At 66.1% G+C, this 56461-nt stretch carries 54 protein-coding genes and 1 pseudogene (2 of these 55 only partly in view); 25 read left to right on the forward strand and 30 right to left on the reverse strand.

Translation table 11 applies throughout. The features are described 5' to 3' along the window. The 12 genes and pseudogenes from ACODS2_RS10090 to ACODS2_RS10145 all read left to right on the forward strand — a co-directional run. Window positions 1–111, forward strand: partial view of a c-type cytochrome gene (locus tag ACODS2_RS10090; protein WP_298163908.1) — the 3' portion only. 402 nt of this gene lie to the left of the window's left edge; the window shows 111 of its 513 coding nt (coding positions 403–513); the start codon falls outside the window, past its left edge; it ends in the stop codon at window positions 109–111. Between the two features lie 411 nt (window positions 112–522). After that, the gene (locus ACODS2_RS10095) at window positions 523–831 is read left to right on the forward strand and encodes a DUF6481 family protein (RefSeq protein WP_488998700.1); all 309 of its coding nucleotides are present in this window, start codon (window positions 523–525) and stop codon (window positions 829–831) included. Between the two features lie 3 nt (window positions 832–834). Beyond that, complete coding sequence (locus ACODS2_RS10100) at window positions 835–1560, forward strand: spermidine synthase (RefSeq protein WP_488998701.1); 726 nt, start codon at window positions 835–837, stop codon at window positions 1558–1560. Between the two features lie 317 nt (window positions 1561–1877). Then, window positions 1878–2345: pseudogene (locus ACODS2_RS10105) on the forward strand ((2Fe-2S)-binding protein). Beyond that, window positions 2342–4537 carry a xanthine dehydrogenase family protein molybdopterin-binding subunit gene (locus tag ACODS2_RS10110; protein WP_488998702.1) on the forward strand — a complete coding sequence of 732 codons (2196 nt, stop codon included), beginning with the start codon at window positions 2342–2344 and terminating at the stop codon, window positions 4535–4537. Before ACODS2_RS10105 ends, ACODS2_RS10110 begins: the two are co-directional and overlap by 4 nt. Before the next feature lie 268 nt (window positions 4538–4805). Next, a complete protein-coding gene (peaA, locus tag ACODS2_RS10115; protein ID WP_488998703.1) occupies window positions 4806–6536 on the forward strand; it encodes a quinohemoprotein amine dehydrogenase subunit alpha in 1731 nt (576 codons plus the stop codon). A gap of 5 nt (window positions 6537–6541) precedes the next feature. Next, the gene (peaB, locus tag ACODS2_RS10120; protein WP_488999028.1) at window positions 6542–8002 is read left to right on the forward strand and encodes a quinohemoprotein amine dehydrogenase maturation protein; all 1461 of its coding nucleotides are present in this window, start codon (window positions 6542–6544) and stop codon (window positions 8000–8002) included. Further along, entirely contained in the window at window positions 7999–8328 is a 330-nt protein-coding gene (qhpC, locus tag ACODS2_RS10125; RefSeq protein ID WP_298167072.1) for a quinohemoprotein amine dehydrogenase subunit gamma, read from the forward strand. The genes peaB and qhpC overlap by 4 nt, the downstream gene beginning before the upstream one ends. A 55-nt stretch (window positions 8329–8383) precedes the next feature. Beyond that, window positions 8384–9490 carry a YncE family protein gene (locus tag ACODS2_RS10130; protein WP_488998704.1) on the forward strand — a complete coding sequence of 369 codons (1107 nt, stop codon included), beginning with the start codon at window positions 8384–8386 and terminating at the stop codon, window positions 9488–9490. Between the two features lie 10 nt (window positions 9491–9500). Beyond that, complete coding sequence (locus tag ACODS2_RS10135; RefSeq protein WP_488998705.1) at window positions 9501–10508, forward strand: NAD(P)/FAD-dependent oxidoreductase; 1008 nt, start codon at window positions 9501–9503, stop codon at window positions 10506–10508. Then, on the forward strand, window positions 10505–12193 hold the full coding sequence (locus ACODS2_RS10140) for an ABC transporter ATP-binding protein (RefSeq protein ID WP_488998706.1): 1689 nt from the start codon (window positions 10505–10507) through the stop codon (window positions 12191–12193). Before ACODS2_RS10135 ends, ACODS2_RS10140 begins: the two co-directional genes overlap by 4 nt. Next, window positions 12186–12821, forward strand: coding sequence for a S8 family serine peptidase (locus ACODS2_RS10145; RefSeq protein WP_488998707.1), 636 nt, complete (start codon window positions 12186–12188; stop codon window positions 12819–12821). Before ACODS2_RS10140 ends, ACODS2_RS10145 begins: the two co-directional genes overlap by 8 nt. Before the next feature lie 67 nt (window positions 12822–12888). Here the strand turns inward: ACODS2_RS10145 and hemA are convergent, their stop codons facing one another. The 14 genes from hemA to bchF all read right to left on the reverse strand — a co-directional run bounded on the left by hemA (window position 12889) and on the right by bchF (window position 28528). Further along, a complete protein-coding gene (gene hemA, locus ACODS2_RS10150; RefSeq protein WP_488998708.1) occupies window positions 12889–14109 on the reverse strand; it encodes a 5-aminolevulinate synthase in 1221 nt (406 codons plus the stop codon). A gap of 39 nt (window positions 14110–14148) precedes the next feature. Further along, complete coding sequence (puhE, locus tag ACODS2_RS10155) at window positions 14149–14904, reverse strand: putative photosynthetic complex assembly protein PuhE (protein ID WP_488998709.1); 756 nt, start codon at window positions 14902–14904, stop codon at window positions 14149–14151. Between the two features lie 23 nt (window positions 14905–14927). Continuing rightward, entirely contained in the window at window positions 14928–15953 is a 1026-nt protein-coding gene (gene acsF / locus ACODS2_RS10160; RefSeq protein WP_488999029.1) for a magnesium-protoporphyrin IX monomethyl ester (oxidative) cyclase, read from the reverse strand. A 110-nt stretch (window positions 15954–16063) separates the two neighbouring features. Further along, on the reverse strand, window positions 16064–16351 hold the full coding sequence (locus ACODS2_RS10165; protein ID WP_298174058.1) for a hypothetical protein: 288 nt from the start codon (window positions 16349–16351) through the stop codon (window positions 16064–16066). Then, the gene (puhC, locus tag ACODS2_RS10170; RefSeq protein WP_488998710.1) at window positions 16351–16833 is read right to left on the reverse strand and encodes a photosynthetic complex assembly protein PuhC; all 483 of its coding nucleotides are present in this window, start codon (window positions 16831–16833) and stop codon (window positions 16351–16353) included. Before puhC ends, ACODS2_RS10165 begins: the two co-directional genes overlap by 1 nt. Then, the gene (gene puhB, locus ACODS2_RS10175) at window positions 16830–17459 is read right to left on the reverse strand and encodes a photosynthetic complex putative assembly protein PuhB (protein WP_488998711.1); all 630 of its coding nucleotides are present in this window, start codon (window positions 17457–17459) and stop codon (window positions 16830–16832) included. The genes puhC and puhB overlap by 4 nt, the downstream gene beginning before the upstream one ends. Next, a complete protein-coding gene (puhA, locus tag ACODS2_RS10180) occupies window positions 17456–18232 on the reverse strand; it encodes a photosynthetic reaction center subunit H (protein WP_298174052.1) in 777 nt (258 codons plus the stop codon). The genes puhB and puhA overlap by 4 nt, the downstream gene beginning before the upstream one ends. 70 nt (window positions 18233–18302) lie before the next feature. After that, on the reverse strand, window positions 18303–19727 hold the full coding sequence (locus ACODS2_RS10185) for a BCD family MFS transporter (RefSeq protein ID WP_488998712.1): 1425 nt from the start codon (window positions 19725–19727) through the stop codon (window positions 18303–18305). Window positions 19728–19747: 20 nt separating this feature from the next. Then, entirely contained in the window at window positions 19748–20488 is a 741-nt protein-coding gene (gene bchM, locus ACODS2_RS10190) for a magnesium protoporphyrin IX methyltransferase (RefSeq protein WP_488998713.1), read from the reverse strand. Then, window positions 20485–21375: a ferredoxin:protochlorophyllide reductase (ATP-dependent) iron-sulfur ATP-binding protein gene (gene bchL / locus ACODS2_RS10195; RefSeq protein WP_421839008.1), complete on the reverse strand. Its 891-nt coding sequence runs from the start codon at window positions 21373–21375 to the stop codon at window positions 20485–20487. The genes bchM and bchL overlap by 4 nt, the downstream gene beginning before the upstream one ends. A gap of 12 nt (window positions 21376–21387) precedes the next feature. After that, entirely contained in the window at window positions 21388–25095 is a 3708-nt protein-coding gene (locus ACODS2_RS10200) for a magnesium chelatase subunit H (protein ID WP_488998714.1), read from the reverse strand. After that, window positions 25085–26668 carry a ferredoxin:protochlorophyllide reductase (ATP-dependent) subunit B gene (bchB, locus tag ACODS2_RS10205; RefSeq protein WP_488998715.1) on the reverse strand — a complete coding sequence of 528 codons (1584 nt, stop codon included), beginning with the start codon at window positions 26666–26668 and terminating at the stop codon, window positions 25085–25087. Before bchB ends, ACODS2_RS10200 begins: the two co-directional genes overlap by 11 nt. Window positions 26669–26672: 4 nt before the next feature. Further along, window positions 26673–27977 (reverse strand): ferredoxin:protochlorophyllide reductase (ATP-dependent) subunit N, encoded by a 1305-nt coding sequence (locus ACODS2_RS10210; protein WP_488998716.1) that lies wholly within the window; start codon window positions 27975–27977, stop codon window positions 26673–26675. After that, window positions 27974–28528 carry a 2-vinyl bacteriochlorophyllide hydratase gene (gene bchF, locus ACODS2_RS10215; RefSeq protein WP_488998717.1) on the reverse strand — a complete coding sequence of 185 codons (555 nt, stop codon included), beginning with the start codon at window positions 28526–28528 and terminating at the stop codon, window positions 27974–27976. The genes ACODS2_RS10210 and bchF overlap by 4 nt, the downstream gene beginning before the upstream one ends. A 207-nt stretch (window positions 28529–28735) precedes the next feature. On the opposite strand from bchF, the gene ACODS2_RS10220 reads away from it, so the two are divergent. The 7 genes from ACODS2_RS10220 (at window position 28736) to ACODS2_RS10250 (ending at window position 35458) form a co-directional block, all read left to right on the forward strand. After that, window positions 28736–29704 carry a cobalamin B12-binding domain-containing protein gene (locus ACODS2_RS10220; RefSeq protein WP_488998718.1) on the forward strand — a complete coding sequence of 323 codons (969 nt, stop codon included), beginning with the start codon at window positions 28736–28738 and terminating at the stop codon, window positions 29702–29704. Between the two features lie 14 nt (window positions 29705–29718). Beyond that, window positions 29719–31140 (forward strand): transcriptional regulator PpsR, encoded by a 1422-nt coding sequence (ppsR, locus tag ACODS2_RS10225; protein WP_488998719.1) that lies wholly within the window; start codon window positions 29719–29721, stop codon window positions 31138–31140. A 63-nt stretch (window positions 31141–31203) separates the two neighbouring features. After that, window positions 31204–32130: a chlorophyll synthase ChlG gene (gene chlG, locus ACODS2_RS10230; protein WP_488998720.1), complete on the forward strand. Its 927-nt coding sequence runs from the start codon at window positions 31204–31206 to the stop codon at window positions 32128–32130. Further along, the gene (locus tag ACODS2_RS10235) at window positions 32130–33437 is read left to right on the forward strand and encodes a BCD family MFS transporter (RefSeq protein ID WP_488998721.1); all 1308 of its coding nucleotides are present in this window, start codon (window positions 32130–32132) and stop codon (window positions 33435–33437) included. Before chlG ends, ACODS2_RS10235 begins: the two co-directional genes overlap by 1 nt. Continuing rightward, complete coding sequence (locus tag ACODS2_RS10240) at window positions 33434–34630, forward strand: geranylgeranyl diphosphate reductase (protein ID WP_488998722.1); 1197 nt, start codon at window positions 33434–33436, stop codon at window positions 34628–34630. Before ACODS2_RS10235 ends, ACODS2_RS10240 begins: the two co-directional genes overlap by 4 nt. Before the next feature lie 8 nt (window positions 34631–34638). Next, window positions 34639–35121 (forward strand): TspO/MBR family protein, encoded by a 483-nt coding sequence (locus ACODS2_RS10245; protein ID WP_488998723.1) that lies wholly within the window; start codon window positions 34639–34641, stop codon window positions 35119–35121. Window positions 35122–35197: 76 nt separating this feature from the next. After that, window positions 35198–35458: a hypothetical protein gene (locus ACODS2_RS10250; RefSeq protein ID WP_488998724.1), complete on the forward strand. Its 261-nt coding sequence runs from the start codon at window positions 35198–35200 to the stop codon at window positions 35456–35458. 180 nt (window positions 35459–35638) lie between these two features. Here ACODS2_RS10250 and ACODS2_RS10255 read toward each other — a convergent pair whose 3' ends face one another. From ACODS2_RS10255 to ACODS2_RS10310, 12 genes are all read right to left on the reverse strand, one after another. Further along, a complete protein-coding gene (locus tag ACODS2_RS10255; protein WP_488998725.1) occupies window positions 35639–36211 on the reverse strand; it encodes a nucleotidyltransferase family protein in 573 nt (190 codons plus the stop codon). Between the two features lie 197 nt (window positions 36212–36408). Beyond that, window positions 36409–37494 carry a photosynthetic reaction center cytochrome PufC gene (gene pufC / locus ACODS2_RS10260; protein ID WP_488998726.1) on the reverse strand — a complete coding sequence of 362 codons (1086 nt, stop codon included), beginning with the start codon at window positions 37492–37494 and terminating at the stop codon, window positions 36409–36411. After that, window positions 37491–38459 carry a photosynthetic reaction center subunit M gene (pufM, locus tag ACODS2_RS10265; protein WP_488998727.1) on the reverse strand — a complete coding sequence of 323 codons (969 nt, stop codon included), beginning with the start codon at window positions 38457–38459 and terminating at the stop codon, window positions 37491–37493. The genes pufC and pufM overlap by 4 nt, the downstream gene beginning before the upstream one ends. Window positions 38460–38472: 13 nt before the next feature. Then, window positions 38473–39297: a photosynthetic reaction center subunit L gene (gene pufL, locus ACODS2_RS10270; protein WP_298168457.1), complete on the reverse strand. Its 825-nt coding sequence runs from the start codon at window positions 39295–39297 to the stop codon at window positions 38473–38475. A gap of 131 nt (window positions 39298–39428) precedes the next feature. Further along, window positions 39429–39608 carry a light-harvesting antenna LH1, alpha subunit gene (pufA, locus tag ACODS2_RS10275; protein WP_298171240.1) on the reverse strand — a complete coding sequence of 60 codons (180 nt, stop codon included), beginning with the start codon at window positions 39606–39608 and terminating at the stop codon, window positions 39429–39431. 108 nt (window positions 39609–39716) lie between these two features. Continuing rightward, window positions 39717–39869: a light-harvesting antenna LH1, beta subunit gene (gene pufB, locus ACODS2_RS10280; protein WP_072383985.1), complete on the reverse strand. Its 153-nt coding sequence runs from the start codon at window positions 39867–39869 to the stop codon at window positions 39717–39719. Between the two features lie 124 nt (window positions 39870–39993). Then, window positions 39994–41439: a chlorophyllide a reductase subunit Z gene (bchZ, locus tag ACODS2_RS10285; protein WP_298171242.1), complete on the reverse strand. Its 1446-nt coding sequence runs from the start codon at window positions 41437–41439 to the stop codon at window positions 39994–39996. Beyond that, window positions 41436–41603, reverse strand: a complete 168-nt coding sequence (locus ACODS2_RS10290) for a hypothetical protein (protein ID WP_488998728.1) — start codon at window positions 41601–41603, stop codon at window positions 41436–41438. Before ACODS2_RS10290 ends, bchZ begins: the two co-directional genes overlap by 4 nt. Beyond that, window positions 41600–43138 (reverse strand): chlorophyllide a reductase subunit Y, encoded by a 1539-nt coding sequence (gene bchY / locus ACODS2_RS10295; RefSeq protein WP_421838992.1) that lies wholly within the window; start codon window positions 43136–43138, stop codon window positions 41600–41602. The genes ACODS2_RS10290 and bchY overlap by 4 nt, the downstream gene beginning before the upstream one ends. Next, window positions 43128–44123 (reverse strand): chlorophyllide a reductase iron protein subunit X, encoded by a 996-nt coding sequence (locus ACODS2_RS10300; protein ID WP_488998729.1) that lies wholly within the window; start codon window positions 44121–44123, stop codon window positions 43128–43130. The genes bchY and ACODS2_RS10300 overlap by 11 nt, the downstream gene beginning before the upstream one ends. Beyond that, window positions 44120–45055: a chlorophyll synthesis pathway protein BchC gene (gene bchC / locus ACODS2_RS10305; protein ID WP_298171248.1), complete on the reverse strand. Its 936-nt coding sequence runs from the start codon at window positions 45053–45055 to the stop codon at window positions 44120–44122. The genes ACODS2_RS10300 and bchC overlap by 4 nt, the downstream gene beginning before the upstream one ends. A 195-nt stretch (window positions 45056–45250) precedes the next feature. Next, window positions 45251–46423 carry a methyltransferase gene (locus ACODS2_RS10310; RefSeq protein WP_488998730.1) on the reverse strand — a complete coding sequence of 391 codons (1173 nt, stop codon included), beginning with the start codon at window positions 46421–46423 and terminating at the stop codon, window positions 45251–45253. An 88-nt stretch (window positions 46424–46511) separates the two neighbouring features. Between ACODS2_RS10310 and ACODS2_RS10315 the strand changes: the two genes are divergently transcribed. Next, window positions 46512–47651, forward strand: coding sequence for a hypothetical protein (locus ACODS2_RS10315; RefSeq protein WP_488998731.1), 1140 nt, complete (start codon window positions 46512–46514; stop codon window positions 47649–47651). Window positions 47652–47655: 4 nt separating this feature from the next. Here ACODS2_RS10315 and ACODS2_RS10320 read toward each other — a convergent pair whose 3' ends face one another. From ACODS2_RS10320 to bchI, 4 genes are read right to left on the reverse strand one after another with little or no spacing between them, the layout of a single operon-like run. Further along, complete coding sequence (locus ACODS2_RS10320; RefSeq protein ID WP_298171255.1) at window positions 47656–47793, reverse strand: hypothetical protein; 138 nt, start codon at window positions 47791–47793, stop codon at window positions 47656–47658. A 14-nt stretch (window positions 47794–47807) separates the two neighbouring features. Further along, window positions 47808–48683: an alpha/beta fold hydrolase BchO gene (gene bchO, locus ACODS2_RS10325; protein WP_488998732.1), complete on the reverse strand. Its 876-nt coding sequence runs from the start codon at window positions 48681–48683 to the stop codon at window positions 47808–47810. Further along, the gene (locus ACODS2_RS10330) at window positions 48680–50368 is read right to left on the reverse strand and encodes a magnesium chelatase subunit D (RefSeq protein WP_488998733.1); all 1689 of its coding nucleotides are present in this window, start codon (window positions 50366–50368) and stop codon (window positions 48680–48682) included. The genes bchO and ACODS2_RS10330 overlap by 4 nt, the downstream gene beginning before the upstream one ends. Beyond that, window positions 50365–51366 (reverse strand): magnesium chelatase ATPase subunit I, encoded by a 1002-nt coding sequence (bchI, locus tag ACODS2_RS10335; RefSeq protein ID WP_298171263.1) that lies wholly within the window; start codon window positions 51364–51366, stop codon window positions 50365–50367. Before bchI ends, ACODS2_RS10330 begins: the two co-directional genes overlap by 4 nt. A gap of 99 nt (window positions 51367–51465) precedes the next feature. Here bchI and ACODS2_RS10340 point away from each other — a divergent pair, with 99 nt between their 5' ends. From ACODS2_RS10340 to ACODS2_RS10360, 5 genes are all read left to right on the forward strand, one after another. Further along, window positions 51466–52686 (forward strand): DUF3422 family protein, encoded by a 1221-nt coding sequence (locus tag ACODS2_RS10340; RefSeq protein WP_488998734.1) that lies wholly within the window; start codon window positions 51466–51468, stop codon window positions 52684–52686. A gap of 88 nt (window positions 52687–52774) precedes the next feature. Then, the gene (locus tag ACODS2_RS10345) at window positions 52775–53944 is read left to right on the forward strand and encodes an acyl-CoA dehydrogenase family protein (protein ID WP_488998735.1); all 1170 of its coding nucleotides are present in this window, start codon (window positions 52775–52777) and stop codon (window positions 53942–53944) included. A gap of 291 nt (window positions 53945–54235) precedes the next feature. Beyond that, complete coding sequence (locus ACODS2_RS10350) at window positions 54236–54667, forward strand: CHRD domain-containing protein (RefSeq protein ID WP_421838982.1); 432 nt, start codon at window positions 54236–54238, stop codon at window positions 54665–54667. Next, window positions 54664–55215, forward strand: a complete 552-nt coding sequence (locus ACODS2_RS10355; protein WP_488998736.1) for a hypothetical protein — start codon at window positions 54664–54666, stop codon at window positions 55213–55215. Before ACODS2_RS10350 ends, ACODS2_RS10355 begins: the two co-directional genes overlap by 4 nt. Window positions 55216–55392: 177 nt before the next feature. Next, window positions 55393–56461, forward strand: partial view of a TonB-dependent receptor gene (locus ACODS2_RS10360; RefSeq protein ID WP_488998737.1) — the 5' end (the start) only. The gene runs 1334 nt beyond the window's last position; the window shows 1069 of its 2403 coding nt (coding positions 1–1069); its start codon is at window positions 55393–55395; the stop codon falls past the right edge of the window.

Below are 56461 nucleotides of genomic sequence, written 5' to 3' on the forward strand. Positions count from 1 at the left end.
CTGGAAAAGCCCGCCCGCGTCGTCCCCGGCACCAAGATGGCCTTCGCCGGCCTCGCCAAGGGCCAGGACCGCGCGGACGTGATCGCCTACCTGACCAGCGCGACGAAGTAAGCCTCGCTGCTCTCAGCACAGAAAGAGCGCCGCTCCCGGAAGGGGGCGGCGTTTTTTTGTTGCGGGTTTGGATGGGGCTAAAGTGGGCGTTACCTCCGCTCGCGAGCATGCGTGGTTCGGTGGCCGCTTTCCCCCAGACATCGACATTCCAGTCTCAGTGTCGGAACTCTGTTTATGGCAACAGGGGTCATACCACGCGCGCTGCGCGTACACACCGCTTGGATCCCGTTGAACAACAATCCGTGACATAGGCCGAGACACGGCGTAGGGCGCCGCGATGTCGGTGCAGCCACGCCGCCACGCCGGTTGTGTTTGCAGGCGTGGGCGTCGCTCGCCATCAGATGCATCCTAGCGGATTGCGATCCCATCGCACGGGAAAGCAAGCGCCCCCCTTCGGAGACGACCCCGTTTATGGCAGGTTACAAGGAACCCGGGCTCGAGGCCCGGCGCGCGGCGGCAGCGTCTGCGCGAGAACAGGCACTCGCAAAGCTCAAGGCACGAGCCCCGCTGGATCCCGCAGCGCAGGCCGAACGCATTGCCGCGGCTGAGGCGCGTGAGAAAATCCAGGCCGAAAAGCGCGCGTTGCTCGCCGCGAAAAAGGCGCAGGAACTTGCCGACAAGGCGGAGCGCGCTGCCAAGGTAGCGCCTGCACTTACCGAAGCGGAGCGCAAGGCGGCTCGGGACGCAAAGTATGCGGCCCGCAAGGCTCGCAAGAAGTAGCGCTTGAAAAATACTGCCAAAGCCAACGGCCTTTCCGCTTTGAATGCCGACGAGCACCTCGTCGACACCGCCTTCGTTCCGGATGGAAGCCGGCTCCGCCTCATCCGGAATGGGACTGATTTCGCGATCCTTCTCGACGACAATGAATTGATGAGCACAGACCTTTCGGCCTCGGAAGGTGTGCTCGCCAGCGCGGTCTGCGCCGAACTCGGCGGCCGCGACCCGGTTCACATGCTCATCGGCGGCTACGGCATGGGTTACACGCTGCGATCCGCTCTCCGGACGCTCGGACGCGATGCTGAAGTGACGGTTGCGGAAATCGTGCCGAAGATCGTTGAGTGGGCGAAAGGACCCATGGCGCGCATCACCGATGGGTGCCTGGATGACCCGCGCGTGCAACTGGTGCAGGACGACGTTGCCTTTTTGATTGAATCCGCGGCGCAAGGTTACGATTGCATCCTGCTCGACGTCGACAACGGACCAGAAGGCCTGACGCGCCGGGCGAACGATTGGCTCTATTCCCGGGAAGGGGTAGCGGCCGCATGGTCCGCTCTGAAGGAGGGCGGAATTCTCGGCGTCTGGTCTGCGTCGCACGACGACAGATTTGCTGGAGCACTCGCCCGCAGCGGCTTCGCTGTCACGGTGATCGAGACCGATCGGGGGCCGGGTTCGTCCCCGACCGGGCAAGACGAACGGCATGTGATCATAATGGCAATCAAGCGCGGGTAACGCGGCGCGGCGGATGCCCTCTAGCGCGTCCGATATCACTTGATGATCCGGTCTGGTTTGACGGCACATCACAGAGTCGAGCATTCGGGAAACCTCGGCACGGAATGATGTGGTCGACCGGGGTGCGACGCGCACGGCGTTGCCGGATGAACTGCGCACCTGTGGTGCTCGATGTGCTGAAGCCCGATCAGCCGCAGTAGTGGGCACCGCCCTCGCGTTCCTTGTCTTCGGTGCTTGACGCGATCCTTGAAGACTGTTCAGATTTCCAACCGTTGGGGTCCTCTTTCGCGGGACACTCGCAGAAACGGAGTTTTTCCATGTCCGTGGTGCTGACAGTCAATCGCCGCAAGCGGACGGTGGATGCCGATGCCGACAAGCCTCTGCTGTGGGTCCTGCGTGAGGATCTCGATATGCCCGGCACCAAGTTCGGCTGCGGTGCGGGCCTGTGCGGGGCCTGCACGGTGCTGCTCGATGGTTAGGCGGTCCGCTCGTGCCAGACACCGATTGCAGAAGCCGCGGGCAAGCAGATCACCACGATCGAGGGCGTGACCGCGCTGCCGGCGGGGCAGAAGGCGGTCGATGCGTGGACCCGCATCGATGTTCCGCAGTGTGGCTATTGCCAGGCCGGGCAGATCATGTCGGCGACTGCGCTGCTCACCACGAACCCGAAGCCGAGCGCGGAAGACATCCTGCTGGGCATGAACGGCAATATCTGCCGCTGCGCGACGTATGTGCGGATCGAGCGGGCCATCCGCGAGGCCGCCGGACTGGAGACCAAGGCATGAGTGCGATCACCGGCAAGGTGGCATTGAGCCGCCGCTCGTTTATCGCCGCCTCGCTGGCTGGCGGGGCTGCGCTGACTTTCGAGGCGAAGATCGCGCTTGCGGCGGGGCCCGGCGTGCCGGATGCGACCGTGCTCAACGCGTTCATCCGCATTCTGCCGGACAACAGCGTGATCATCGGAGCGAAAAACCCCGAGATCGGGCAGGGCATCAAGACTATGCTGCCGATGCTGCTGGCGGACGAGCTCGACGTGACCTGGGAACAGGTGAAGATCGAGCAGACCGACGCCAACGAGAAGGCCTATGGCCCGCAAGTGGCCGGTGGAAGCACCGCGACGCCCATGAACTGGCTTCCGGCGCGGCAGGCCGGCGCGGCTGCGCGGGCGATGCTGGTGGGGGCGGCTGCGGCGCAATGGAGCGTGGACGCGGCAAGCCTCAAGACCTCCGCCGGGCGGGTGATCCACGCGGCGAGCGGGCGCAGCGCGACATATGCCTCGCTCGCCAAGGCGGCGGCAGCGCAGCCAGCGCCGGATCTTGCCAAGGTGGCGCTCAAGAAACCGGATGAATTCCACATCATCGGCACCCCGAGGAAGGGTGTCGATACGCCGAAGATCGTGCGCGGGGAGCCCCTGTTCGGCATCGATACGCGGCTGCCGGGGCTGCTCCATGCAGCCATCGTCAAGTGCCCGGCGATTGGCGGGACGCTGGTGAGCCATGACGCTTCGGCGGTGAAGGCAGCGCGCGAGGTCGTGGCCGTGGTTCCGATCAGCAGCGGCCAGTGCCCGGCAGGCAAGCAGGATGCGGTGGCGATCGTCGGCACCTCGTGGTGGGCCGTGCAGAAGCTGCGCGACAAGCTGGTGGTGCAGTGGGATATCGCCGCGCAGCAGGGCTTTTCTACCGAGCTTTATGCCAAGCAGGCCGCCGAGGCGCTGGCCAAGGCGCCCGACGCCACGGTGTTCAAGGCAGGCTATGCCGATGCGGCACTCGCCAAGGCCGCCAAGGTGATCACCGGCGATTACAGCTATCCCTTCCTGGCCCACGCCACGCTCGAGCCGCAGAACTGCACCGCGCTGTGGCATGCGGACGGCACGGCGGAGTTCTGGGCGCCGACCCAGAACCCCGGCAATGGCCGCAAGGACGTGGCGGCGATGATGGGCATCGCGCCGGAGGCGATCACCATCCACATGACGCGAATCGGCGGCGGCTTCGGCCGGCGGCTGATGAACGATTACATGGTCATGGCTGCGCAGGTCGCGAAGGCTGTGTCGGGGCGCCCGGTCAAGCTGCTGTTCGACCGGACCGACGATCTGCGTAACGACTACTACCGCCCCGGCGGCTGGCACCGCTTCACCGCAGGGCTCGATGCAAGCGGCGCGCTGACGGCGTTCAAGGACCACTTCGTGACCTTCGGCGCGAACGGCAAACCGATCCGCGCGGCGGACATGCCGGCCTCGGAGTTTCCGGCCTCGGTCGTGCCCGATACGCATCTCATGCAGTCGTTCCTCGCCACCAACCTCACCACCGGCTGGCTGCGCGCGCCGACGTCCAACGCGATGGCCTTCGTCTACCAGAGCTTCATGGACGAAGTGGCTGAGGCGGCGGGAACCGACCTTCCCGCGCTGATGCTCCGCACCCTGGGTGCGCCGCGCGATCTGCCGACAGAACGCCCGAACATCGTGTTCAGCACGGCCCGCGCGCGTGCAGTGATCGAGCGCGTGGTGGCCTTTGCCGGCTGGACAGGCAAGCCATCCGCTGTGCCGGGCAAGGGCCGCGGCTTCGGCTTCTATTTCAGCCACCGCGGCTACTTCGCCGAAGTGGTCGACGTGACGGTGGCCGATGGCGCGGTGAAGGTCGACAAAGTGTGGATCGCGGGCGACATCGGCTCGCAGATCATCAATCCCTTGAATGCCGAGCATCAGGCGCAAGGCGCCGCGATCGACGGGCTGGCGCAGGCGCTGGTGTGGCAGCCCATCGTGCAGGAAGCGGGCGCGGTGCAGACGGTGACGTTCAGCGATTTCCCGCTGCTGCGCATGGATGCCAAGCCAGCCGAGATCGCGATCAGCTGGGTGAAGAACGACTATCCGCCAACCGGGCTGGGCGAGCCGACCTTGCCGCCGGTCATTCCCGCGGTTGCGAACGCGATCCGCGCGGCGACCGGCAAGCGGCTGCGCAGCCTGCCGCTACAGCTGGCCTGAGCGGCGTTTTGCGCAGGGCAAAAAGAATCTTCGCAAGCGCAACAAATGATGCGAGTTAGCGATTGACCAATCCTGTACGCTTGTACAGAATTCGAATCAGGCCGGAGGGTGCATCGGGGACAATTCTTCAGGGGGCTTTACGCAGATGGACGTTCCAGGCGCGGCAGACCAAGTATCATCGGCCCTCGGGAATGGCCCTGCGCCTTCAGCGAACGCACCCCCCAGGCATACACTCGGCAATGCAGTCGTCCGCAGACTCACCGCCGCGTTGCTGTTTGGTGCAGCCAGCCTGTTCTCCGCTTCTGCCGTCATCGGGCAGGCCAGCCTTCCCGCCGACGAGGGGATCGAGAAGGAAGACGGCATCCCCGTCACCGATGCCCTCACGCGCGAAAAGTGCGGTTCGTGCCACACGGCGGACGACAAGGGCAATCTCTCGCGCATTTCGTGGGTCCGCACCACGCCCGAAGGCTGGGATCAGGCGATCAAGCGCATGGTCCGCCTCAACGGCGCCGCGCTGACGCCCGAAGAGGCCCGCCATATCGTGCGCTATCTCGCCGATACGCATGGCCTTGCGCCGGAAGAGGCCAAGCCCGTGCAGTACCTCGTCGAGAAGCGGGTAATCGACGAAACCAATATCCCGAGCGAATCGGTGCGCACCAGTTGCGCCGCATGCCACGCCTTTGCCCAGCCGCTTTCGTGGCGGCGTTCGGCTGCGGAGTGGAAGAACCTCCAGGAATTCCACGTCGCGCTCTATTCGCAGGCCGACGCCCAGTATCGCCGCCCGGCGGTGGACCGTCCCGGCGCGGTGTTCGGCCAGACCGATCCGATCGTGAACAAGCCCGGCATGATCCCGGTTACGTCGGGACAGGTGGCGCTCGAATACCTGCGCAAGGTTGCACCGCTCAAGACGCCGGAATGGACCGCATGGGAAGCCCGCAAGCAGGCGCCGCGCCTTGCGGGCAAGTGGCTGGCGAGCGCTTGGCTGCCCGGCAAGGGCCTGTTCTACGGCACTTTCACCGTTGCGCCCGGCGCGGCGGAAGGCGAGTTCAAGACCGAGACGGCGCTGAAGAATCTGGCCGATGGCGATGTGCTGAGCGCGCCCGGCGGCGGCCTCGTCTATGGCGGCTATGCCTGGCGCGGCCGCACGATGCCGGCCGCAGCGCCCACCGCGCCGAACGCCTTCAACCAGCCGCTGCGCAGCACGATGATGTTCGGCTCCGATCGCCGCAGCGCCACCGGGCGCTGGTTCTGGGGCGATTATCAGGAATTCGGCTACGACGTGACGCTGACGCGCGCCGATGGCAGCCCGGTGATCGGCGCGGTCTGGCCTGCCTCGCTCAAGGGCGGCGCCAAGGCGCAGACCGTGCATATCTACGGAGATGCCTTCCCGGCGGGGCTGACGGCCAAGGACGTTGATCTCGGCACCGGGATCACGGTGACCAAGCTGGTTTCGGCAGCGCCCGGTGAGGTGGTCGTCACCGTCGATGCGGCGGCTGATGTGAAGCCTTCGGTGCACGATGTCTCGGTCGGATCGGCCGTGCTGGCCAGCGCGTTGCCGGTCTACCAGAAGATCGCCTATCTCAAGGTCAGCCCGGAAACCGGCATCTCACGGCTGGGTTCGGGCAAGCGCACACCGGGCTATGCCCAGTTCGAAGCCTGGGGCTTTGACGCCGGGGCCGATGGCAAACCCAATACCGCCGATGACGTCAAAGTCGGCGTGGTCCCCGCCGAGTTCCACATCGAGGAATTCCAGGCGACCTACTACGACGACGACAAGGACTTCGTCGGCAAACTGACCCCGTCCGGCTTCTTCACCCCCGCGAGCGACGGGCCGAACCCCGAGCGCAGCGGCAATCGCAACAATTACGGCGATGTCTGGGTGGTCGCGACCGCGAAGGAGGAGAAGGACGCCACCGGCCAGCCGCTGACCGCGCGCTCCTATCTCGTCGTGACCGTGCCTGCCTACAAGCGGTGGGACAACCCGGGGGTGTCGCAGTGACTACCATGACAGCCACTCGGCTCGCGCACCGCTATCGCAGCGGCGAAATCCACGAGTTCCGGGCGCAGGGCGCGGACTTCATCTATCTGGTGACGGCGGGCGCGATCTTCGCCGCCGATGACATGACCCGCAAGGTGCTCGATCTTCTGGGCGAGCATGGCGAGATGGACCATGACGATCTCGTCCGCGCGATGGTGGCCGATGGTGTCTCCGCCACAGACGCCGAGGAACTGGTGCGCGAACTGCGGTTGGCGCGGGCGATCCAGTCGGCGCAGGTGGTCCATGCGCTGATGCCCGCCGCCCCGCCGGCGGATTACCCCCTGCAGGCGCTGGTGCTCAACGTCACCAACCAGTGCAACCTCGCCTGCACTTATTGCTACGAATTCGGGGCCGACAAGATCGCCACCCCTGCCGGCAAGCCCAAGTACATGTCGCTGGAAACCGCCAAGTCCTCGGTCGATTTCCTGCTGAAGAGCGCGGACCGGCGCGAGGCAGTGCACATCACCTTCTTCGGCGGCGAAACGCTGATGAACTTCCGCCTGCTGCGCGATGTCGTGCTCTATGCCGATGAAGCGGCGAAGGCGGCGGGCAAGCGCATCACCTACAGCCTGACGACCAACGCCACCCTGCTGACCGACGAGATCATCGCCTTCCTCTCGGACCACGCGATCGGCGTCACCGTATCCATGGACGGCCCGCCCGAACTGCAGGATGCCCGCCGCGTCTACAAGAACGGCAAGGGCAGCTATGCGGTGATGGAGCCGCGCCTGCGCAAGCTGATCGCCGGGCACAAGACCCGCGCGGTCACCGCCCGCGTCACGCTGAGCGCCGGGGTGACCGACGTGAAGCGGATCTACCAGCATCTCAAGCACGACATCGGCTTCCACGAAGTCGGCTTCGCGCCCGTCACTACAGCGGGCGAGGAGCGCGACTATGCGCTCGACGGCGATGCGATGACCGGCGTGCTCGCCGATTTCGAGGCGCTGGCGGACGAATGGCTGGACTATGCGCTGCAAGGCAAGGTCCACGGCTTCACCAATGTGTCCGAAACGATCTCGGAACTGATCGCGGGCACCAACAAGTCGCATCCCTGCGGCGCCGGGCTGGGGCTACTCGGCGTGAGCCCCTCGGGCGATCTGTCGCCCTGCCACCGCTTCACCGATGCCGATACGCACACGCTGGGCCACATCGATACCGGGCTCGATCAGACCAAGCGCGAGGCATTCCTGACCAAGGGCCATGTCGCCTCGAAGTATGAATGCAGCACCTGCTGGGCCCGCCCGATGTGCGCCGGGGGCTGCCACCACGAAGCCTTCGTGCGCTATGGTGATACCGGCCATGCCAACCTGCATTATTGCGACTGGATCCGCCAATGGACCGATCGCTGCCTGCAGATCTACGGCGTGCTCGCCCAGCGCAATCCTGAATTTCTTACCCGTTTCGCAGAACGAAAGGGCTTGTCATGAAGCACCTGAAACCGATCAACGCCAAGGCCTTCAAGATCGAAGCCGATATGGCCTCGATGGAAGAGGATGTGGTCGCGCTGCAGCAGACGCCGCGTCCGCACGTGCCGCTGGGCTGTTCGCTCTCGTTCTCTCCGGGCTGGGAAGTGGATGCCACGGGCGGCACGGCGGGCCTGTGCCAGCCGGCTGAGCGCGACATCTACGATTGCTACGTCACTTGCTTCTGGCCGGTGCAGATGGCCGACCACGTCAACTATTCGGCCGACTGGGCGAGCAATTGCGCGGCGGCGACCAAGGACTGGCGCAACCTCGATATCGTCTTCCCGTAAGGTTTTGGCCTGCCTGACTGCTGCCTGAATTGCTGATTGCGAAGGGACTAATCGCATGATCTCGCTTGCCCGCAAGACCGTTCTCGGCAGCGCCGCGCTTGCCCTTGCGTTCAGCATTCCCGCCACGGCCGGAACCTTGATGCTGGGCACTTATCCGGACAAGCTGTTCACGGTGGATGAGGGCACCGGCAAGATCGGCGAGAAGATCCAGTTGCCCGGCGGCCTGCCAGTTTCGCTGCGGATCACGCCGGACCAATCGAAGATCTTTGCGACCACGATCACCAACAGCAGCGTGATCGTGATGGACGCGAAATCGCGCGCGATCCTCACCCAGTTCGATCTCAACACGCCGACCGAGCGCTACCGCTTCAACGGCGGCGCCCCCGATCCGACCGGGCGCTATTTCTACACGACGATGCTGCGCATGGATAAGCTGATCGACCGCTGGAAGGTCAGCAAGCAGATGTTCGCGGTGATCGACACCAAGCTGAAAAAGGTCGTCCGCACCGCCGATCTCGAACCTGAGGACGACGCGCTCAGCGGCGGCTATCGCGCGCCGATGATGGTCTCACCCGATGGCAAGACGCTCTACCTTTTCAAGGACAAGGTGCTGGTGGTCGATACCGGCAAACTGAAGGTGGTGGACCGCATCGACGTGCAGAAGCCCGAATCCACCGGCTATGAAAACGTGGCCTTTGGCGGCGGCGTCGAATCGTTCCAGACGACGAATGCGGGCGAGCTCGTCTCGCTGTTCACGGCTGCCGATCCTTATGTGCACAACAAGGTGTTCGGCCTCGGCAAGTTCGATCTCAACACGCGCAAGTTCAAGTTCACGCCGATGGGGCCGATCACCACCGGCATGTCCGGGCTTGAGATCACGCCGGACGGCAAGACCGGCTACACCGTGGTCACCAACGGCCAGACCGGCAACAAGCGCTGCGAGTTCTGGAAGTTCGACATGGCCAGCCTGAAGCTGAAGGACAAGGCCGAGTTCGGTTGCCGCTCGCGCTTCCAGCTCGGCATGTCTGGCGATGGCGCGAAGCTCTATATCTACGGCGCCAGCTACGATATCGAGGTCTACGACGCTGCTACGATGAAGCTGGAAAAGACCTGGGATCTCGGTGCCGACGCAACCATGGCCGGAATGCTGGTCCTCAAGTGAGGCTGGCCAAATGACCGCCGGGTGGCGGTCGTCCGTGCATGTCATGGGGCGCGGGGTCGGAGTGGCGGCGGCGCAGGCCGTGCTGCTCGAAAACGCGGCCAGTTTCTCTGCAGAGCAAGGCGCGGAGCGCGGTTCGGCTCCTGTCGTGATGCTGGGCGAACAGGCGCTGCATCTGCTGGACAGCCTGTTTGGCGAGGGCCGCATTGCCGGATCGCACCGCATCACGCGGCGCATCGTGCGGTGGAACGAGGCCGAGCCCGTGTCCATCCCGCATCAGGCTTTCGCGCTTTCCGGGCAGGCCTTGCTCGGGGCACTCCCGCTTGCCCATGGCTCGCCCCCGGCTGCGCCGCCACGCTTTTCGCTGCATGCACGTCCGCCGAAACCGTCCTTGCACCAATTCGGCCAGCGCGAGGCGGCGGCAGCGCCGGTCACGCTGGCGGCAGGGGCGGATGCCGCATCGGTGCTGGTCGAGGCAGTTGCGGCGGGCTGGCTCTTCCTGATCCCGCTGGGGGCGGAATGCGCGTGGCTGCTCGCAGTGGGCGATGCCCCGGATGCGCTGCTGGCGCAGAGCCGTCTGATCGCACCGGCGATCGGCACGCTGGGCGCGGTCGAGGCAAGGTTCGAGACGGCACCGCGCGTGCTGGAACACCTGGTGGGGGATGACTGGCTTGTGCTGGGCAGCGGCGCACTCGCGTTTGATCCGCTTTGCGGCGACGGCACGGCGATGGCGGCGCGCGGGGGCATTCTGGCGGGGGCGGTAGCAAGCGCGATCGCGGAAGGGCAGGACCCTGGCCCCTTGCTGCGCCACTACCGCGCGATGCTGATTGCCGCGCTGCGCCGCCATCTCGCCGCGTGCCTGCCGTTCTACCAGCGCGGCGGGTCTGGCGCGTGGTGGCAGGAGCAGGCGCGGGTCACCGCCGAAGGCCATGCCTGGTGCACCAGCATGCTGGCGGTGGAGCCGGAGCCTGCCTTTGTGCTCACAGGCAGCCGGCTCGCCCCGCGCACGGTGGCGGCATGAGCGGCGCAAATCCTGCTCCGCCGGTTGCGCAGTGGCGGACCTATCGGCGGCTCCTGCCCTACATCATGCCCTATCGCGGCCGCCTCGCCTTCGTGCTCGCGCTCAGCCTCATGGCGACCGCAGTCACGCTTGCGCAGCCCTACCTTTCGAAGCTGATGATCGACGAGGCGCTGCTCGGTCACAACCTCGCGGCACTGGGATGGATCGCGGCGGCGACAATCGGCGTCACCCTCGGCGGCTATGCGCTCAATATCGCTTCCAGCTATCGCTACGTGAAGATCTCCGCCGCGATGCTCTTCGATATCCGCGTCGATCTGCTGCGCCACTTGCAGACGCTCTCCCCACGCTTCTACGCCCGCTTCCGGCTTGGCGACCTCATGAGCCGGATCAACAGCGACGTAAGCGACGTGCAGCGCGCCGCCGCCGATACCCTGCTCGCGGCGCTCGGCAATGTGCTGTTCCTCATCGGCAGCGTGGTCCTGATGATCTGGCTCGATTGGCGGCTGTTTCTGGTCGGCACCGTGCTCGTGCCGTTCGCGGTACTGGCCTTCGTGCGGCTGCAGCGGCGGCTGGTGGAGATCACGCGCGACATGCGCGAGCGCGGCGCCGATCTGGGTAGCCTGCTGGTCGATACCGTGATGGGAATGCGAGTGGTGACAGCGCTGGGGGCCGAGCGGCATGAACTTGCCCGGTTCGCCGATGCCAATGGCCGCTTTGTCCAGACCATGCTGCGCATGCAGGTCGCCTCGTTCCTCACCGGCGCGCTGCCCGGCGCGCTGCTGGCGATCTCGACCGCGGCGGTGACGCTTTATGGCGGCTGGCGGGTCTTTTCGGGCGAGCTCACCATCGGCACGCTGGTCGCCTTCATGGCCTATCACGCGCGGCTGTTTGCGCCGGTGCAGGCCTTGCTGGGGCTCTCCTCCGGGCTCGCGTCCACCCGCGTGTCACTGGGACGGATCTTCGAACTGTTCGATACCGAACCCGAGGTGATCCAGCGCGCCGATCCGCTGCCGCTGGGTCCGGTGCGCAGCGCGATCCGCTTTGAAGGCGTGCATTTCCGGCATGACCGGGAGGCGGTGCTGGACGGGATCGCCCTCATCATCCCGGCGGGCGCGCATTGCGCCGTTCTGGGCGAAAGCGGTGCCGGCAAATCGACGCTGGCCGATCTGCTGGTGCGCCTTCAGGACCCCCAGAGCGGCCGGATTACCATCGACGGAGTGGATATCCGCGATGTCGCGCTCGGTGATCTGCGCCGCGAAGTCTTGCTGGTCGATCAGGCTCCCTTCCTGTTCAACGCCGCGATTGCCACCAACATCGCTTTTGCGCTCGAAAGCGCAACCACTGCCGAGGTGCAGGCCGCCGCCGAAGCCGCCGGGCTTGGCCCCTTGCTCCAGCGCCTGCCACAAGGCTTGCAGACCCCGGTCGGCGAACGCGGGCTTTCGCTGTCCGCCGGTGAACGCCAGCGCATCGCGATTGCCCGCGCGCTGCTGCGGCGGCCCTCGGTGCTGGTGCTCGATGAACCCACCGCAGCACTCGATGCAGCCACCGAGCAGCGCGTCGCCGCCGGCCTGCGCGAGGCGCTGCCCGATGCCACGCTGATCATCATCACGCACCGCCCCGCGCTGACCGAAGGCGCGGATATCGTGGTGACCCTGACGGACGGAAAGGCTTGTCTGCGTGGCTGACCTGGTCCGCATTGCCGTGATCGATAGCGGCGCGCACCCCGACCATCCGCATATCGTGGCCAGCCGCCTGCTGCCGGGCGTGGCGATCCTCGCCGATGGCACGATCGAGCAAGGGGACGGCGTGACGCTGGACCGTGTCGGCCATGGCACCGCCGTGACCGCCGCGATTCAGGAGCTGGCGCCGGATGCGCTGATCCTGCCGATCCGGGTATTCCGCGATGGCCTGCGCGCCTCACCCCGCGCGCTGATCGCCGCGCTGGACTGGGCGAGCGCACAAGGCGCCGATTTCTGCAACCTCAGCCTTGGCACCACCAATCCGGCGCATGCCGATCATTTCGCGGCGGCAGTGGCGCGCAGCCCCGCGCGCATCGTTGCCCCGCGCACGGCGGCAGACGATGCGCCATGCTGGCCGGGCATGCTGGCGGGTGTCATCGCGGTGGGTCTCGATTGGGATGTCCCGCGCGGAACGGCCCTTCTCGGCGCAGATGGGGTCCACTACGCCTCGGGCTATCCGCGCCCGATCGAAGGCGTGCCCCAGCAGCGCAACCTTCACGGCATCAGCTTTGCCACCGCGCAAGTGACCGGCCTGGCAGCCGCTGGGCAGCTCCAGGTCAGCCGCGAACCTTAGCTGACGGCCACAAAAAAACCCGGCCCCCCGCCTTCGCAGGGAACCGGGTCTCTTCCTTCAGTTCAGTTCAAGCCGCGTGGCTGCGCCGCGCCAGTTCGCACTGCGACCAGATGTCGCTCAGCGCTTCCAGCAGCCGGTCGATATCGCCATCGGTGTGGACGGGCGAGGGGGTGATGCGCAGCCGCTCCGTGCCGCGCGGCACGGTGGGATAGTTGATCGGCTGGACATAGATGCCGTGGTTGTCGAGCAGCCAGTCGCTGATCATCTTGCACTTGCGCGCGTCGCCCACCATCACCGGGATGATGTGGCTCGGGTTGTCGAGGTGCGGGATGCCCAGCGCGTTGAGTTTGCGGCGCACCGTGCTCACCCGGTCGCGGTGGCGGGCGCGTTCGTAGCCGCTCACCTTCAGGTGCTGGATGCTGGCGCAGGCACCGGCGGCGAGGGCAGGAGGGATCGCCGTCGTGAAGATGAAGCCTGAGGCGAAGCTGCGCACATAGTCGCACAGCGCTTCTGAGGCCGCGATATAGCCGCCCATGACGCCGAAGGCCTTGCCCAGCGTGCCCTCGATCACGTCGATCCGGTCCATCAGGCCTTCACGCTCGGCCACGCCCGCGCCGCGCGGGCCATAGAGGCCGACGCCGTGGACTTCGTCGATGTAGGAGAGCGCGCCGTGCTTCTCGCAGACTTCGATGATCTCGCGGATCGGCGAGATATCGCCGTCCATCGAGTAGACGCTTTCGAACGCCACCAGCTTCGCGCGGCCAGGGGCCACTTGCGAAAGCTTGGCATCGAGATCGCGCCAGTCGTTGTGCTTCCAGACCACGCATTCAGCGCGGCTGTGGCGAATGCCTTCGATCATCGAGGCGTGGTTGCCGGCATCCGAAAACACGACGCAATCGGGCAGGCGTGCGGCCAGCGTGCCGAGCGCCGCCCAGTTCGAGACATAGCCCGAGGTGAACAGCAGCGCGGCTTCCTTGTGGTGGAGATCGGCGAGCTCGGTTTCGAGCAGCGCGTGGTGCCGGTTCGTGCCTGAAATGTTGCGCGTGCCGCCTGCGCCCGCACCGCATTCGTCGATGACCGTGTGCATCGCGTCCAGCACCTTGGGGTGCTGGCCCATGCCGAGGTAATCGTTCGAACACCAGACGGTGACTTCCTGTGTGCCGCCGTCCACATGGCGGGTCGCTTTGGGGAAGGAGCCGCGATGGCGCTCCAGTTCGGCAAAGATGCGATAACGCCCTTCGCCGCGGACAGCATCGAGTTCCTGTGTAAAGAAGGCCTCATAATCCATGGCCGAAATACCCCTTCCCATTAAAATACGGCCCGAATCTCAGGCGCTCATCCGGTTGGTGCGGCCCGGCAATGCCCAGCCCCACAGTGCGCCGTCACGAAACGGCAAGGCGAAGAAAATGTGCTCGACCGCGCCAAGCGCGGCCATGGCAAACAGCAAACTGGCGCTGACGGCCTGTGCGCTCGCGCCAGGCGCTGCCAGCGCATTGGCACCAAGCCCTGCGGCCAGCGCAATGGTGCCGATCAGCGAGCAGGCAAAGGCGGCGGAAAAGCGCTGCGGCCCGAAATAGCTACACAGATATTGCAGGTGCGGCGGCAGCAGGGTGCCGATCTCGTTGGGCACGCCCGCATAGAGCACCAGCTTGCTGCACAGGCGCAGCGCAAACAGCAGCAGGAAGACCTCTGCACCGGTCGGGTTCGGCCCGTTCCAGCTGACGGACATCAGCATCAGCGCGGTCAGCGCCAAGGCGATCTCGTGGTAGATCAGGGTGGAACTGGCATCGACGAAGCGTTCCCAGCCGCGCGCGGAGGGGCGGCTCGGCTCGCGCCGCGGCCCGGCGACAGCGCCCATGAGGAAGCTCGCCTCATGCCAGGACCACACCATCAGCGCGCCGACAAACCCGATATAGGTCCCGGCAATCGTGGGCAGCTGCGATCCGATCACCACCGCGATCAGACCGGCGATGCCGCCTGCGCCAGCGATGGCCAGCGCGCGCGGGAAAGTCGCCCGGTCACGGTTGTCCAGCCACGCGATCAGCCCGGTGGCGAAGAACCACACGACAAGCGTGACCACCATGGGGATAGCGTGACCGGAGAGGCTTACCACGATGGCTGCATCCGCACCGAGGCGGGCAGCGCGTTCTCGCGCGTGCGGTGGAAGTACATCCGCGCAAAGGCGAGGCCCGCGGCGGCAACACCGCTGTAGCGCTGGAACGCGCCCGCCACCCCGCCGCGCGCCTTGCCGGCGGCGATGCGGTTGCTGGCGTTCAGCAGGTCGTCCATCCGGCGGCGGAAGGCCGGATCATCGGTTTCCAGCTCGATCGGGAACACCTGGCGGGTGATCGCGGTGCAGACCGAGAAGACCTTGTAGTCGTACTCGGTCGGATCAACGCCCAGGGCCTCGTGGAACAGCGGGCGCGCATGATCGCGCACATACATCGTGGCGTAGACCGAAAGCAGGAAGAAGCGAATCCACAGGCGGTTCAGCCCGGTCAGCAGCTTCGGATCTGCCCGCATCAGCAGCGCGAAAGCTTCGCCATGGCGGAACTCGTCGTTGCACCACTCCTCGAACCACGAGAAAATCGGGTGGAAGCGGTGCTCGGGGTGCCTGGCGAGGTGCCGGTAGATCGTGATGTAGCGGGCATAGCCAATCTTTTCAGAAAGATAGACGGCATACCAGATAAACTTCGGGCGGAAGTACGTGTACTTCTTCGATTTGGTCAAAAAGCCCAGATCGACGCCGATCCCGGCGTCCTTCAGCGTTTCGTTGATGAACCCGGCATGGCGGCTTTCATCGCGCGCGAGCAGCTTGAACAGCATCTTCATGTCCGGATTGCGCGTGCGCCGGGCCATTTCGGAATAGAGCACGCAGCCCGAAAACTCCGAAGTCATCGAGCTGACGAGGAAATCGGTGAATTCCTCGCGCAGGGCCGGTTCAAGGTTCTCGATGATCCCCTCGAAGCTTTCCGTGCGCTTGAAGTGCAGCTTGTTGCGGTCTGCCTGCATCTCGGCGATCAGGTCGTCCCACTCGGCACGTACGGGCGAGACGTCGATCGCATCGAGCGCAGCGAAGTCGGTGGTGTAGAAGCGGGGGCTCAGCACCGTTTCGGCGCGCGCCATGGCCATCGTATCCAGCTTGGCGCTGCTGCCGTTGTCGAAGTCGAGCCCGGCAGCGGCGGCGGCGCGGCTGAACTCTTCATGCGCGGAAGACTTCGGGTCGATCGTGGTAGGGGCGTTCATGACGGTCTCCCGGGCGTAAAGCTGACTTCGTAGAGTTCGGTAAGGTCGAAATAGGCGGCCAGCCTGATCCAGGCCCGCACCAGCGGACCGGCTCGCGTCACCGTTGCCATCCGGTCAATCGCGAGGCTTTGACCGAAATCAACACGGATCGGCGCGCCGTGGACCTTCACGCGATCGCCCGGCTGCAGTTCGATATCGCCGGCCAGCCGCACATGCGCGTGGAAGTGTTCCGGCGTCTGCTCGATCTCGATGCGGCAGGGGGTATCGAACCTGCTGGAGGCCATCAGGCGGCGCCTCCGGGAAGGAGCGCAGCAAAGGCGGCCCGGTTGTCCGGCCCGAACGAGCCGAGCTCGATCGAACGGCCTGTGGCTTTGTCGTCCAGCGAAAGCGTGCCGTTCTTCCACAGCGTCAGCGTGAAGGGCGGGGCCATGCCGACGCCGCGGATATGCCGCTCCCGCGCCATGCCGCGCATCACGCCGCGCACGAAGCCGTTGCCGGGCACGCCGTCAACCAGCACGCGCACCGTCTCGCCGGTGGAGACATCGCGCACCACCACTGCGCCGTCACCGCGGTCGGTGAAGGTGAGCTGGCGCACGACCGCCGGTGCGACATGCGCTTCGGTGCGGGCGGCAGCGGGGATCGCCTCGCGGCTCAGCACGCCAACCTTGACCAGCGCCGTGAGCGCGAGTGCAGTTCCCACGAGGACCAGCGCCGAGGCAAGGGCGCCCTTGGGCATCGTCTGTTCATGATCGTGGACCAGGCTCATGCCATTGCCTCCTTTGCGCCCAATGCCGGACGCGGTGCGCTTGCGGCGGGTGCGGCTTCGCTGCGCTGCTGAACCGGCACGATCGCGGCGGTTGCCTTGGCGAGAATGCCCGCCGCCTCAGCCGCGTTGGGCAGCGCGCGCAGCATCGGCTGCGGCTTGGCCAGGCGGAAGGGACGGGCATGCGGCCAGAGCATCGCGTAGCCGAGCATGCTCGGCCCATCGAGCGAAAGCGCGATATCGCCGTAGCCCGCACCCAGATTGCGCAGATCCGCGCCGCCCAGCTTCACCAACGGCAGATTGATGCACTTGCTGAGCGCGACGCCGATGCGCAGCACCACGCGGCGGTTGGTGATCGTGTAGACCGTGCTGCGCGCCACCAGCAGTGCGAAGCCATAGGCGAGGCCCACCGCCAGCACACCGAAGCCTGCCGTGATGAGCGCCCCCAGCGGCGTGCCGCCGACAAACGCCCAGCCGACGAGAGCCACGAAGTATCCGCCGATCCACCGCACGCCCAGCGCGCTGCGGGCGAACACCTGTGCATCGGGCGTGCCCTGCCAGAGGATCGCCTCGCCCGCAGGCAGATCACCCGGCAGGCCGCGGATCGGCTCGATATCGTGCTCTCTCACAGGATGGGCTCCTGACGACCGGCGTTGGCGTAGAGATAGCCGCCGCCGAAGTAGCCGATCACGCGCTCTTCTTCATAGCGGGTGATCTCGGTCGCGCTCTCAAGCTGCGGCACGGCGTCGTAGTCGGCCGCGTTGATCGCATCGATGGTCACGCCTGCTGCGCTCACCGTTGCCATCGCCATCGGGGCGAGCACATGCTTGCCGCTGGTGGTCTCTACCGCAAGGTAGCGGACCTGGTGCTCCGCACGGTCGATCCACAGGTCGGTCACGGTGCCGGCCACCTGACCGTCCGCCGCGATCACCTTCATGCCGCGCGGATCAGGGCCGCCCTTCCATACCGAGATGTGATCCTCGGTCGAAAGCGGCACGATGCGGGCGCGGCCATGCGCGTCCTGATCGGGCCACTTGGCGCGGTTGGCATAGGATGCCGGGCCGACGCCATCGACCAGCGGATTGCCGGTCGGAACATAGGGCGCACCGGCAAAGTTCTCGTAGCGCTTGGCGGCGATTTCCACCGGCTCGCGGCCTTCGGTGCGCGGCAGCGGATAGGACACGCTGCCCCGGCCGAAAGGCAGGTGGAAGGTCTTGGGCAGCGCCGTCGAGAGCGGCCCGCCAACGGTCTCGATGAATCCGTTCATTTCGTCTTCGAGCGGATAGCCCTCGCGGCGATCCTCGCGCCGCAGCCAGAAGACCAGGGCAAGGAAGAAGAGGAAGAACGCCCAGAGCGCGAGCTCTGCCACGTCAATCGAGCCAACTACATATGCGCTTTTCATCGAACGTTCCTTTCCCGGATCAGGGCCCCGGAGGCCGCAATTCCCACCACCACATTCACGCTGGAAACACTCATGTCGGAAACTCCGGCAAAGCCATCTGCCCGCCGGGCAAATCGCCCGAGAGGCCGAGGCGCTTGCCCGCCAGCGGTCCAAGGACCACCAGGGCTGCAATGAGCATTACGATTTCAAGGCTGTAGACCGTGGCATAGCCTGCCGCGCGTCCGCCCGGGCCGCTTGCCCAGGAAACGGTATCGCGGATCACGCCGCCCACCGCGAGCGCGCTGCCTGCCGCCGTCGCCTGCACCGCGCCCCAGGCGCCGAGCGCCACACCGGAATCGCGGCGCTGCGCCAGCGACATCGCTGCGATCAGCGTGCCGACCGAGAACAGGCCGATGCCGAAGCCGATCGCGCCCGCACCCACGGCAAGCAGTGCCGCAGAATGGAGCGGAGCTGCCAGCAGAACGAGAATGAACGCGCAGATCCCGCCGACCATGCCCGCGCCTGCCAGCCGCAGCGGATCGAAGCCGCGCTCCAGCACGCGGGTAGAGATCGAGAAACCGGCAATCGCGCCCATCGCCCAGGAGCCTGTCAGCATGGTGGTGGAACCAACGGCAAGGCCCAACAGCTCGGCGCCATAGGGTTCGAGCAGCGCGTCCTGCATCGCAAAAGCAGCCGCGCCGAGGCCGATGGCCGAAAGCAGGCGCACCGTGTTGGGCTCGGCGACGAATTCGCGCCAAACGTCGCTGAATTCGGGCGCCTCGCGGTCCTTCGCGGTCCGGCCGGGATTGCGGCCTTCCTGCTTCCACAGCGCGGTCACGTTGAGCACGAGCGTCACGACCGCTGCGCCTTGGATCACCTGCACCAGCCGGGTCGGGCTGAAGGGCACCAGCAGGCCGCCGATCACGAAGGCCGAAACCATCATGCCTACCAGCAGCATCACATAGAGCAGCGCCACTGCGCGCGGGCGCTTGTCCGCGCGCGCAAGGTCGGTCGCCAGTGCAAGGCCGGCGGTCTGCGTCACGTGGAGCCCCGCGCCCGTCAGCAGGAACGCGAGCGCGCCCCCGCCAAGGCCGGTATAGAATGTACGCGTCTCGCTCATCAGCAGCAGCGCGAAGGGCATGATCGCAAGACCGCCCCACTGCATCAGCGTGCCGAACCAGATATAGGGCACCCGCCGCCAGCCGAGCACGGAGCGGTGCGTATCGGACTTGTGCCCGATGAGCGCGCGCAGCGGGGCAAACAGCAGCGGCATCGCGATCAGCAGCGAAACCAGCCAAGCCGGGGTGTGCAGTTCGACGATCATCACGCGGTTGAGGGTGCCATTGAGCAGCACCGTCGCCATGCCCACGCTCACCTGAAACAGCGCAAGGCGCAGCAGGCGGGACAGAGGCAGTTCGGCGCTCGCGGCATCAGCAAAGGGCAGCCAGCTCACCGCCACGCGCGTCCACTGGCCTGCCATCCGCGAAAGGCGGGTCTGCGGGATAGTGTCGGTCATGGCGGGCGTTCCGGTCATGGTCAGTCGCGCACCAGTTCGAGGGCATTGGAAATGTAGAAGCCGGTGCCGATCCGCTTGCTGCGGCCGACATGCCAGCCGCGCAGGGCCTTCTCGATCCGCGCGATCAGGTCGGCATCGCGCACAGGCACGATGGCGGGCGCGCGGTCGCTGCGGGGGAAAAGCAGGCCCATCGTGTGCATCGCGCGCAGCATCGGGGTGGAAGGTGCGTGGGTAAACACGATCGAGCCGTCGCAGCGCTCGGCCAGCGAAACCAGCGTGGCAACGATGTCGTCCGGGCGGTAGTGGATCAGCGAATCCATCGCGACGACATGGTCAAAACGGCCATGCGCGGGATCGAGCATGTCGCCCACACGCCAGTGGATGCGGCCGTGGCCGAGGAACGAGGGGCAGCGTTCGCGCGCAATCGCGACGAGCCCGCCCGCCACATCGACGCCGACCACTTCGGCCCCGCGCCGCGCCGCCAGCACGCTCAGCGCGCCGGTGCCGCACCCGGCATCGAGCACGCGCATCCGCCGCAGGTCATGCGGCAGCCAGTCCAGCAGCACGTCGCGCATGGCATCGCGGCCTGCGCGCACGGTGGCGCGGATCCCGCTGACTTTCGCATCCGAAGTCAGGTCGATCCACGCTTTGCGCGCCGTGCTGTCGAAATAGGTTGTCAGCTTGTCGCGCTGTGCATCGAAGCGCGAGCCGTGCCGGGAGACCTGGCCGTCAAAGCTGGAAGATGCGCGCGTCGCCATCATTCATACCCCAGGAAATCGAAAATATCGCGGTCCTTCATGGCCGTCGCCTCAAGCGCAGGCGTGCCATTCCAGAGGATGCGGGCAAGATTGAGGTATTCCTCGCGCGCCGCGATCACGTCCGGGCTGTCCGGCATTTCGAACAAGGTGCACTTCTTCAGGCGCGAGCGGCGGATCGCGTCGAGATCCTTGAAGTGGGCAAGCCGCTTGAGCCCGATGGCGTCGTTGAAACGGTCGATCTCGTCGGTGCCTGCCGAACGGTTGGCGACAACCCCTGCAAGGCGGACGTCGTAGTTCTTCGACTTGGCATTGATCGCGGCGACAATGCGGTTCATCGCGAAGATGCTGTCGAAATCGTTGGCGGCGACGACGATCGCGCGTTCGGCATGTTGCAGCGGCGCAGCGAACCCGCCACACACCACATCGCCCAGCACGTCGAAAATCACGACGTCCGTATCTTCGAGCAAGTGGTGCTGCTTGAGCAGCTTGACGGTCTGCCCCACGACATAGCCGCCGCAGCCGGTGCCAGCGGGCGGGCCGCCGGCCTCGACGCACATCACGCCGTTGAAGCCTTCGAACATGTAGTCTTCGGGCCGCAGTTCCTCTGCGTGGAATTCCACGGTTTCGAGCACGTCGATCACCGTCGGCATCAGCTTCTTGGTGAGGGTGAAGGTGGAATCGTGCTTGGGATCGCAGCCGATCTGCAGCACGCGGTGGCCCATCATCGAAAACGCGGCGGACAGGTTCGACGAAGTGGTCGACTTGCCGATGCCGCCCTTGCCGTAGACGGCAAAGACCTTGGCATTGCCGATGCGATCAGCGGGATCGAGCCGGACCTGCACGGACCCGTCGCCATCTGGCTTGCGGGTAGGGGGATCGAGTAGCGCCATGGGTGGGTTCCTTTATGCTGCGACGGCTTCGACGCCCGCGGGGATCACGCCTTCAAGGCGGTCCTCGAGTTCGTCGCTGGCGGCGTGGAGGGCTGCGAGAGTGGCTTCGTCGGGCGACCAGAACTTGCGGTCGACCGCTTCGATGAGACGGTTGGCAACGCGGGCCGAAGCGCGCGGATTAAGGGCGGCCATGCGTTCGCGCATCGCGGCGTCGAGCACATAGGTTTCGCTGATGCGCTGGTAGACCCAGGGATCGACTTCGCCGGTGGTGGCGGACCAGCCCATCGTGGTGGTGACATGGCCCTCGATCGCGCGGACGCCTTCATAGCCGTGGCGCAGCAGGCCTTCGGTCCACACCGGATTGAGGATGCGGGTCCGGGTTTCGAGCGCGACCTGTTCCTGCAGGCTGCGGACCTTGCCGCTGCCTTGCGTCTGATCGCCGATGTAGACCGGTGCGGTCTCGCCGCCTTTGGCCCGCGTGACGGCACGGCTGATGCCGCCCAGCGCGTCGACATACTGGTCGATCGAGGTGATGCCGAGCTCGACGCTTTCGAGGTTCTGATAGGCGCAATCGACGGTCTTGAGCGCCGAGGCGAGGATCGCGGCCTGGCGGATCGGCACGCCCTTCACGCCGTAAGCATAGCCCTTCTGGCGCTCGAAGCTGTCGGCCAGTTCGTCCGGATCAGTCCACGCGCCGTTGTCGATCATCAGATTGACGTTGGCGCCATAGGCCCCTTGTGCGTTCGAGAAGACGCGCAGCGCCGCCGTCTCGAAATCGCAGTGATGCTCGTCCTGGTGCGCGATGGCGTGGGCGCGCACGAAGTTCATTTCGAGCGGCTCGTCCGCGCTCGCGGCAAGCAGCGCGGCTTCGGCCAGCATGCGGGTCTGGAGCGGCAGCAAGTCGCGGAACACGCCGGAAAGCGTTGCGATCACGTCGATGCGCGGGCGGCCCAGCTCTTCGAGCGAGATCAACTCGGCTCCGGCAAGGCGGCTGTAGCTGTCAAACCGTGGGCGTGCACCGATCAGCGCGAGGACCTGCGCAATCTGCGCGCCTTCGCTCTTGAGGTTGTCGGTGCCCCAAAGGACCATCGCGACAGTCTGCGGCAGGTGGCCACTGTCGGCCATACTGCGCTCGAGCAGCTTCTTCGCCTGTTCCGCGCCGTCCTTCACCGCGAAGGCGGAAGGCAGGCGGAACGGATCGAAGCCGTGGATGTTGCGCCCGGTCGGCAGGATCTCCGGCGCGCGCAGCACGTCGCCGCCTGAGACGGGGCGGATGAACCGGCCCGAAAGCGCGCGGACGATGCCGTCGAGTTCATGGTTGACCGAAAGCGCCGCGTTGAGCGCGCCCATGTCCTTGAGCAGCGGCGTATCGAGCTTCAGCCTGCCATCGACCAGCAGTTCGGCGGCTTCCGGGCTGAGGGGTTCGCCGCGCGCTTCGGCGGAGGCGCTCACCATGTCGATGCGCTCTTCGCGGCTCGCGGCTTGGCCGGCGATGTGGAGCCCCTGCGGGATCAGCTCGCGCTCGATCTCATAAAGCCGCGCGGCCAGCGCCGGTACGTCGCTGCCATCGAGGTCCAGCGCTTCGGCCTGCTCGGCAATCAGTTCGGCCAGGAGCAAGGCCTGCTCGTCGCCCGGAGGCAGCGAACGCCAGCGCTCGACCGAGGCCTTGAGATCGGCGAGGCCCTTGTAGACGCCCGAGCGGGTGAGGGCGGGGGTGAGGTAGCTCACCAGCGTCGCACCCGAACGGCGCTTGGCGAGCACGCCTTCCGAAGGGTTGTTCGCGGCGTAGAGATAGACATTCGGCAAATCGCCGATCATCCGATCCGGCCAGCACTGCGCCGTCAGGCCGGTCTGCTTGCCGGGCATGAATTCAAGGCTGCCGTGTGTGCCGAAGTGGAGGACGGCGTGGGCCTGGAAGTCCTCGCGCAGCCAGCGATAGAACGCGGCGAAAGCGTGGCTCGGGGCGAAGCGCCCCTCGAACAGCAGCCGCATCGGATCGCCTTCGATGCCGATCGCGGGCTGGATGCCGACGAACACATTGCCGAACTGCGCACCGAGCACCTGAACCGCGCTGCCGTCGGACTGCAGCTTGCCCGGGGCCGGGCCCCACGAAGCCTCGATGTCCTTGAGCCAGGTCTCGCGCGAGACGATGGTGTCAGCCATGATCCGCGTGTGGACATTGGCCTCGGTGCCATAACGCGCCGAATTGCCGATCAGGATCGCCGAGCGCAGTGCGTCGACGCTTTCCGGCACTTCGACGGTGTAGCCTTCGCTCGCCAACCGCTTGAGCGTGGCGTGGAGCGATTCGAACACGCTGAGGAACTGCGCGGTGCCAGCCGCGCCGGCATTCGGCGGGAAATTGAACAGCACGACCGCAATGCGGCGCTCCGCTGCTGCCGCGCGGGCTAGATCGATCTGCTTCACCACGCGCGCGGCGAGCGCTTCGGCGCGTTCGGCGCAGCTTTCCATCTGCCGCACGCCTGCAACGCCGGATCCGGCAAACGTGCAGCCATTGGCGCAGCCGGTGCAGGCTTCGCCGCTGCCGTCCGCACGGCCGCCGAAAACCATCGGCTGGATGGCCCCGTCAAGCTCGGGAATCGCGATCATCATCGTCGATTCCAGCGGCAGCAGCCCCTGCGGGTTCGCGCCCCAGGCCTGAAGTGTCTGGAATTCCACCGGATGCGCGGCGATATAGGGCCGGTCGAGCTTGGCGAGGATCGCCTCGGCCGCTGCCGTATCGTTGTAGGCAGGGCCGCCGACAAGGCTGAAGCCCGTCAGGTTCACCACGGCATCGACCGTGCTCTTGCCGTCCTTCATGAACAGCGCCTCGATCGCCGGCCGCCCGTCGAGACCGCCGGCAAAGGCCGGGATTACGCTCAGGCCCCGTGCCTCCATCGCCGCGATCACGCCGTCATAATGGCGCGCATCCTTGGCGAGCACATAGGAGCGCAGCATGAGGAGGCCGACCGTGCCGCGCTTGCCCGCAGTGGCGCTGGCGGGCAGGGCCGCAGCACTCGCCGCCATGCGCGGGGTCATCGCCGGGTGATAGACGCCGACTTCGGGATATTCGCGCGGCGCTTCGGCCTTCATCGCGCCGCGCAGGGCGGCACGCTCGCCGGAAGCATAGCGATCAATCAGCGCGCGGATCATGTCCACCACGTTGTCGTCACTGCCCGCGAGCCAGTACTGCAAGGTCAGGAAATAGGCGCGCACGTCCTGCGCGGTGCCCGGCACGAAGCGCAGCAGCTTGGGCAGGCGGCGCAGCATGGCCATCTGACCCTTGCCCGAGCTTGCCCCCGGCTTGCCCGATCCGCGCAGCTTCTTGAGCAGGCCCATCATGCCCGTGGCGGGCTTGTCCATGCGGTAGTCACCCATGCGGGTGAGCTTGACCACTTCGCCGGCCGACATCAGGCCGACGATCGCATCGCAATTGTCGCGGCGGGCTTCGAGCGCCGGCATCACCGCGCGGATATGATCCTCGAGGAACAGCATCGTGCACAGGATGATGTCGGCCTGCGCGATGTCTGCCCGCGCGGCGTCGAGCGAACCGGGCTTCTCTTCCCAGTCTGCCGCCGCATGGAAACCGATCGACACACCGGTCCCGGCGCGCGCGAACTGCCCCTGCGCGCGCTGGAATGCGCCGGAGAGGTGGTTGTCGAGCGTAATGACGACAACGCGCACCGGTGTATCCGGGGTGGTGACGGGGGCTTTACCGCGCATAATGGGCTTTTGCCTCGTAGAGCGTGTCGAGCGTGATAGCCGCCAGCCCCATTTCATTCGCGTACTTCTCGGTGTTGCGCTTGGCTTTGCCCCGCACGAAGAACGGAATTTTGCGCAGTTCGCGCTCGGCATCGTCGGTCCAGCCGGCCGCGCCGTCCGAAGCAGCGACGGGCGCGGCTTCTTCCTTGATGAGAATATCGCCCGCAGGCGCGAGCACCGGTTCAGGCTTGCTATGCGCCGGGGCCGAGCCGTGAAGGTGCGACGGGCCTGCCGCGTCGCTGAACTCGAAATCGTCGCGGAACATGGTGAGCAGGTGCTCTTCCAGCCCCATCACCAGCGGGTGGACCCAGGTATCGAAGATCACGTTCGCGCCTTCGAAGCCCATCTGCGGGCTGAAGCGCGCCGGGAAATCCTGCACGTGCACCGGAGAGGAAATCACCGCGCAGGGCACGCCGAGCCGCTTGGCGATATGCCGCTCCATCTGCGTGCCGAGCACCAGTTCGGGCGCGGCGGCGGCGATGGCTTCTTCAACCGTCAGGTGATCGTCGGTGATCAGCGGCTCGAGGCCGTATTCCTTGGCAGCGGCACGGATGTCGCGCGCGAATTCGCGGTTGTAGCAGCCGATCCCGCAGACCGTGAAGCCAAGCTCCTCATGCGCGATCCGCGCGGCAGCCACGGCATGGGTCGCATCGCCGAACACGAACACGCGCTTGCCCGTCAGGTAGGTCGAGTCGACCGAACGGCTCCACCACGGCATGCGCGAGGCACCGTCGTTCAGCGCCGGGGCCGGATCGACGCCTGCCAGCGCGGCGACTTCGCTGATGAAGGCGCGCGTCGCGCCCACGCCGATCGGCACGGTGCGGATCGCGGGCTGGGCAAAAGTCTTGTCGAGCCAGCGCGCGGCTTCATCGCCGATCTCGGGATACAGCACGATGTTGAAATCGGCCGCGCCGATGGTGCGGATATCCTCGGGCGATGCATCCTGCGGTGCCACGAGATGGACGTCGATGCCCAGCAGATCGAGGATGCGGCGCACTTCGATCACATCGTCGCGGTGGCGGAAGCCGAGCGCGGCGGGACCGAGCAGGTTGACGCGCGGACGGCGGCCTTCACGCGGGGCGGGGCGCACCGAGGTATCCGCCAGATGGCGCACGATCTGGTAGAACGTTTCTGCCGCGCCCCAGTTTTCCTTGCGCTGATAGCTGGGCAGCTCGAGCGGAATAACCGGGCAAGGCAGGCCCATGTTGTTGGCGAGGCCCGCCGGATCGTCCTGGATCAGCTCGGCCGTGCATGATGCGCCGACCAGCAGCGCCTGCGGCTTGAACCGATCCACCGCATCGCGCGCCGAGTTCTGGAACAGGCTCGCGGTATCCTTGCCCAGATCGCGGGCCTGGAACGTGGTGTAGGTGACGGGCGGGCGCACATTGCGCCGCTCGATCATCGTGAACAGCAGGTCGGCGTAAGTATCGCCCTGCGGCGCATGGAGCAGGTAGTGCACGCCGCGCATCGCCGTCGCGACCCGCATGGCGCCGACATGCGGCGGTCCTTCATAGGTCCAGACGGCAAGTTGCATGGGCCTAAATCCTCAGCACATCGCGGCGGCGCAGTGGCCGGGCGAAAAGTTCGGCGAGGTCACCCGCCTGATCGAAGCCGTGCACGGGCGAGAACACCAGTTCGATCGACCACTTGGTTGCAAGGCCCTCAGCTTCGAGCGGATTGGCAAGGCCAAGCCCGCAGACGGTCAGGTCGGGCCGGTCGGCGCGGACCCGGTCCAACTGGCGCTCCACATCCTGCCCTTCGCTGATCCGCGTGCCTTCGGGCAGGCGGGCAAGGTCGGCGGCGAGATGCGCGCGGTGAAGGTAGGGTGTGCCCACTTCGACCGGAATCATGCCCAGTTCGTTCGCCAGAAACCGCGCGAGCGGGATTTCCAGCTGCGAGTCCGGCATGAACGAGATGCGCTTGCCCTTCAGGGTGGGTGCGTAACGCTCCAGCGCCCGCTTGGCCCGCTCGCGGCCCGGCGCGATCACGCGGTTGACGTGCATCTCGTCGATTCGGAAGGCGGCGGCGGCAGCCGTCAGCCATGCAGCGGTGCCTTCGGCGCCGAACGGGAAGGGCGCATCGATGCGCACCGCACCCCGGTCTTCCAGAGCGCGCGCGGTCTCGCCCAGGAACGGCTGGGCGAGAATGTAACGCGTATTGGGGCCAACCGGCGGAAGGCCGCCAGAGCGCCGCGCCGGCAGCACGCCGACTTGGGAAATGCCCAGTTCGGCAAACAGGCGCAGGAACTGGTCTTCCACGATGTCCGGCAGCGTGCCGACCATGACCAGCGAGAGCGGCGCACCCGGCGCTTCGGCGGGCATTTCCGGCACGAGCGTGGTGAGACAGGCGTCCTCGCCTTCGGTGAATGTCGTCTCGATCCCGCTGCCCGAATAGGCGAGGATGCGCACACCTTCGCGGCCTTCGCTGCGCACGTGCTTGGAGCCAAGGCGCTGCGCGGCGTTGCTCAGATCGAGCTTGATCACCTCGGACGGGCATGAACCGACGAGGAACAGCGTGCGGATCTCGGGGCGGCGCGCCAGCAGGCGGTCCACCACGCGGTCCAGCTCGGCGTGGCAATCGGCCATTCCGGCGAGATCGCGTTCCTCGATGATCGCCGTGGCAAAGCGCGGCTCGGCAAAGATCATGACCCCCGCTGCCGATTGCAGCAGGTGCGCGCAGGTCCGCGATCCCACGACAAGGAAGAACGCGTCCTGCATCTTGCGATGCAGCCAGACGATACCGGTCAGTCCGCAGAAAACCTCGCGCTGGCCGCGTTCGCGCAGAATTTCCAGCCCGCCGTCGCGTGATGTTTCTGCAGCTGCGAGTGCTTGTGCAGGGCTCATGCGGCGGCTCCCTTGAGCATCTGGGCCTGGAGCCGGGCCGCCCGCAGCTTCAGCACGAACTGCGCGGCGTTGACGACATAGGCGAAGTAGGCCGCGAGCACGATGGCGAGGCGTGCTTCCAGCGTGCCGATCTTGCCCACCAGCATGACCATGTAGGCCGTGTGCAGGGCGATCACGAGCATCGAGACGACGTCTTCCCAGAAGAACGCCGGGGCGAAGAGCCACTTGCCGAAGACGACCTTTTCCCAGATCGAGCCGGTGACCATGATGGTATAGAGCGTGAGCGTCTTCGCGATCACCGAAAGGTCTGCCGCAAAGGCGCCTTCGCCCGTCAGCAGGCAGCGCACCACAAGCGCGAGGCTGACCAGAAACACAAGGAACTGGAACGGCGCCAGCAGGCCCTGGACCAGTGTCCAAACCGTGTTGTCACGCCGTTGCTGTTCTTCAGGAGTATATAGCGGGCGGGCTGGCCGGGCCGGCCCGCGAGCGCTCAGGCGGTGGTCCGATCCGGACCCGATTCCGCGCAGCGCTGTCGTACGAGCTTCCGACATTTCTTGCGTCCCATCCTCTTCACAACGAGCAGCTTACGACTCGTTCGAACGGACTGTCAATAAAATTGGACGACAAGAAAAATTGACATCATTGGGTTTGCCAAGGTCCGGCATTCGGCGTACGTCTTGGCTACGGGACAGAGTCGGAGTGTCTTATACCACTATCCCCACGTGGCCATGTCGCCGCGGCAGACGGGAGAGTCTGACATGGACTTGGCGGTTGGAAAGAGCGGGCCACAAGGTGGCCAGGGGCCCCGCAAGGCGGACCCGGGTGCTGCGTACGAGGAACATACTGGTGTGCCGGTGAACGGTCGCCGGAAGGGCAGCGGCGGCGGCAACAGCGGCGGCGGTCGGGGCGGAAGCTCGCGGCGTCAGCAGCGTTCCAGCCCCAACTCCAACTCGGCCATCAGCACCCTGATCGAGGGTGAGATCATCCCCCAGCTCCTGGTCGCGCACCGCACCCGCCCCTGTCGCTCGGTTGCCAGCGGCAGCAGCCTGATCACGGCTGAGGATGTCGCACGCTTCTCTGCGCTGCCGCTCACGCTGCAGGCCGATGAACTGCTTGTCCATGTCGAGGAGTATCTCGCGCGCGGGGTCGGTATCGATGCGATCTTCGTCGATCTGCTGGCGCCCGCAGCACGCCGCCTCGGCGTCCTGTGGGAAGAGGATCTCTGCGATTTCCTCGATGTCACCATTGGCCTCTGGCGCCTTCAGGAAGTGATGCGCGAGATTGCCTGGGGCAGCCCGATCATCACCGGCCCGCTCATCGCACCGCGCCGTGCGCTGTTCTCGCCCATTCCGGGCGAACAGCACAGTTTCGGCGCAACGATGGTGCACGAAGTGTTCGTCCGCGCCGCGTGGGACAGCGAAGTTCTGGTCGCCCCTGACATGCGCCAGCTTGTCGCAAAAGTTGCCAACAAATCCTACGATCTCGTCGGCTTGACCGTTTCCTGCGATGTTACTACCGAGTCGCTCGCAAGAACGATCAAGGCGATCCGCAGCGTGTCCATGTGCCAAGACGTAAGCATTCTGGTGGGGGGACAAGCAGTGAATGCCAATCCGGCGATGGCTCTCGAAGCCGGCGCAGATGGCTCGGCGGCTGATGCACCCGGAGCGCTCGCTCTCGCCAACCGTCTGGTCGGCGCGGCTCCGCACCGGACCGTGAACGCCGGCTAGGGCCGGTCGCCACCGTGGTAGAACCCGAACGCGCCCTCGCGGACAAGACACCGTTTTCACGGTTGGAATCCGCTTTCAACGGTATCGGCCCGGCCGATGCCATGCGCCTTGTGATCGCCTCGGGGGATGTCACCCTCGCGCTCGATCCTGAAGGCCACATCCTCGATGTCGCCGCCAATCGGCAGGACTTTCCGGGCTGCGACAGCTGGATCGGCCAGCACTTCGACGCCATCGTCACGGTCGAAAGCCGCGGCAAGGTCAAGGACATGTTGCTGGGGGAACATGGTGACGCGGGCAATCGCTGGCGCCAGATCAACCACACCAGCAGCGCCGGCGATATCCCGGTCCGCTATCTCCTGATCCGCCTCGAGGGCAGCAAGCACCTCATCGCGGTCGGGCGTGACATGCGCAATGCAGTCGTGCTGCAGCAGCGCCTTCTCCAGGCCCAGCAGTCGCTCGAGCGGGACTACATGCGCCTGCGCCAGATCGAGACACGCTATCGCCTGCTCTTCGATCTGTCCTCCGAACCGGTCCTGCTGGTGGAGGCGGACAGCCAGCGCATCCAGGAAGCCAACCCCGCCGCGCATTCGGTGCTCGAAGCGCGCCCCGGCAGCCTTGTCGGTGCCAAGCTCTCCAGCCTCATCGCGCGCGGCTCGCGCGATGCGCTGATCGCCTATCTCGGCGCGGTGCTGACGACGTCGGAGGTTTCACCGCTCACGGTCGAGCTGGAACGGGCGCGCCAGCAACTGACCATCTCCGCCACCGGTTTCCGCCAGCTCGGCGGGCGCTACCTGCTTGTGCGGCTCGGCAGCCCCGACAGTCGCAACACCGAAGGCGCGGCCACCTTGCTCGATATTGTCGAGCGCATGCCCGATGCCTTCGTGGTCGCCAATTCCGATATGCGGATCATTGCGGCCAACATCGCGTTCCTCGAACTGGCGCGCGCCGCCTCGCTCGATCAGATCCGCGGCCGTCCGCTCGGCGAATTCGTCGGTCGTCCCGGCATCGATCTCGATCTCATCGAAGGCCAACTCACCAAGTACGGCCTTGCCCGCAATGTCAGCACGGTCGTCCGCGCCCGCGATTCCGAACTGGAAGAGCCGGTGGAGCTGTCCGCCGTCCGCACCTCGGGCGACAACCCCTGCTATGGCTTCGCGATCCGCGAGATCGGCCGCCGCCTCCGCGATCTGCCGCCTACGCCGCTCGATCTGCCCCGCTCGGTCGAGCAACTGACCGAACTCGTCGGTCGCGCCTCGCTCAAGGAAATCGTGCGCGAGAGTACCGACCTGATCGAGCGTCTCTGCATCGAAGCCGCGCTGGCTTACACTTCGGATAACCGCGCTTCGGCCGCCGAAATCCTCGGCCTCAGCCGCCAGAGCCTCTATTCCAAGCTGCACCGCTATGGGCTCGGCAATCTCGTGGGTGAGAGCGAATAGCGTCTAACCTGCAAGTGTAAGAATCAATTGACACTTGTGGGTGTCAACCATACCCTCCGAGGTATGACGCAGCCTGCCACTTCGGCCCAGCCCGGGGCTCCTGCCACCGCCAAGGACATTCGGCGCCCCGCCCCGCGTGACGTGCTGGAGTTGCTCAAGCCGATCACCTGGTTCCCGCCGATCTGGGCCTTCATGTGCGGGGCCGTGTCGTCGGGTCAGCCAGCTTCCGGCCACTGGATCGCGATCATCGCAGGCGGCCTCCTTGCCGGCCCACTGGTTTGCGGCAACAGCCAGGCCATCAACGACTGGTTCGATCGCCATGTCGATGCCATCAATGAGCCCAATCGCCCGATCCCCTCGGGCCGCATCCCCGGCCGCTGGGGCCTCTGGATCGCCTGCGTTGGCTCGGTATTGTCTTTCGCGGTGGGCGCGGCGCTCGGTATCTGGGTCATGGTCGCATCGCTCGTCGGCCTTGCTGCCGCCTGGGCCTACAGCGCGCCGCCCTTCCGCCTCAAGGCCAGCGGCTGGTGGGGCCCCGCGCTCGTCGGCCTCACTTATGAAGGTCTCAGCTGGTTCACCGGCGCGGCCGTGATGACCAGCACCTTGCCGCCCACGCCGGTGCTCGTCGTCCTCGTGCTCTACAGCCTCGGCGCGCACGGCATCATGACACTTAATGATTTCAAGGCGGTAGAGGGCGACAAGCAGACCGGGGTGCGCTCGCTCCCCGTCGTGCTCGGCGTGCGCAACGCCGCCTTGTTTGCTTGCGGGGTCATGGCGCTCGCGCAGGTGATCGTCGCGATCTACCTCGTGCAGCAAGGCCTCATGCTCTCTGCTGGCATCGTTGCGTTGGTGCTCGCCGTGCAGTTCGCGCTCATGCCCAAGCTGATCGCCGACCCGGCCAAACGTGCGCCGTGGTATGGCGGGACTGGCGTCACGCTCTACGTCCTCGGCATGCTGGCAGCCGCCGGCGGCCTTGGCGGCCATTGGTGATGGCCCGCGCTGGCACACCCTCCGGCTTCGGCTGGCTCTCGATCGCTCGGCTTGGTCTGGTTCAGGCCTCCATCGGCGCGATCGTCATGCTGGCCACTTCGCTGCTCAACCGCGTCATGGTCGTCGAATACGGGATGGCCGCCGCCGTACCCGCCGGGCTCGTCGCGCTCCATTATGCCGTGCAGCTCGCGCGCCCCGTCTGGGGCCATGGCTCGGATCGCGGCCATGCCCGCACTCCCTGGATTATCGGCGGCGTCGCGGTGCTCGGCTTTGGCGCCATGCTTGCGGTCTTCGCATTGCCGCTCCCCCAGCTGCCCGCCAACGCGTTGCTGCTCCTCGGCTTCATACTGATCGGTGGGGGCGTCGGCGCGGCAGGCACTTCGCTCCTTGCGCTCCTCGCCGCCGATGTCGCGCCCCAGCGCCGCGCCGCCGCCGCTGCCCTTACCTGGATCATGATGGTGATGGGCATCGTCTTGTCTGCAGGCACCGCCGGCGCGCTGCTCGAGCCGTTCTCGTGGGCCCGGCTCGTGCAAGTCTCGGGTGGCATCGCGCTCTCTGCACTCGTGCTCACCGTGCTCGCCACCTTCCGGCTGGAACGCCGCGTTCAGGCCGCCAACCCCGAACCTGCAAGCCAGACCAACTTCGGCGATGCCCTGCGCGCGGTCTTCGCTGAAACCGCAGCTCGACGCTTCACCGTGTTCGTGTTCCTCTCGATGCTCGCCTATTCGATGCAGGATCTCATCCTTGAACCCTTCGCCGGGATCGTGTTCCGCATGAGCCCCGCGCAATCGACCTCGCTCTCCGCTGTCCAGCACAGCGGCGTGCTCCTCGGCATGATCGTCGCCGGTATCGGCGGCAGCGCCTTCGCTGGTCGCGCCGCCGGGGAACTTCGGGGCTGGATCGCCGCCGGCTGCGTCGGCTCGGCGCTCGCGCTCGCGGGCCTTGCGGTTGGTGCCGGGGTGGGGCCGGGCTGGCCGCTCGCCGCCAATATCGCCGCGCTCGGCTTTGCCAACGGCGTGTTCGCGGTCTCCGCCATCGGCGCGATGATGAGCCTGGCGGGTAGCGGGTCCGGTGCTGATACCGGCGTGCGCATGGGCGTGTGGGGCGCGGCGCAGGGCATCGCCTTCGGGCTCGGTGGGCTCACCGGGGCAATCGGCGTCGATCTGGCGCGCCACGCGGAAAGCGATGGCGGCGCCTTTCAGACAATCTTTGCGCTTGAGGCCATGCTGTTCATGGCCGCGGCGGTCATGGCAGCGCGCATTGCAGGGCAGGGCGCGTCAATCAGTTTGCGGGAGGCGGAAGCATGAGCGGGATCGAATTCGACGTCGTGGTGGTGGGCGGCGGGCCTTCGGGGGCAACTGCTGCCGCGGATCTGGCGCGCATGGGCCATTCGGTCATGCTGCTCGATCGCGCAGGTCGCATCAAGCCCTGCGGCGGCGCAGTCCCCCCGCGCCTGATGGAAGAATTCGCCATTCCCGACAGCCTCCTCGTCGCCCGCGCCCGCAGCGCGCGCATGGTCGCCCCGTCAGACCGCGCTGTCGATATGCCGGTGGGCGAGATCGGCTATGTCGGCATGGTCGATCGCGACGTGTTCGATGAATGGCTGCGCAATCGCGCCGCGCAAGTGGGGGCAGAACGCCGCACCGGCACCTTCGAGCGGATTGATCGCGATGGGGCCGAAGGCGCCGTGGTCGTCTACCGCGAAAACCGCGGCGGACCGGAACACCGCGTCCGCGCGCGGCTGGTCATCGGCGCAGACGGCGCCCGTTCAGGCGTCGCGCGCGACAGCATTCCCAACAGTGAAAACGTCAAATGCGTCTTCGCCTATCACGAGATCATCAAGTCCCCGCCGGCCAACGATCAGGGCTACGATCCGGCGCGCTGCGATGTGATCTACCAGGGGCGCGTCTCGCCCGATTTCTATGGCTGGGTCTTCCCCCACGGTGAAACCGCAAGCATCGGCGTCGGCAGCGCGAACAAGGGCTTTTCGCTCAGGGGCTCGGTCGCCACGATGCGCCAGGAAATGGGCCTCGCCCATTGCGAAACGGTGCGCAGCGAAGGCGCGCCCATCCCGCTCAAACCCCTGAAACGCTGGGACAACGGCCGTGACGTCCTCGTCTCGGGCGATGCCGCCGGCGTCGTCGCGCCCGCCTCGGGCGAGGGGATCTACTATGCGATGACCTGCGGCCGCCATGCCGCAAACGCCGCGCATCAGTTCCTGCTCACCGGCAAGCCCAGCGCGCTCAGGGCCGCACGGCGCACTTTCATGCGCGAACATGGCCGGGTGTTCTTGATCCTGGGGATCATGCAATACTTCTGGTATTCCAGCGACAAGCGCCGCGAACGCTTCGTGGCGATGTGCGCAGATCCCGATGTGCAGAAGCTGACCTGGCAGGCCTATATGAACAAGAAGCTGGTCCGCGCCGATCCGATGGCGCACCTCAGGATCTTCCTGAAAGACACAGCGCATCTCCTTGGCCTCAGGGCAGCGCACCCTTGAACGCTCCCATGGGTAACAGGCCCTGGGGACTGCCGATTGCCATTGCCGCGATTGCGGCGATCGTGGTGGCCGGGGTGGGCGGCACGATGACGGACACGACCGGCTGGTATCTGAGCCTGCGCTTGCCCAGCTGGAACCCGCCGCCGCCCGCCTTCGGCATGATCTGGACTGTCGTCTTCACGCTGATCGCCGCCTCCGGTGTCAACGCCTGGCGCGCCGCGCCCGATAGCCGTTCAGCCGATACGCTGATCGGCCTCTACGCGATCAACGGCGCGCTCAACGTGAGTTGGACCGTCCTGTTCTTCCAGTTGCGCCGGCCGGACTGGGCCTTTGTCGAGCTTTCGGTGCTGTGGGTCTCGATCGTCGTCCTGATCTTCGCCTGCGGCCGCTTTTCGCGCATCGCGGCGCTGCTGCTCCTGCCGTATCTGGCGTGGGTTTCGGTCGCGGGCGCACTCAACTGGCAGGTGATCCAGCTCAACGGGCCGTTCTGATCTCGACGGTCGCTCCAAAAACCCCGCTCACCCTGAGCTTGTCGAAGGGTGTTGGCGCAACAGTGCAGACCATGTGATGCCTAATCTTGCCGCCTTCTTCGCCAGCGGCCACGCCGCCGATCTCGTGCTCGCCGTGTTGGCCGTTGAGGCGCTGCTCCTGATGCGCGCAGGCCGCCCCGCCATCGATGTCGCGCTGCTCCTGCTCCCCGGCGCCTGCATGATGCTGGGCCTGCGCGCCGCGCTGGTCGGCGCCAGCTGGCCGTGGATCGCGCTGCCGCTGGCGGCGTCGTTCCCGGTCCATCTGGCGGATATGATGCGCCGGGGCAGGGGGCGGTAGAGCACAACAATACCGGATGGGCCACCTGACCTTCGTCATTCCCGCGAAGGCGGGAAGCCAGAGCGACGGTAGCACCTACCACGAGCCTGCACGCTTAAGGCAGCGTCAATAGGTTCTTCGGCAGTAACGTGTCAGCATTGGGTGTACCACAGCTGCGGACAGTAGTCAGAAGAACCGAGGTTACGTAGAGAGCGGTTTCGTGCAGGCTAGCAACGGCCACTCTGTCGTCCAGTCCTTTGAACTGATCCTTTCGTCGTAGATGGCCAGTTTTTCAGTTATGAACCTCTGCGTCGGCCGGAGCACCAAGTTGAAGAGATCATCCAGGCCGAGCGGGCTGGCAATCTCGATCTGATCCCTCCCGCTGCGCCTCGCAGCCACGGCTGTCGCTGTCTCAGGCCAATACCGCATGGCGTCGGTTGCAGATTGATAGGGGGGATCGTTGTTGCGGGTGTGCATCCGCGCCTGATTCTTCACCGACCAGTCAATGGAAGGCGCAGCAACGCGGAGAGCATCTTCAAGACTGCGATCATGCCATTCCTGACTGCGGTCTGGATCGAACCAGATCACATCGACATCACCCAGAGGTGGCCGTGGTGGGCGATTGTGCAGGGCATCCCAGACCGCATTCCTGACAAATCCAGCCGCGATCCAGCAATCTGGCAGACCGAGATCTGCCACCAAGCCCAGAAGATGCCAGCGGATGGAATCGCCGCGAAGCATCGCACTGATCTGCATGTGGTGAACGTCACGCATGGTTCAGGCTAACGCATCGTCAAAGGTCTGCAACAGCGCGGTTGTCACGCCAGAAGGCTTGATGCCCGCTATGCTGCACTTCTTTCCGCAGTAGCCCCACCCACAAAAAGAAAACCCCCGCGATCCGTGTGGGATCGCAGGGGCCAGGTGTTCCGCGCCGGTTGCGTGCGCGGGGGTGTTGTGTTGCCTGACCGGGGTCAGGGCATCTTGGTTGCCGCCGCAGCCGGAGCTGCCGGGGCAGGTGCAGCCGCTGCCGTGATCATCGGACCGGTCGGCCGCAGGGCCGGGTAGTCCTTGACCATCGAGACGCCGCCCAGAGGCTTGTTCACGCCGCGGTGGCAGGTTGCGCAGTTGACCTTGAGCGGATCACCCTGCGGTCCCAGCCGGTGCTTGGGGAACACACTGGCAAGCGAGCCGATGTATTCGCCGTTGATGTTGCGCACCATGCGGTAGCCGTACCAGGCGCCAACGCGCTTGGGCGTGCTCATGTTCCAGGCCTGGAACGAGCCGGCGTTGTGACAGAACGTGCAGTTCACGCCGAGCGCCGAGGAGGTGTGCATCATCAGGCTGTAGGTGCCCTCGGTTTCCATCGTGGTGGTCTTGTTCGCCGTCGCCGCATAGCCCGAAGGATGGCTATAGTTCGATTGCACCCGGATGTTGCTGGATTTCGCATCAAGCAGGTACTTGGCAAACGCCTCGTTCGGGAGCGAGGAATAGGCCGTCGTGGCAAGCGGCGCATTCTGGCCATGCTTGTTGCCCAGAATGGTATCCGGATTGCCCTTTGCCGGCAGCGCCCAGTTCTCGCTCGGCACCGCCTGTCCGCGGTGGCAGGTGTAGCAGGTGACGCCGGTCTGCTTCACGTGCTGTGTCCAGCCCGTGTTGATGTTCCGGGTCATCTGCAGCATCCGCCGCGCGACCTTTTTGGTGTAGAGCTCGTCAGAGGCCATGTTCGCCGGATTGTGGCAATAGTTGCAGCCTTGCTCCGGTGCGATCCACTGTGTGATCGCGGCCATCGTGTAGCTGAACTCGTCCTCCGAGATGTCACCCAGAACCTGGACGTTCTGGTAGGCTTCGCGGGCCGGCTTGCCGCCCGGCTTCGGCGGATCGTAGGGCGGCGGGGGAACCTCGCCGACCTTCTTCTTGTCGGAGACGAGATGGATCTGGTCCATGCCCGTGCCCCGATAGCCGTTCTGCGCGACCGATTTGGTTTCCAGTTGGCAGGCACCGAGCAGTGCCGCGCCGGCGAGGACCGCGCCGAGGCGCAGTAGCATGGTGCTTCTCATTGTCCCGTGCTCCCCAATGCCGGATCAACGACCCCGGTGTCGGGATAGGCCGGCGCGTAGTGGTGCTGTTGTGCCCAAAGGTACCAGTTATCGACAACGGTGCCGGTGAGCAGGATGCCGATGCCGCCGGTCAGCGTGGTCAGCACGGCAAACCACCATGCCCAGCGGTGAATCGATTCCATCGTGGCGTTGAAGCCCATGGTCCAGCGCCAGAACAGGGCCGCACGCTCCGATGCAGTACCGCGATCGGTAATCTGCTCGATCTCGCGCTCACCGCCGTAGCGGCCGACTGCCAGAATGGTTGCGCCGTGCATCGCGAAGAGCAGGGTCGAGCCATAAAGGAAGGCGATCGAGAGGGCGTGGAACGGATTGTAGAACAGGTTGCCATAGCGGATCGAAAACGCAGCAGTCCAATCGAGATGCGGGAAGATGCCGAAGGGCACCGCTTCAGACCAGCTGCCCATGAAGGCGGGCCGGATGAAGCCGAGCACGAGGTACAGCCAGATCGCTGACATGAACGCCCAGAATACGTGGGTGCCCATGCCGAGTGCGCGGGCCCGGCGGTAGGTCCGGATCGCCCAGAGCAGGACCGAGAGCGTCAGGAACATGCCGGCGAGGATCCACCAGCCGCCCTTGGCGAGCGGAACGATGGGCGAGAAGCCGTATTCCGGCCCCGGCGGCTCGAGGCTGAGCCAGGGCAGCATGCGGACGAACTGGATTGGGTTCCAGTTCACCGACGCCATCATGTTGAGCCCGATGATCTCGAACGCGATGAACCCGCACAGGAGGGCGAGGAGCCCCGTCCATCCAAGGTAGATCGGGCCGAGCTGGGCCTGGCCAAAGCGGCCAAAGAGGTGGTTGAACCCTACGGCGGTGCCGCGAGGATCACTGCCGGGCTTCATCCCAATGCCCATTTCCGGGGCATGGCTGAGCTGAACCTGGGTGAAGATATTCTGGTAAGCCATGGCTAGTCCTCCTTCACGACCAGATCGGCAGATTGAGCCACCAGTTCCACCATTCGGGCCATCCGCGGGTCCACAGCGGGCCGCTGATGATGATGCAGACCGCGCTCCAGAAGCCGGCGTTGAGCGCCAGCAGCAGGCCCAGGCGGTGGATGCCCAGGGTACCGATCGAGTAACCGATCAGATCGCGGAAGAAGGTGTCTTCGTATTCCGGCGTCTTGACGGTCTCGCCCTCTTTGGGATTGACCGCGGACAGCACCAGCGCGCCGTGCAATGCGAGCGCGAGGCAGGTGGTGAAGAAGAACGACACCGCCAGCATGTGCGCCGGATTGTAGTGGAAGTGCAGGTACTGGTAGCCGGTGTTCGACACCCAGTCGAGGTGGCTGAAGATCCCATAGGGGAAGCCGAAGTGCCAGGCACCCAGCAAGACCGGACGGATCACCACCAGCGAAACGTAGGCGAAGATTGCAAACCCGAAGGCGATGGGCACATGATAGCCCATGCCGAGTTTGCGGCAGATTTCGACCTCGCGCAGCGCCCACGATGTGAACGATACGATCGCGCAGACCGTGATCACCTGCCAGAATCCGCCATGACTGAGCGGGGCAAATCCCAGGCCGTATTTGAGATCAGGTGGGGCGATCGAGATCAGCCACGGGTTCCACGTGCCGCCTTGTGAGGCACAGTAGAGAATGAGGGCTGTTCCGAGTGAGGCGAAGATCGCCGTGATCACTCCGAAAAACCCAACGTAGAACGGGCCGACCCAAAAGTCGAAAAGGTCCCCGCCGATCAACGTGCCTCCGCGCACGCGATACTTCCGCTCGAAACTGAGGAGCGCCATAGCTCTATCCTCCCCCGCCCAAGCCTGGCGGGCACAAGTACATGGAAAATCAACCGGTTCCCCCCGGCAGTGCCGGAGGCGGCATGTCCCCCATCAGATGGGTGGGATGCCGCCTCTTGCCTTGCAGGTGGTCAGGGTGCGGCCGCGCCAGCGGCTGCGGCTGCCGGGGCCGCAGTGTGCGGGCCGTCGAGCCAGTTGAAGCGAGGCGTGCTGAGCAGGATGAAGTGAATCACGATTGCCAGCACAAACAGGAAGGCAGCAAGAGCCACCAGGGCCCTGCGCGGATCGAAAATAAGCCAGACTCTCCACATGGTATCTGTCCTTGTGAATGCGCCATCTGGGCGCGGTCGTACATGTTCGGCCAAGAAATGGCCGGGTGGCCGTTACGGCCAAACGCGGTAGTTGTGTCGGTGGATTTCTTACGAAATCCAGGGACGCCACGACCACACGAGCGCGTGGGCAACCACGGCAACTGCGGTGAAGCCGAGGAAGCTGCTCATGAACAGCTTGTGGAATTCCTTGGCTTCTTCGGGGGTCAGGTAGGTCCTGAGCCCAAGGCGATCATCGCTCATTTCTGCATCTCCAGTATTGACGTGCAAAGCGAGAGGCGGCGATCGCCCCCCGGCGATATTCCAACGGCCGAAACCGAGGGAATGGTGGTGCCCGCGTTGGCGCGGGTCATTTCGTGCGCGCGGCTCATGGTGCGGAAGCACCGAGCAGCGCATCTGCCAGCCTGTCGGGGCTGACGATGCTTTCGCCTTCGCGGCGCGCGGCGGCTTCAGCCGCGTCGCGCAGGCGCTTGGCAAAGGAGATGCGGATGAGGACCGGCTGTGCTTCGACCAGTTCGTCGAGCCGCGCCTTGGCCTCGTCACTCCACGGCAGCTCGCGGTGGAGCCGCGCCGGCGTGGCGGGCACCGCATCGAGCTGGGTGGCCAGCGGGAGGATGTGGAACAGCGCATCGAACAGCGCGTTGCACACTTCCTGGATCAGGTAAGTCGCACCCGAATAGCCCATGAAGGGCGTGCCGGGGTGGCGGCGGATCGCTGCACCCGGGAAGCTCGCCGGGATGTAGATGCTGCGCGCGCCGCATTCGGCGAGGTACATCCGCTCATTATAGCTGCCGAACACGACCATCGGCGCGCCGGCGCGGATCGCATCGCGCACGTCCTCGTTCTTCGGCTTCACGCCTGCACTGCGCGAGAAGGCGAAGGCGCAAGGGAGGCCCATGTCCTCTTCGAGGAAATGGCGGATTCCGCGCGTGTAGGTCTCGTTCGCGACGATGCCGAAGCTCGCCGTGCCGAAGAAGTCCTGCGTCACCGAACGCCACAAGTCCCACAGCGGCTTGATCGTGGTGTGCTTCTCGCGCGTGATGAACGGCTCGGGATCAAGACCCAGCGATGCGCCCAGCGCTTCGAGGAAGCGGGTGGTCGACGTAAGGCCTACCGGCGCCTGGAAGTAGGGCCGCTCGAGCACTTCGCACAGGTTCCGCCCGAACTCGCGGTAGAGGCAGACGTTGGCGTCGGCATCCGCCAGTTTGCGGATATCGGCAAGATGGCAGCCCAGCGGGAACACCACGTTCACCTCGGCGCCGATGCCTTCGATCAGGCGGCGCACTTCGGCGAGATCCGAGGCCATGTTGAACATGCCGTAAGCCGGGCCGATGATGTTGACGCGGGGCTTTTCGCCTTCCTTGCGGGCCTTGGGGGCGGGCATCGCCTTGGGGCCGAACTCGGTCCAAAGCCAGCTCAGCGCGCGGTCGGCCGATTGCCACTGATCCTCGTCGATCGTGCGCGGCAGGAAGCGCTTGATATTGGTGCCGCCGGGCGTCACGCCGCCGCCGATCATCTCGGCGATGGAGCCGGTGACGACGACAGCCGGGAGATCCGGGTCGAGCGTCTTCCAGGCGCGGCGCATCGCCGCTTCGGTGCCGGTCTTGCCGAGCTCTTCCTCGCCCAGGCCGGTCACGACGATGGGCAGTTCATGCGGCGGCAGGCCATCGGTGTAGTGCAGCACCGAGGTGACCGGCAGGTTCTCGCAGCCCACCGGGCCATCGATGATGACCTGCAGGCCCTTGACCGCCGTAAAGACGTAGACCGCGCCCCAATAGCCACCGGCCCGATCATGATCGATGATCAGCGTCATGCGCGCGCTCCGAACATCTGGCTCAGGGCCTTGCCCAGGCTATGGCCGAACAGCAGCACCGACGTTTCGTCGGAGTGCGGGCTTGATGGCTGAACGGCCGGCTGCCGCGCGGGCTGCACAGTGATGGCGAGGCGCTGGTCGCCGTAGGAGATGAGAAAGATCATGAGCCCACCGCCTCGGCCGCCTTGCGGGCAGCCTCGTTCAATGCCGCGTACTTCTTCTTGAAGCTTGGGCGGTCCTGCGGGGTATCTTCCCAGACACCGGTGGCGTGCCCGGTGCCGACGCCGTCGAAGAAGGCGGCCATGCGATCGAAGCGCGCCTTGCCGGCGATGGCGGTGTTGACCACCATGGCCAGGCTGCCTGCGCCTGCCGGGCCCATCAGCGGCCGGGCCGAGATGAGGTTGGTGAAATAGAGCGCCGGGATCGCCATCTGCTTGGCATGCTGCACCACCGGCGTCGTCCCGATGGCGAGATCGGGGCGGAATTCCTCGACCGCCGCGATGTCCTGCTCGAGGCTGGCGCGATACTGCACTTTCACGCCGCGGGCCTGGAGCCACTCGCGATCGGGATCGGACCAGACCGTGCGCGGGCAGGCAGTGCCGACGTAGCGGACGTCCGCGCCGCTTTCGATCAGCAGGCGGGCGACCAGCAGTTCCGAGCCTTCATAGCCCGAAACGGTGATCCGGCCCTTGATCGGGCGGGCCGCAAGCGCTGCGGTGATCGCAGGCAGGATGCGGTTCTGCGCGGCGGCGACCAGATCGGCCTTTACGCCGCAGGCCTGGCCGATCGCGGCCAGCCAGTCGGCCGTGCCGTCGCGGCCAACCGGCGCCGAGCCGACGACGGTGCGGCCGGCGGCTTCGAATTCGCGCACGCTGGCGGTGTAGAAAGGGTGGATCGCGGCGACGACGGCGCAATCAAGCGCGGCATAGAGCTCGCGCCATTCGCGGGTCGGCACGACAGGGCCGGCAGCCAGGCCCATCGGTTCAAGCATCTGGGCAATGCCCATCGGATCGACCGGGAACATTTCGCCCAGCAGGGTGACAGTCGGCTTGTCGGGCCGCGTCTGGGGCGCGCTCACCGGGCCTGCTTCAGCCTCGCTGCGGGCGTAAGCGAGCATGGCTCCGGCGAGCACGTCCTTGGCTTCGGCGTGGGTCGGAATGCCGAAACCGGGAACATCGATGCCGATGATCCGGACGCCGTTGATTTCCTTGCCCAGCAGACGGAGCGGAACGCCGCTGGCCGTGGGCACGCAGAGGTTGGTGACCACGATCGCATCGTAGTGCTCGGGATCGGCGAGGTTCTCGACCGCTTCCTTGATATCTTCAAAGAGCTTGCCGGTGACGAGTGTTTCCGAATTGAACGGAACATAGCCCACGCTGCGCCGCGCGCCGTAGAAGTGCGAGGTAAAGGTGAGGCCATAGACGCAGCAGGCCGAGCCCGAGAGCACGCTTGCGGTGCGCCGCATGCGAAGGCCCACGCGCAGCGAGCCGAACGCGGGGCACATCGATTGGGGCTGATCGTGCGGGCCGACCGGATAGTCGGCGGCATAGCGATCGAGCACTTCGCTCTTGCCTGCGGCGCGGGCCGCCTCGCGCATCCGGTCCGTGCCGCCATGGCAGCCGCCCCCGTCGCCCGCCGGGACGAGCGCGTCCGGTGTGGCGTCGATACGGTCAGCAGGGGGGCGCGCGTCAGATGTCATCGTAGACGACCTCCAGCGAAGCCTTGGGTTCGAACGAGCCGCCGCGCATGTCGGCCTGGGTCGCAGGCAGCAAAGTCACGCTGCCGCCGGTTTCCTCGGGCGAGAACAGGCCGAGCAGGCCGTCCTGGTCGAGCGGCTTGGGCCGGCGCGGCGGAGCGGTGGCGACGTTTTCCGCCAGCTCTTCGAACAGGCTGCCCCACTGCGAGTCAGGCCGGCCGATGATCTGGTAATTGGCGGATTTGCGGCGAATGTCCTCGTCCGCCGGGATCGCGCAGAGCACCGGGATATCGACCGCTTCGGCAAAGGCCTTCGCCTCGCCGGTGCCGTCGTCCTTGTTGATGATCATGCCCGCGACGCCGACATTGCCGCCCATCGAGCGGAAATATTCGACCGCCTTGCAGACATTGTTCGCCACGTAGAGCGACTGCAGGTCGTTCGAGCCGACGACGATGACCTTCTGGCACATGTCACGCGCGATCGGCAGGCCGAAGCCGCCGCAGACCACGTCGCCGAGGAAATCGAGCAGCACGTAATCGAAGCCCCACTCGTGGAAGCCCAGCTTCTCGAGCAGTTCGAAACCGTGGATGATGCCGCGCCCGCCGCAACCACGGCCGACTTCGGGTCCGCCGAGTTCCATCGCAAAAACGCCGTCGCGCTGGAAGCACACGTCCTCGATTTTCACTTCCTCACCCGCCAGCTTCTTGCGCGAGGAGGTCTCGATGATCGTCGGGCAGCTCTTGCCGCCGAACAGCAGCGAGGTTGTATCGGACTTGGGATCGCAGCCGATCAGCAGCACGCGCTTGCCCTGTTGCGCCATCATGTAGCTGAGGTTGGAAAGCGCGAAGCTCTTGCCCGAGCCACCCTTGCCGTAGATCGCGATGATCTGCGTTTCCTTGGTCACTTCGGTAGGTACAATCGCGTCGGGTTCGATCGCGGCTTCGTCGCGAAGGGCCTGGACGCGCGCAGATGCTTCAAGAGTCGTCATGCGCAGTTGCTCCAATCGAGTACCATTTTCAGGCAGTTGCGGTCTGTGAAGGCCGCAGGATAGGCCTCGGCCGCCTCGCTCGCAGGGCGAACGTCGGTGACCAGGCCGCTGAGGTCGAGCCGGCCGTCGCGAACGAGATCGCGCGTCCGGTCGAGGTCGCCGGGGCTCCACTCTGCAGCCACGCGAATGCGGGCCTCGGCGCGGAAGGCCACCGGAAAGGCGAAGTTCAGCCGGTCCGAATAGAACCCGGCAAGGTTGATCTCGCCGCCGCGCGCCAGGCGCGAGAGCAGCGTATCGAGAATGTTCGAATCGCCGCTGGCATCGCAGATCGAGCGATAATCGCGGCGCGGATCGGCATCGGGCGCGACGACCGTGTAGCCGATAGCGCCGGCGGTGCGGAGCGGATCGGTTTCCCAGACGGTGGGGGCAGGTGCGCCCAGCGCCATCGTGATGCGGGCCAGCAGGCGGCCAAGCACGCCGTGGCCGACGATGAGATCGGGCAGGGTGCCGCCATCGAGCGCATGAAGCGCCGTCGCGGCGAGGGCGAAGAGCACGCCGTCAGCCTGCAGCGACTCGTCTATGGTCAGTGCGCGGGTCGATGGGAGAACGAGGCGGCGAGCCGAGCCGCCGAACAGGCCGCGCGCATCGCGGAAGCAGCTGGCGCCGGGAACGAAGACCCAATCACCGATTCGCGCCCAGGCATCCCGACCAGCATCGATCACCCGACCAACCGATTCGTAACCCGGCACGAGCGGATAACCCATGCCCGGAAACATCGGCATTTTCCCGGTCCAGAGCAGCTTTTCGGTGCCTGTGCTGATGCCGCTCCAGCGGACTTCGACAACCACGTCGGCGCCGGTCGGCGCATCAAGCGCGAGGGGGCGGAGAGCCAGTTGCTCCGGAGCCTCCATGATTAGCGCTAATGCTTCCACGACCACATTTCCCCTCACCCCGGCCCGGACGGCGTACCGTTCGGTCTAGGGGGCTTTCCGAGTGTCAGCTTACATTGTCATCAACAAGTGTCAACTCGGCACTACACTTTTGTGCGGAAGGGTAGTGCGACAAGCTGTGCATGAGCGCCGGTGATCCGTTTTGGTGGAAACTTGCCCGCTATCGGGCACCGCGCGTCAGACGCGGGCGACAATCGCGCCGCAAACCAGCGGAAGATGCGTGGAAAGCCCGCGCCAGCTGGAGAATCCCGCGCTGCGCAGCATGGCGCCGAGTTCATCAGGGCGGCGCGGGCGGCCCGATCCCATCGCCCAGAGGTAAAGCCCGAAATAGGCATCGCCCATCGCCGCACCGCCTGCGGCTCCGGCCATCGGCTCGCCGATCAGCAGCGTTCCGCCGGGCGGAAGCGCCGCACGCACTGCGCGCAGCAGGCGCAGCGCCGGTTCATCATCATGATCGTGCAAGATCCGCACGAGCGTGATGAGATCAAAGCCCGTGGGCAGCGGATCATGGAGGAAGCTGCCCTTGTGCATGGTCAGCCGGGGGGCGATCAGCGCGTCGCGGCCCAACGAAGTTTCGGCACCGGCGACAACATCGGGAAGATCGAAAAGCCCGAGTCGCAGCGAGGGCGCTGCCATACCGACCGCCCGCACGAAGGCGCCCGTGCCCCCGCCAACATCGAGCATCGCCTTGTGGCGGCTGAATTTGTAGGCCGCGACCAGTTGTTCGCTGACCATCGCCTGCGAGGCCGCCATCAGCGCGGAATAGGCAGTTGCAGCCGGCGCGTTTTCCGCATCGCCCTGCCGCCCGGGCGGTACGGTGCCGGTCGCGCTGGCCCGCGCATAAGTCCAGAAATCCGAAAGCGCAGTCGGCTCCTTGCGGTCTGCGCGTAGCAGCGCCAACGGATCGGCAAGGTCGGCATAGAGCAGCGAATGGTGCCGGATCATCGCTCGCGCGCCCGGATTGCACTGTAGCGCAGCGCCATCCATCCCCAGCGTCCAGCGCCCGCCGGGTAGCGATTCGGCAATGCCCAGCGAAGCGGCGGCGCGCAGCAGTCGCTCGGTGGCGGGAAGGCCAAGTCCCGCGCGGTTCGCCGCTGTCGCCGTGTCGCACGGGCCTTCGGCCAGAAGGTCCAGCAACCCGCCTTCCACACAGGCGGCAAGCACCTGCGCATAGGCAAAGCCCGCCACCAGATCGAAGGCCCGCCGCGCGCGGGAGCGCACGATCGGCCGAGTCAGCGGGAAGGCCGCGCTCCATTGCTGGAACCGGGGATTCGTCAAAAGACGGTTGCGCCAGCCGATCCAGCGTTCCCTGATCCCGGCCCTTTGGGGCAGATCCAGATGATTGGACATATCCATATGTCAATTACATTGGACATTTAGGGGCAATGCGTCAATCATCCCTCGCAAGCCCCGCGTGTGGGGAAAGGGAGATTGAGCCATGTGGCGAGGAGAAACCCACGCAGATGGTGCGCTGAAGTTCAAGGACAGTGGCCCGGAAACGGCCGAAGAATGGCCGCCGCTGTGGAAGGGCATCGCGCGGATGAACGGCGCCCTGCCGCCCGCGCCGGTCGCTCCCGATCCCTGGGCCCTGCTCAACCGAGGTGAGGAAGACCGCCTTGTCCGCGCACCAGGCAGCCGCGACAGTGATGCGCATCCCCGCTTCGATACGCCGGTGCCGCCGGGTGGCTACAGCTGGTGGTACGTCGATGCGCTCAGCGACGATGGCCAGCACGGCCTCACCCTGATCGCCTTCATCGGCAGCGTGTTCTCACCCTATTTCAAGCGTTCCGGCCGCGGAAACCCGCTGGATCACTGCGCGCTCAATGTCGCGCTCTATGGCCCCAAGGCGCGCTGGACGATGACCGAGCGGGGCGAGCACGCGGTCAAGCCGGAGGCGGATCAGTTCGCAATCGGGCCCAGCTCGGTGCGCTGGGCGGGCGATTGCCTGATCATCGACATCGAGGAAGTCGACAAGCGGATCATGAACCCCTTCCGCCGCCGCGTGGCGGGGCAGATCAAGGTCTGGCCCGAAATGCTCAACACCGAGGCGTTCGCGCTCGATCCGGCGGGCAAGCATGTGTGGCACTGCCTCGCCCCGCGCGCGCGGATCTCGGTCGAAATGCAGGCGCCGGCGCTCAGCTGGAAGGGCAGCGCCTATCTCGATAGCAATCGCGGCTCGGAGTCGCTCGAGGAAGGCTTCCGCATCTGGCACTGGTCGCGCGCGCATCTCGGCAAGCATGTCGCGGTGTTCTACGAAGGCCAGCGCCGCGATGGCTCCACCTTTGCCAGCGCACTGCGGTTCGATTCAGCCGGGGTGCCGCACGAGGCGGATTTGCCGCCGACCGCACCGCTGCCCAACACGCTATGGCAGATGGAGCGCCTCACCCGCGCGGATCGCGGCCATGCCACGGTTCGGCGCACCTGGGAGGATTCGCCCTTCTACACCCGCTCGACGCTCCACGCGCGGCTCTATGGCGAGCCGGTGGTGGCAATGCAGGAAACGTTGTCGCTGGACCGCTTCTGCTCACCGATCGTGCAGCAACTGATCCCGCACCGCATGCCGAGGGCGCGCCGCTGATCGCTCAGTCCTTCGGCGCCGCGTCCTTCTTCGCCTTGTCCCGCGCAATCTCGCGGTTGACCGAAACGAGCTGCCACACGCCGAGCGAAAGCGCGATGCCGCCGAAGACAACCATCTCGATCCAACCGAAGTTCTGAGCCACGCGCTGCCTCCCTCTCAAGCATGTACCGGCGCGGTGGCGGCAATGGCCTCCGCAACGAGATCCGCGCGCTCTTCGTGCGCCAGGTGGCCGAGACCTGCAAGCACGCTGAGCGTGGCCTGCGGCAGCAACTTGGCCGCCTGCTCGACCGAGCTGGTCGGCACGGCGGCATCCTTGGCGCCGTGGATCAGGCGGACCGGCACGGTGATCCCCGGGAAATCACGCTGCAGCCCGGCAAGGTCCCACCCGGCCATCATCTCCAGCGCCCCACGGCAATGGAGCGCATTGCCCAGCAGCATGGCGTAGCAGCGCACGCCATCGGCCTCGATCTGCGAACCGGTCGAGCGGACAAGCAATCGCCCGGTATCGCCTGAGGTCCGCGCGCTGGCAGCAAACAGGCGCGGCACCAGCGGATTGAGCACCAGCGCACGCGCGAGCCCCTGAAACAACGGCGCAAAAAACCCGGGAAACGGGGAGAGGGCGGCATTGAGGCCAATGACCTCGGGCACTGCGAAACCCTCGCGGATCATCCTGAGCGCAATCGCCGCCCCTGCCGAGTGGCCGATCAGCCGCTCGGGCCGAACCTCCAGCGTGTTGAGCAGCGCCGTCACCGCCGCCGCCATGCCGGGCAGCGTGAGGCCACCAGATGGCCGCCCGCGCGTGAAGCCGTGGCCGGGCAGGTCCATCGCGATCACCCGGTGGTCTTGCGCAAGGAGCGGCATCAGGTGGCGCCAGCTGTGGGTGGCCGCGCCGGTGCCGTGGAGCAGCACCACCGCCGGGCCTTCCCCCATCTCCTGCACGTGCCAGGTCAGGGGCCCCGCCTGCACGAACCGGCTCGCCGCGCGGTGCGGCCAATCGCGGCCGTCGGTTTCCCAGACGAGCGGCTTGCTCATGTCAGCGCCCCGATCACCTTGCTCAGCGTGGCCGCGTTGGCCTGCGGCAGCGGCACATAGCGCGCGCGCATGGCCGCAGCGACAGCTGAAGCTTCGGGGCGAGGGCGGGGCGAGATGTCGATCACCACGCCGGCAAGGCCAGCCGCCGCAATCGCGCGCCCGGCTTTCAGCGAGTCTTCCGTGGCTGCCGCCCGGTTGGCGCTGCCATCGAGCGCGATATTGCCGCGCCCGTCGGTCAGGATCACCAGCAGCGGCGTATAACCCCGCCGTGTCAGGCCGGTGCCGAGCGTGCAGACCAGCGAAAGGCCCGCCGCAAGCGGGGTGCCGCCGCCGCCCGGCAGCTCTGTCAGCGCCCGCCGCGCGCGGGTAAGCGAACGGGTGGGCGGCAGCAGCAGTTGTGCATCGCTTCCCCGGAACGCCACGAGCGCGACTTCCGTGCGCTTCACATAAGCCTGCGCTAGCAGCAACTCGACCGCGCCCTTGGCCTCGGCAAGCCGGCTAAACGCCGCCGATCCCGAGGCATCGACTGCAAAGATCGTGACCGAAGCGCTACGCGCCTCGAACCGGCGGACGCGCACATCGTCCTTCATGATCCGCAGGCCCGCACGCGCCTCGCCTTCCGCCCGCCGCAGCGCCTGCCACGGTACAGCCGCGCGCAGCGTATCGATCAACGCAAGCCTGGCTCCGCCGCGCGGCAGGCCCTGCCGTGCGGCCAGCGGACGGCCCCGCAGCGGCGAAAGATGCCGCGCGCCGCCGCCACTCCCCGCGCCGCGCCGGGTGCGGCCATCCGCCAGCACCTCAAGCAGGCCGGGCGGAATGGCCGTCACCGCCGCTTCGATAAGCTGGTCCGGATCGGGCGTCCCGTTGTCCTCCTGCTCCTCGTCGCCCGGCGTATCGGGCTCGCTGTCCGCAGGGGGCGGGGGAGGGGGCGGGGCCTCCTCCTCATCCTCGGGCGGAGGCGGCGGCAAGCGTGTCGCGCGCGGGGCGAGCACCAGCCGGGCCGCTGCCGCAAGATCGCTTTCGCGCACAATACCGCGCCCATCGAGCAGCGCGCTGGCCCCGGCAGTGAGCGCGGCAAAGCGCAGCGCCCGTCCGGAATCGACTCCAAGCGCCAGCGAAACGGCGGCAAGCGCTTCCAGCCCTTCCGCGCTGCAGGCCGGGATCTCGGCGGGGGAAGCCAGCGGCTGGGGCAGTTCCGTCTGCGCCAGCCCGCCCGGTGCGGCGTTTCCCAGTTCGCAGGCAAACGCCACGCGCTCGGTCAGGCTCAGCGGCGGCACCTCGTCCCGCTCCGCGCCGTCATCGAGCAGCACGAGACCGAAACGCTCGCCCGCTTCCGCGTGGTCCAGCGCCTGCGCCACGCTGCCGGCCAGCGATGCGGTGATCCGCTCGGCCAGCGGCGCAATCACCACGCCGCCGCGCGCTTCCTCCAGAAAGCCTGACCGCAAGATACTACGCCCGGCGGCAAGACTGGCGGCGAGATCGATCCCGCCATGCAGCCGCTCGCCATCGATATGCGCGGGCATGCGCCGAAGGTGCACCGCCTGGCCCAGCCGCTCGACCAGCCCATCGCGCGCCGGGCCGGGGCCGCGCAGCCAGAGCCCGCCGAAGCCCGCCGGCCAGAGCGCAAAGGCACGCAGCGCCAGCGCCGCATCCTCTGCAGCGGACGGCGCATCAGGCGATATCATCCAAACACCTCGGCCACCGCCCGTTCGATGCGGGTGGTCGATCCGGTCTCGTCCAGCACGTCGCGGCGCAAGCGGTGGCGCAGCGCCATCGGGGCGACGGCGATCACGTGTTTGCGCAGCACCGTGGCCGCCCCTTCCAGCGCGGCCTGCGCCCGCGCCGCGCGCATCAGGGTCAGTTCGCCGCGCAAGCCATCGGCGCGGCAGGCCATGCACAGGCGCGAGGCGTCATAGAGCACTGCGTCCGGCGTCTCGACCGTGGGCAGCCGGCTCCGCCCCCGCGCAATGCGGCGCACGATCTTGGCGTCTGCCGGGGCCCATTCCTCGCCGAAGGCGGCCGCATCGCGTTCATGCGCGGCGCAGCGGCGCATGATTTCCACGCGCGCATCGAGCGTCTGCGGGGTGCGCACTTCCACCGAAAGCCCGAACCGGTCGAGCAACTGCGGGCGCAGTTCGCCTTCCTCCGGATTGCCGCTGCCGATCAGCACGAACTTTGCCTTGTGCCGCACCGAAAGCCCCTCGCGCTCGACAAGGTTTTCGCCCGAAGCCGCCACATCGAGCAGCAGATCGACGAGGTGATCCTCCAGCAGGTTGATCTCGTCGATATAGAGAAAGCCCCGGTGCGCCTTGGCCAGCAGCCCCGGCTCGAAGCGCTTTTCGCCCGAACGCAGCGCGCGTTCGAGATCGAGCGCGCCGATCACGCGGTCCTCCGTCGCGCCCAGCGGCAGATCGACGAAAGGCACCGCCCGTTTCGCCGTCTTCTTCGATGTACAGGGATCTGGACAGGTCCCCGCGTCGGTCGGCGCGCAGCCGAAGCGGCAGCCTTCCACCGCCACGATGGGCGGCAGAATCGCGGCAAGTGCCCGCGCTGCCGTCGATTTTCCGGTCCCGCGATCGCCGAAGACCATCACGCCCCCGATAGCGGGATCGACAGCGGCGAGCAGCAGGGCCTGCTTCATTTCGTCTTGCGCGACGATGGCGGAGAAGGGGAAGCGGTTCATAGTGTCAACCAATCTGGACTATGCGGGTTGTAACGGCAAGTGTGCTGTGAAAGACTATAGACCGGCGCTAAGCCGCGCCGGACGGGAGTGCCAGAGGCCATGTTGAACGAGCACCGGCTGCGGCGCGAGATTGTCGGCGAGATGCATTTGCGGCGCTGGCCGCCCATCACACCGCCGATGCGGATCGTCCAGATCCTGCGTCTTGGCCCTTCCGAAGGCCTGCCCCCGTTTCGCGGCGGCCCCGCTTTCGCTGCCGAGCCGGGCCAGCGCCACATGCAGGGCATCCTCGCAGAAGGCCTCCTCTTCACCTGGGAACGGCACAGCGAAGCGACCACGCTCACCGTCTTCGCCAGCCCCGATGCACCGCTCCTTGCCGAAGCGCGCGCGTGGGCGGAAGGCGCGCCGGGCGAAGTGCTGCGCGCCACGCTCATCGATATCGAAGCCGATGCCGCCGCTGCTGCTGCCCGCATGGCCCAGTTCGATGTCGATCCGGCGGAGCTTGTCTGCTGCGATTTCGGCGGTGGCGCGCGGCTTTCCTCCGATTTCCGCATCAAGGACGAGGGCTATGGCCGCCTCGTCGTCGCCGCTGGCCAGCTTGGCCCGGTCGATCTCGCCCGCGCGGTGCAATCGCTGCAGGAACTGGGGAATTATCGCAACATGGCCCTCCTCGGCCTCCCCGTGGCCCGCGCGTGCTGGGCCAAGCTCGATGCCGCCGAAGAGGAACTGCGCGCTTTTGGCCGCAAGCTCGATTCGGACGAGAATTCCGACAACGACCTCCTCGATGCGCTTTGCGCGATGTCGCTCGAGCTTGGCACCATCGCCAGCGATTCGCGCTACCGGCTCAGCGCCACCGCCGCCTATGCCCGGCTGGTGGACGAACGCCTCGCCACGCTCGCGCCCGTCGCCATTCCCGGCTTTGCCAGCCTCGCCGATTTCACCCAGCGCCGGTTTCATCCCGCGATCCGTACCTGCGAAACGGTCGTGCGCCGCCAGCAGGAACTGGCCGAGCGCTCCGCCCAGCTCACCTCGCTGCTGCGCACCCGGATCGAGACGCGGATCGAGGATCAGAACGCCCAGCTCCTCAAATCGCTGGAAAGCGCCACGCGCACGCAGTTGCGCCTCCAGCACCTCGTCGAAGGCTTCTCCACCGTCGCCATCACGTACTACGCCGTCTCGCTGCTCGCCTATCTCAGCGGCGGCCTTGCACTCTTCGGCGTTCATGTGGAGCACGACCTTTTCGCCGCGCTTGTCATCGTGCCCGTCTTCATCATGCTCTTCGTCTACTTGCGCCGCGAACGCCACCGCCTCGGCGCAGACTAGCAAAATTGCACTCCCGTCCAAGCTTTACGGCGGGCCAAAGGCAGGCAATAGCCTTCCCGGACAAGCACTTTGCGGGAGCGGTTGAGGCATGACGGACGGTCTTCACGGCGAGGAAACCTTTGCAGACCTGCGCGAAGGCGTGCGCAAACTCTGCGCCCGCTTCCCCGGAAGCTATTGGCAAGCGCTCGACCGTGATCGGAAATACCCCACCGAATTCGTCACCACGCTCGCGAACGAAGGCTGGCTCTCCGTCCTGATCCCGGAGGCCTACGGCGGCTCCGGCCTCGGTCTGGCAGCGGCAACGGCGGTGCTCGAGGAAGTCCACCGCTCCGGCTGCAACGGCGGCGCAGCCCACGCGCAGATGTACACGATGGGCACCCTGCTGCGCCACGGTTCCGACGAACAGAAGGACCGCTATCTCCCCGCCATCGCGCGCGGAGAGCTGCGCCTGCAGGCCTTCGGCGTCACCGAACCCACCAGCGGCACCGATACCACGCGCCTCACCACCTTCGCCCGCCGGGATGGCAACCGCTATATCGTCAACGGCCAGAAGATCTGGATCAGCCGCGCCGAACATTCGGACCTCATGGTCCTCCTCGTGCGGACCACGGCGCGCGAGGAATGCGCGCGCCCCACCGAAGGCATGAGCGTCCTCCTCGTCGACTTGCGCGAAGCCGTCGGCAATGGTCTCACCATCCGCCCGATCCGCACGATGCTCAACCACGCGACGACCGAGCTTTTCTTCGACGACCTCTCGGTCCCGGCAGAAAACCTCATCGGCAAGGAAGGCGATGGATTCCGCTACATCCTTTCCGGCATGAACGCCGAACGCATCCTGATCGCCTCCGAATGCATCGGTGACGCGCGCTTCTTCATCGATCGCGCCAGCGCCTATGCCAAGGAACGCTCCGTCTTCGGCCGCCCCATCGGCCAGAACCAGGGCGTCCAGTTCCCCATCGCCCGCGCCTATATCCAGACCACCGCCGCCGCGCAGATGGTGGCAGACGCCGCCGCGAAGTTCGATTCGGGAGAGGGCGCGGGGACAGAGGCGAACATGGCCAAGCTCCTCGCTTCCGAAGCCTCGTGGTTCGCGGCGGACATGTGCGTGCAGACCCACGGCGGCTTCGGCTTTGCCGAGGAGTACGACATCGAGCGCAAGTTCCGCGAAACCCGCCTCTATCAGGTCGCGCCGATCTCCTCGAACCTCATCCTCAGCCATGTGGCGACGCACGTTCTGGGCCTGCCGAAGAGCTTTTGATTGGGGGCTCGCAGAGATCGCAGAGGAAGCAGAGGGCGCGAAGACGAAGGGACCTGCGGCAACGCCGCGCAAATCTCAATGGTTCGCTCGCGTTGTAGCCGCTGACGCGGAATCGAGGCACGGCTTCTCTGCGCCCTCTTTCTCCTTTCCGATCTCTGCGAGAACTCCTTCCAACCCCGCAGGCCACCAAACCTTGCACCCCCGTCCACAAGGCGTAATCTCCCCTCGCGCGCGGAAACAAGCCCCGAGTCTGAAGGCTTTGGCCGCGCAGCCCTGCATGGAGAAGATGCGATGACCAAGCTTCCCGCCCTGATCCTCAGCTCATGCGCCGCCGCGCTCGCGCTCGCCCCCGTGGCCGCATCCGCTGAAACGGTGGTCCTCACGGCGAACCTTTCCGGCGCCAACGAAGTGGGAGGCGGCGCGCCCGAAGGCAACGGCGCCTTCCGCGTGGAGATCAACACCGATACCGGCGATTTCTGCTACACGCTCTACGGCGAAAAGATTGCCGCGCCGACGATGGCTCACGTCCACACCGGCGCCGCCGGTGCCAACGGTGCTCCGGTCATCACGATGGACGTCACCGGCAAGGGCAGCGACATGTGCATCGCGGTCGAGCCCGACAAACTGAAGCCGATCATCGCCAATCCGGCTGGCTACTATGTGAACATCCACAATGCAGACTTCCCCGGTGGTGCCGTACGCGGACAGCTCGCCAAGGGGTGAGCTACCGGAATCGATGCCGAACCGCATCCGGTTCCATCCCAGCATTCCGCAAGTGCCTGTCTGGCGCGCTGCTTTTGCTTGGCTATTCGTATCCAGCTCTGGCTGCTGAATCGGCAGATATCGGCCCCGGCGTCGGAACAGTCTTTCGGGGGCATTTCGGCACTGTGGTGTCGGGTTGGGATTGGGCGGGCGGCGGGCTTTGGCTGCCAGAGAATGCGCCCGCTCATGTTCCCTCCGACGCGCTTGGCTGCTGCTTTGGCGTTTTTTCGCGCGCTGGAGACAAGGGCATTTGGGTCGTGAAGACCGAACCAGTGGAGCGCAACACTACAGGCGGTGTCGAAAGCGAGCGTATTGTCGACAGACTCTTTATCCGTCCAATCAAGGGTGAGGTCCTCAGCGAATGCTGGAGCGGGACCAATGCGTGGCCGGCCCTGACCTTGGTGAGTAGAAGAACCCATCGCGCCCGATCTGTCTTGGTGAACGAACGAGGACTGACGGTCGCCGTGTGGCTCGATCGCGATGGAAGGTGCGATATCGACGAGCCGTAAGCCAGTCTGATTTGCCGCGCTCGACACCCCGCGGCCAGGCTTCGCAGTCCGCTCCGCTCCCGCACTCGCAGACCCGGGGATCGCGATGCTGATCCCGCGAACCAGTCCCCTGCGCCGGCAGAACACCCGATCGTCCATCGGTTGCTGGCCCGGGTTGCCTCACATCGCAATCTATATATGTTGAAATATAGATTCGCTGGACAACCATGGGGGACTTTCTTGCGCACCACTCTCGCGACCGGCCTGCTCACCGGCGCCGCCTTGCTCCTATCCGTTCCCGCCATGGCGGAGGAAGCGCCGGCATCGGACGGCACCAGCGAAGCCATCATCGTCACGGCGCGGCAGCGGCCGGAGAACGCGCAGGATGTGCCGGCCGCGCTGTCCGTGGTGGGGGGCAGGTGGCTCGATCAGTCCTACACGCTCAACACACAGGGGCTGACCACGCTGGTCCCCGCGCTCAACTATTCCTCCGCCAATCCGCGCAACACGGCCTTCACCATCCGCGGCCTTGGATCGAGCGTCGTCGCGGTCAGCCAGGCGAACGACGGGCTGGAGCCGGGCGTCGGCTACTATGTCGACGGCGTCTATCATGCCCGCCCGGCCACGGCGGCGTTCGACTTTTCCGATATCGAGCGGATCGAAGTCCTGCGCGGTCCGCAGGGCACGCTGTTCGGCAAGAACACCACTGCGGGCGCGATCAACATCGTCTCGGCCGCGCCCGTCTTCACCAGCGGCGCGAACCTCGAACTCAGCGTGGGCGAGCGCCGCTTCGTCCAGGCGCGCGTTTCGGCAACCGGGCCGCTCGTCGGCGATACACTGGCCTATCGGCTTTCGGGCACCATCACCCGCCGCGACGGCGTGCTGCGCAACGTGCGCACCGGGCAGGATCAGAACACTCTGGGCACCCAGGCGGTGCGCGGGCAGGTGCTGTGGCAGCCTTCGGCGGATTTCAGGCTACGGCTCATCGCGGACTATTCGAACTTCAGCAGCGAGTGCTGCACGCAGGTCTATCTCCGCGTCGGCACCAGCCTGCGCGCCCCCGGCCGCCAGTTCCCCGCACTGGCAGCGGCGGCAGGTTACGCGCCCCCCAGCACCAATCCCTATGACCGCCTCACCGATATCGATGCGCCACTCGCGGTCAAAACCAGCGAGGGCGGTGTCGCGGCCACGGCGGACTGGACCATCGGCCCCGCCACGATAACCTCGATCAGCGCATGGCGCTTCTGGAACTGGGATGCTGCCAATG

This window comes from Novosphingobium sp. FG137, from assembly GCF_057809735.1.

Excerpts from the sequence above, each read along its gene's own strand:
- ACODS2_RS10095 (WP_488998700.1), top strand. The coding sequence starts at position 523 with ATGGCAGGTTACAAGGAACCCGGGCTCGAGGCCCGGCGCGCGGCGGCA.
- ACODS2_RS10110 (WP_488998702.1), top strand. The coding sequence starts at position 2,342 with ATGAGTGCGATCACCGGCAAGGTGGCATTGAGCCGCCGCTCGTTTATC.
- peaB (WP_488999028.1), top strand. The coding sequence starts at position 6,542 with ATGACAGCCACTCGGCTCGCGCACCGCTATCGCAGCGGCGAAATCCAC.
- qhpC (WP_298167072.1), top strand. The coding sequence starts at position 7,999 with ATGAAGCACCTGAAACCGATCAACGCCAAGGCCTTCAAGATCGAAGCC.
- ACODS2_RS10130 (WP_488998704.1), top strand. The coding sequence starts at position 8,384 with ATGATCTCGCTTGCCCGCAAGACCGTTCTCGGCAGCGCCGCGCTTGCC.
- ACODS2_RS10135 (WP_488998705.1), top strand. The coding sequence starts at position 9,501 with ATGACCGCCGGGTGGCGGTCGTCCGTGCATGTCATGGGGCGCGGGGTC.
- ACODS2_RS10140 (WP_488998706.1), top strand. The coding sequence starts at position 10,505 with ATGAGCGGCGCAAATCCTGCTCCGCCGGTTGCGCAGTGGCGGACCTAT.
- hemA (WP_488998708.1), bottom strand. The coding sequence starts at position 14,109 with ATGGATTATGAGGCCTTCTTTACACAGGAACTCGATGCTGTCCGCGGC.
- puhE (WP_488998709.1), bottom strand. The coding sequence starts at position 14,904 with ATGGTGGTCACGCTTGTCGTGTGGTTCTTCGCCACCGGGCTGATCGCG.
- acsF (WP_488999029.1), bottom strand. The coding sequence starts at position 15,953 with ATGGCCATGGCGCGCGCCGAAACGGTGCTGAGCCCCCGCTTCTACACC.
- ACODS2_RS10165 (WP_298174058.1), bottom strand. The coding sequence starts at position 16,351 with ATGGCCTCCAGCAGGTTCGATACCCCCTGCCGCATCGAGATCGAGCAG.
- puhC (WP_488998710.1), bottom strand. The coding sequence starts at position 16,833 with ATGAGCCTGGTCCACGATCATGAACAGACGATGCCCAAGGGCGCCCTT.
- puhA (WP_298174052.1), bottom strand. The coding sequence starts at position 18,232 with ATGAAAAGCGCATATGTAGTTGGCTCGATTGACGTGGCAGAGCTCGCG.
- ACODS2_RS10185 (WP_488998712.1), bottom strand. The coding sequence starts at position 19,727 with ATGACCGACACTATCCCGCAGACCCGCCTTTCGCGGATGGCAGGCCAG.
- bchM (WP_488998713.1), bottom strand. The coding sequence starts at position 20,488 with ATGATGGCGACGCGCGCATCTTCCAGCTTTGACGGCCAGGTCTCCCGG.
- bchL (WP_421839008.1), bottom strand. The coding sequence starts at position 21,375 with ATGGCGCTACTCGATCCCCCTACCCGCAAGCCAGATGGCGACGGGTCC.
- ACODS2_RS10200 (WP_488998714.1), bottom strand. The coding sequence starts at position 25,095 with ATGCGCGGTAAAGCCCCCGTCACCACCCCGGATACACCGGTGCGCGTT.
- bchB (WP_488998715.1), bottom strand. The coding sequence starts at position 26,668 with ATGCAACTTGCCGTCTGGACCTATGAAGGACCGCCGCATGTCGGCGCC.
- ACODS2_RS10210 (WP_488998716.1), bottom strand. The coding sequence starts at position 27,977 with ATGAGCCCTGCACAAGCACTCGCAGCTGCAGAAACATCACGCGACGGC.
- bchF (WP_488998717.1), bottom strand. The coding sequence starts at position 28,528 with ATGTCGGAAGCTCGTACGACAGCGCTGCGCGGAATCGGGTCCGGATCG.
- ACODS2_RS10220 (WP_488998718.1), top strand. The coding sequence starts at position 28,736 with ATGGACTTGGCGGTTGGAAAGAGCGGGCCACAAGGTGGCCAGGGGCCC.
- chlG (WP_488998720.1), top strand. The coding sequence starts at position 31,204 with ATGACGCAGCCTGCCACTTCGGCCCAGCCCGGGGCTCCTGCCACCGCC.
- ACODS2_RS10235 (WP_488998721.1), top strand. The coding sequence starts at position 32,130 with ATGGCCCGCGCTGGCACACCCTCCGGCTTCGGCTGGCTCTCGATCGCT.
- ACODS2_RS10240 (WP_488998722.1), top strand. The coding sequence starts at position 33,434 with ATGAGCGGGATCGAATTCGACGTCGTGGTGGTGGGCGGCGGGCCTTCG.
- ACODS2_RS10245 (WP_488998723.1), top strand. The coding sequence starts at position 34,639 with ATGGGTAACAGGCCCTGGGGACTGCCGATTGCCATTGCCGCGATTGCG.
- ACODS2_RS10250 (WP_488998724.1), top strand. The coding sequence starts at position 35,198 with ATGCCTAATCTTGCCGCCTTCTTCGCCAGCGGCCACGCCGCCGATCTC.
- ACODS2_RS10255 (WP_488998725.1), bottom strand. The coding sequence starts at position 36,211 with ATGCGTGACGTTCACCACATGCAGATCAGTGCGATGCTTCGCGGCGAT.
- pufC (WP_488998726.1), bottom strand. The coding sequence starts at position 37,494 with ATGAGAAGCACCATGCTACTGCGCCTCGGCGCGGTCCTCGCCGGCGCG.
- pufM (WP_488998727.1), bottom strand. The coding sequence starts at position 38,459 with ATGGCTTACCAGAATATCTTCACCCAGGTTCAGCTCAGCCATGCCCCG.
- pufL (WP_298168457.1), bottom strand. The coding sequence starts at position 39,297 with ATGGCGCTCCTCAGTTTCGAGCGGAAGTATCGCGTGCGCGGAGGCACG.
- pufA (WP_298171240.1), bottom strand. The coding sequence starts at position 39,608 with ATGTGGAGAGTCTGGCTTATTTTCGATCCGCGCAGGGCCCTGGTGGCT.
- pufB (WP_072383985.1), bottom strand. The coding sequence starts at position 39,869 with ATGAGCGATGATCGCCTTGGGCTCAGGACCTACCTGACCCCCGAAGAA.
- bchZ (WP_298171242.1), bottom strand. The coding sequence starts at position 41,439 with ATGACGCTGATCATCGATCATGATCGGGCCGGTGGCTATTGGGGCGCG.
- ACODS2_RS10290 (WP_488998728.1), bottom strand. The coding sequence starts at position 41,603 with ATGATCTTTCTCATCTCCTACGGCGACCAGCGCCTCGCCATCACTGTG.
- bchY (WP_421838992.1), bottom strand. The coding sequence starts at position 43,138 with ATGACATCTGACGCGCGCCCCCCTGCTGACCGTATCGACGCCACACCG.
- ACODS2_RS10300 (WP_488998729.1), bottom strand. The coding sequence starts at position 44,123 with ATGACGACTCTTGAAGCATCTGCGCGCGTCCAGGCCCTTCGCGACGAA.
- ACODS2_RS10310 (WP_488998730.1), bottom strand. The coding sequence starts at position 46,423 with ATGTCCAATCATCTGGATCTGCCCCAAAGGGCCGGGATCAGGGAACGC.
- ACODS2_RS10315 (WP_488998731.1), top strand. The coding sequence starts at position 46,512 with ATGTGGCGAGGAGAAACCCACGCAGATGGTGCGCTGAAGTTCAAGGAC.
- bchO (WP_488998732.1), bottom strand. The coding sequence starts at position 48,683 with ATGAGCAAGCCGCTCGTCTGGGAAACCGACGGCCGCGATTGGCCGCAC.
- ACODS2_RS10330 (WP_488998733.1), bottom strand. The coding sequence starts at position 50,368 with ATGATATCGCCTGATGCGCCGTCCGCTGCAGAGGATGCGGCGCTGGCG.
- bchI (WP_298171263.1), bottom strand. The coding sequence starts at position 51,366 with ATGAACCGCTTCCCCTTCTCCGCCATCGTCGCGCAAGACGAAATGAAG.
- ACODS2_RS10340 (WP_488998734.1), top strand. The coding sequence starts at position 51,466 with ATGTTGAACGAGCACCGGCTGCGGCGCGAGATTGTCGGCGAGATGCAT.
- ACODS2_RS10345 (WP_488998735.1), top strand. The coding sequence starts at position 52,775 with ATGACGGACGGTCTTCACGGCGAGGAAACCTTTGCAGACCTGCGCGAA.
- ACODS2_RS10350 (WP_421838982.1), top strand. The coding sequence starts at position 54,236 with ATGACCAAGCTTCCCGCCCTGATCCTCAGCTCATGCGCCGCCGCGCTC.